Raw genomic sequence first — 56,912 nt, forward strand, 5'->3', positions numbered from 1 at the left:
CGAAGAACAGGTACTGGGCACGGATATGGAGGGCATGGTCAAGAAAACCCTGCCAGCCTACTTCCGCAGCCAGCGCCAGATCATCATCGACGCCGAAGCACTGATCAAACTGCGCCGCCAGCTGCCGGCCGACGAATTCGTGAAGCGCTCCGATGCGATCGGTGTGGACCAGCGCATTCTGCGCCTGCGCTATGGGCAGTTCCTGGGTGAGGAAAGCGAAGGGGGCGCCAAGCCGCCGCCGACCAGTGACAGCCTGCCCACCAGCGACGTGCCTGCCGACGGTCATGCTGACGAGCACGATCACGAGACTGCCACTGCCCAGACGGGTCATGACGACCACGACCATGCCCCGGCCAAGGCCGACGGCGCGCCGACATTCGGCGCCGCCACCGACGTGCTCTCCGAGTACGGCCACACCCACGACCATGCCGAAGCCGCCACCCTGCTCGATCCGCAGACCCGCGCGATCCTGAAGGCCGCACTGGACCAGATGTGGTCGTCGGAAGGTGAACTGCGCCAGGGCCACCCCGAGCGCGCACTGCCGTTCGCCAACAAGGCACTGGCCTTCATCAAGCAGGTGCAGCAGGCCGAGCGCATCTATCTGGCCCGGGTCGGGCCCGAGCTGCCGCCCATCGACGAAAGTCGCCGCATGACCGGCGACCGCACCGATCTCGGCAGCCGCTCCTCCACCATTACCCCCGTGGACGCACCCGATCCCGCCATCGTGGCGGTCTGGCAGCAGTTGGCCGACACCCGCAGCCCACCGGACCTCGACGCGCTGAGCCAGTGGCTGGGCCGCCATCAATCGCGACTGACCGACCCCCTCAGTCTTGCGGCGGCAGTCGAAGAACTGCGCCTCGCACCAGACTGTGCATCCTGCCGCACCACATTGCGCGCACAACTGTGGCGCGCGTTGCAGCGACCATTGCCGCAGTTGGAACGCCGCAGCGCACCGGACCCGATGGCGCAGCGCTACCTGGACGCACTGGAGGGCACGCGATGAGCATGGCCCCATGGATCGCCATCGCCCTGGCCCTGATCACCATCGCAGGCAGCGTACGCATCCTCCGCGTGGAGCCACGCCGCGCATGGCTGCCTTCACCCGGACCCGCCGCATTGCTCGCGTTGCAGGCACTGTCCGCCCTCCTGCTCTACTTCACCCTCGTACCACCACAGCGCAGCGTGGAAGCCGGCCAGCTCACCGTACTGACCGGCAATGCCGCATCGGCAGGCACCGTGCCCGCCGGTGCAAACATGATCGCGCTGCCCGAGGCAACGCCCAATGCAGGCGCCGTACGTGCCCCCGATCTGGCCACCGCGTTGCGCCAGCATCCGGGCAGCACCTCGCTGCTGCTGGTCGGCGATGGACTGTCCGCGCGCGATCGCGATACCGCGTTGCCGCTGCGGGTAACGGTGCAATCCCCTGCCGCGCCCCGCGGTTGGCTGGATCTCCAGCCGCCGTCGGTCACCGCACCCGGCGCGCTGTTCGAGGTTGCCGCACGTGCCGGCGGTGTCGACGGGGCGCGGGCCGAACTGCTCGACCCGGCTGGCATGGTGGTCGACCGCGCACCGCTGGACGCGCAGGGCAATGTGCGCCTGCACGGCAGCGCGCGCGCCGCAGGGCGCAGTGAATTCACCCTGCGCCTGCTCGACGCCAAGCAGCACGCGGTGGACAGCCTTCCGGTGCCGCAGCAGACCGTGGCCGCAGCCCCACCGCGCGTGCTGATCCTCGCCGGCGCACCCGGCCCGGAACTGAAGTACCTGCGTCGCTGGGCCAGCGATACCCGCCTGGCCGTGCAGGCCCAGGCCAACGCCGGTGGCGGGGTGATGCTGGGCGATGCGCCGGTTGCCCTGAGCACGGCACGTCTGGCCGCAACCGACGTGCTGGTGCTCGACGAACGCAGTCTGGCGGCACTGAGTGCGGCGCAACGCACGCTGGTGCAGCAGGCACTGCGCGATGGGCTGGGCGTGGTGGTGCGCAGCAGCGGCCCGCTCAACGACGCTACCCGCCAGGCGCTGCGCAATTGGGGCCTGCCGGTGAGCGCCGGCACCCGCGCAGCACCGCTGCAGCTGCCGGCCGATCCGGAAGCGGCGCTGCTACGGGCACGGCGCGGCCCGCAGCGCCCGTCCACCGACAGCACCGCGTGGATGGACGAAGCCGACGCCGCATCAGATAGCGCCACGCCGCCCGCGCTGGAGCGGTTCGACGCGGGGGTGACCGATTCAGAGGCGTTGCTGCTCGACGCCAAGGGCAACGCCGTGGGCGGCTGGCGCAGCGTCGGTCGCGGCCGCATCGCCCTGCTCCCGGTTACCGACAGCTACCGGCTGGTCCTGTCCGGCCGCGACGACCGCTACGCCGAGCTGTGGTCGGGCGTGTTGTCCAAGGTCGCGCGCGCGCTGCCGGGTGCGCCTGCCATCCGCCTGCAGACAGCAACGCCCTGGTCGGGCGAGCGCGTGACCCTGTGCGAGGTACCCAACGGCACCCGCGTCCGCGACGCCGAAGGCCATACGGTCGCCCTGCAGGTCGATCCGGCCAGCGGCAGCCAGCAGTGCGCCGGCTACTGGCCGCAGCAGCCCGGGTGGCACCAGCTCCAGCACGGCGACACCGTGCAGGCGTTCTACGTATTCGACCCGGCCACCGCGCAACCGCTGTACCGCCAGCAGCTGCGCGCCGCCACTGCGAATCGCCTGGCTGAAACGAATGCCACCTCGAGCGGAACGCCCGACAGCGTCCCCGGCCCGCGCTGGCCGTGGCTCCTCGCCTTCATCGCCGTCGCCGGCATGATGTGGTGGCTCGAGCGGCGTCGACGGCCCGCCTCAGGTTGAACGCTTCCAGTCAGAAGCAGCGGGCGCCAACGAGATGATCCGCACATCGTTACCTTCGCGCGTGTATACAAGAAGATGGCGCGTGCTTCTGCATACGTAGAGGCGTGTGCCCTTTAGAGGTCCCTGTCGCCAAGTGGCCACGCCGTCCAGGGCATCAGCCTCCTGCTCCATGTTCGCGTCCGCTTCCAACGAGGCGCGGTAGATCGCAGGATCTTCGTAGTCCATCGCGCGGGCGAATGCCGCATCAAGAAGTCGCTGGCGATCCTCCAGTGCCGAAGGTGTCCACAGGACGCTCACCTCTTCCGGTCCTTCCGCCTCATCATTTCATCCAGCTGGGCCAGGTGCCTGGCTTTGATGTCGTCCATGTGCGCCTTTGCGTCCGCGCTCGAAAGCGGCGGCCGGGTGTCAGCCAGCGCCTTTGCTGCACCTTCGCGCAGAAACTCGGCATACGCCGCGTCCTCATGGCTTTGCTTCAGCGCTGCAGTCCGATCCGGTCGCCGACGCCGTTCCTCGGGTTCGGAATAGCCACTTGCATCAACGTGGTACCGGTTGATGCCGAGCTCTCTGCGAAGCACGCGTACGGCGGCATCGAGTCCAGCGAACAGCCGGGTGGCCCCAGCCTTGGTGGCCAGTGCACGTTCTCCGATCCCAAGTTTGAACGTGACGGCATATCCGCCAGCCTGACCCACCAAGAGGGTGTCGTGAACACTGCCGGCAGCGGCAAGTTCCCTCGCGGTGGCGAGTTGTACTGTCTGCATCATGCCAGCCTCCCAATTAATCATTACTTGGGAATAATACAACCATTGCTCATGAACTGGCTGAAGCCGCTCATTTTGCCGACGCGGGGTCACACTCCGCCTCCACCTCACAGAATTTCATCGCGCGGCGCTGCTGGGCCGCGTCCAGCTGCGGCGGCGGGCGCGCGATGGCGGACTGGATCGGGTCCGGGGCGCGAGTCAGGGTATGCAGCCCCTGGGCGGTTTTTGCGATGCCGTAGTTGATGCCCATCATCAAATAGCCGCCGCGCATGCCCACCTCCTGCAGCGAAGGGGGTTCGTGCCAGGCGCGGTTGAACGCGTTGGGTGCGGGCTGCACCGGGGATTTGAAGCGGTACAGGTCGACTGGCACGTCGTCTTCGGGCTTGAGCGCACGCACCTCGCCCAGCGTGGTGACGCGGGCGTCCGCGCTGTCGGCGGGTTCGCCGCGATCCTCCTGGGCCTGGGCCGCGTTCGCCAGCAGCAGTCCGGCGATCATTGTCGTTGTTGCCATCCCTGTGCGTAGTGCCACGTGTCGTCCTGTCAGCAGCGTCCAGCGCGCAGCATACGAAGACCGCCTTCAGATTTCGTTGCCCGTGCCCGACCGCAGCGCAGGCGCTGAATCATTCACCCGGCCTGCCGGCGATGTCTCAACCGCTGAGACGCGATTGTGCTTCCATGGCGTCCTTTGCAGACCGTTGTACCCATGGCCTACGAACTCGCCAAGCGCACCGAAGATGCCGAGCGCCGCCTCGCGACCACCGACGGGCTGCCCTCGCGCAACGGCGCGCTGCTCACCGCGCGCCTGCAGCAGCGCTACGCCGACCGCATCACCGGCAGTTTCACGATCCCGGGCCGCGAAGGCCGCTATGCGCCGATCCCGGCGGATGTGCCGGCCGCGCTGACCGCCGCGCTGAAGGCGCGGGGCATCGAGCAGCTGTACAGCCACCAGGCCGAAGCATGGGAGGCCACCCAGCGGGGTGAGCACGTGGCCATCGTCACCCCCACCGCCAGCGGCAAGTCGCTGTGCTACACCCTGCCGGTGGTCAGCGCCGCCATGCAGGGCAAGGCCAAGGCGCTGTACCTGTTCCCAACCAAGGCGTTGGCCCAGGACCAGGTGGCCGAGCTGCTGGAGCTCAACCGCGCCGGCGACCTGGGGGTCAAGGCGTTCACGTTCGACGGGGACACCCCCGGTGACGCGCGCCAGGCGATCCGCCTGCACGGCGACATCGTGGTCTCCAACCCGGACATGCTGCACCAGGCCATCCTGCCGCATCACACCAAGTGGGCGCAGTTTTTCGAGAACCTGCGCTATGTGGTGATCGATGAGGTGCACACCTACCGCGGCGTATTCGGCAGCCATGTCACCAACGTGCTGCGCCGGCTCAAGCGGATCTGCGCCTTCTACGGCGTGTCGCCGCAGTTCATCCTGTGCTCGGCCACCATCGGCAACCCGCAGGCGCATGCCGAAGCGCTGATCGAGGCACCGGTCACCGCCATCACCGAATCCGGCGCGCCGACCGGGCCCAAGCACGTGCTGCTGTGGAACCCGCCGGTGGTCAATGCCGACCTGGGCCTGCGTGCCTCGGCGCGGTCGCAGAGCAACCGCATCGCCCGCATCGCGATCAAATCCGGGCTGAAGACCCTGATCTTCGCGCAGAGCCGGTTGATGGTCGAAGTGCTCACCAAGTACCTCAAGGACATCTTCGACCACGACCCGCGCAAGCCCCCACGCATCCGCGCCTATCGCGGCGGCTACCTGCCCACCGAGCGCCGCGAGACCGAACGCGCCATGCGCGCCGGCAGCATCGACGGCATCGTCAGCACCTCGGCGCTGGAGCTGGGCGTGGATATCGGCAGCCTGGACGTGGTGGTGCTCAACGGCTATCCCGGCAGCGTGGCCGCCACCTGGCAGCGCTTTGGCCGCGCCGGCCGACGCCAGCAGCCCGCCCTTGGCGTGCTGGTGGCCAGCTCCCAGCCGCTGGACCAGTACGTGGTGCGGCACCCGGACTTCTTCGCCGAGGCCTCGCCCGAACACGCGCGCACCGCCCCGGACCAGCCGCTGATCCTGTTCGACCACATCCGCTGCGCCGCCTTCGAGCTGCCGTTCCTGGCCGGCGACCCGTTCGGGCCGATCGATCCGCTGGTGTTCCTCGAAGCGCTGGCCGAAACCGAGGTGGTGCACCGCGAAGGCGACCGCTGGGAGTGGATCGCCGACAGCTACCCGGCCAACGCGGTGAGCCTGCGTTCGGTGGCCGACGGCAACTTCGTGGTGGTGGACCGCAGCGACGGCAAGCAGCAGATCATTGCCGAGGTGGATTACTCCGCCGCCGCGCTGACCCTGTACGAAGGCGCCATCCACATGGTGCAGTCCACCCCGTACCAGGTGGAACGTCTCGACTGGGAAGGCCGCAAGGCCTACGTCACCCGCACCCACGTGGACTACTACACCGACAGCATCGACTTCACCAAGCTCAAGGTGCTGGACCGCTTCGACGGCTGCATGGCCGGCCAGGGCGATTCGCACCACGGCGAAGTGCACGTGGTGCGGCGCGTGGCCGGCTACAAGAAGATCCGCTACTACACCCACGAAAACATCGGCTATGGGCCGGTCAACCTGCCCGACCAGGAACTGCACACCACCGCGGTGTGGTGGCAGCTGCCGCAGGGGCTGCTGCTGACCGCGTTCGATTCGAAACAGGAAGCACTGGATGGCTTCCTGGGTGCGGCCTACGCGCTGCACATCGTCGCCACGGTGGCGGTGATGGCCGATGCGCGCGACCTGCAGAAGGCGGTGGGCAATGGCGACGGCGCGTGGTTTGCAGTTGCCGACCAGAGCGGTCGCGGCCAGCTGCGTGGCGCCGAGTTCGATGCCAGCGCCATCGAACTGCAGCAGCAGTTCGTGCCCACCGTGTACCTGTACGACAACTTCCCCGGCGGCGTGGGCTTGAGCGAGCCGCTGTGGCTGCGCCAGGCCGAGCTGCTGCAACGCGCGCAGGAACTGGTGCAGCGCTGCGACTGCAAGGCCGGTTGCCCGGCCTGCGTGGGCCCGGTGCTGGCCGGCCAGGAAGACGATGCCACCACGCCCAAGGCGCTGGCCTTGAAGGTACTGGCGCTGTTTGACGAACAGGCGCTGCCGGCTGCCAGCGCACGTGCGCAGCACGAGGCCGAGGTGGTGCCGTTTTGAGCCTGAGCCTGGACAAGCTGCGCCTGCTGCGGCGCCAGGCCGGTGACGCCACGCCGCGCCCGGCGGCAGCCGAGCCCGCTGCCGCGCCTGTACCCGCAGCGCCGGTGGCGGCCAACGATGCCCAGGCGCGCCGGCCCGCGCCGGATTCGGTGTTCGCCTGGGTGGAGCAGGAAATCCGCCACAAGCCGACCGGTGCGAGCGCGCCCGTGCCGGCACCACCACCGCTGCGCAGGCCCGATGTAGGTGGCCTGCACCGGCTGCTGGGGCTGCGTGATCGCGGTGCGGCGGCGGCAAGACCGCGCGCGAATGCGCAGGACCGCCAGGTGCCCGGCCATGAAATCGCACCCGGGCTGTTCCTGATCGAATCGTTCCTGGCCCAGCCCATTCCCACCCAGCCGCTGTCGCTGGCCTTCGCCAAACGCGACGGCGAACAGGTGCAGCCGCAGGACCTGATGTTCTTCGATACCGAAACCACCGGCCTGGCCGGCGGCACCGGCACCCGTGCCTTCATGATCGGCGCGGCCGACTGGCACCGCGATGCCGCGCGCGGCGACGGCCTGCGCATCCGCCAGCTGCTGATGACCACCATGGCCGCCGAGACCGCGATGCTGGCCGAGTTCGCGCGCTGGCTGCAGCCCACCACGGTGTTTTCCAGCTACAACGGCCGCTGCTACGACGCACCGCTGCTGAAGACCCGCTACCGGCTGGCCCGCCAGCGCTGTCCGATCACCCCGCTGGACCACGTGGACCTGCTGTTCCCCACCCGCCGCCGTTACCGCGGCACCTGGGAGAACTGCCGGCTGGCCACCATCGAGCGCCAGCTGCTGCAGATCGTGCGCGAAGACGACCTGCCCGGTTCTGAAGCCCCGGCCGCATGGCTGAACTACCTGCGCGGCGGCAGCGCAGTGAACCTGCGCCGGGTGGCCGAGCACAACCACCAGGACGTGGTCACCCTGTCGCTGCTGATGCTGCGGTTGGTGGCTGAAGAACAGCGCGAGCGGGAGACGCTCGCGCTGCAGGGCTGAATCCGCTTTTACAGGTGGGTTTCACCAACCCCCGCCGCCCCTGGGATGACCTGATGGCTGTCGAGATAGACGTGATAGTCGCCCGACGGCTCCACCGACGTCACAAGCTGGTCCATGCCGCTGTCGAACAGGACCTCCGTCTCTTCGGGAATGATGGACAACTCTGCGATATAGCGCCCCAGGATGCCGCGCAGGGAGAATATCCAACCGCCATCGTATGGCGGGTTGCGTGTCGTAGAGCTCGTGAATGCAAGCTCCCGGGTGACGATGCCGTCGGCGTACAGCTCTTCGATACCCTCGAATGGGGTCACCTTTCTCCTTACCGGTTCAACGAAATCATGCGGTGCCAGCTGCGCCAGTCCGCTGGCGATCGCTTCGATGATGGGTTGCATGACGATGAAGTCCGGATGCCGCATGTCGCCCTGGCGCAGCGCGCGATTGATGGGCATGTACACCGCAGCCGTGTACGCGTGGATTGCGGCCGCCTGGCGTTCGGTGACATGCGGAACATCGTGGTGACGTGACGGGACTGCGCTCAGGTGCAACGGCAGTTCGGCGCGTGCGCGCGCCGAAAGATGCCCGGGAATCTGTACCGGTGGATCGTCGTACGCTGCCTTCAGCGATGAAAACCACGTCGCCGCCTCCGCAGCGAGGCTGTCCGGCACCATCAGGTACAACGTGCTCCATTGGGCCCTGGCTGCCAGCGCGGCAGCCGCGAAGAACTGCATGCGGAATACATCTTCGGCCGTTGCATTCCCGTCCGCTGGCCAGGCAAGGAACATGGCCGTGCCTGCGCCCAGGTGACCGGCGACCCGGTGCAGGGCAACGAACGCCTCGGGGATGGCCCGCAACGTATTGTCCAGATCGCCCACGTCCGGCTCCCAGACCAGCAGGTGGCCAAAGCGGGCGTTGGACTGCGTAAGCCGTTGGGATGCCCAGCACGGCAACGAGGGACGGAAATCCCGCAGGCGGTAGTTCTCCTCCAGCGCGGCCACGGAGATGCCAAGCGTCTCCAGCTCGGCAATGAAGGGGTTCTGTGCGGGTGTGTAGTCATGCGGTGCGCTGGAAATGGCAAGGAACTGCAGGTCGAGGTCCTGCGGCAGGGTAGCGATGCTGCCACTGCACAGCGTCAGCACTCGCGGATCGGTACCCGGGTGGTCTACGTAATGGGTGTCAATGTAGTTCATGGCGTTCCCCTGAGCGTGGTGCGCAGCTGGCGGGCGCGTTCCACCATCGCGGCGAAATACCCGGTCTGGAGCAGATGCTTCAAGTGACCTTCGCTGAAGCGATCCATCCGCAGATGCGTGATCGCGGCGCGGCGGAATGCGTCCAGGTCCATGGACTGCAGTAACGCGGCGTCCTCCAGGTCACGCGCGTGAAGCGCGTAGGCGCTCATCCAGTCGTAGGGAACGACGAACCCCTTGGCATAGACTGCTGCAAGGAATTCTTCCAGTGCCGGGCTGACGTCCTGCCCGGCTTCACGTCTTCGCAGCACGCTCGTCGCGTACTCGATGAAGCAGTCCAACTGCTCACGGGTGAGGTGCGGTTCCAATGTCATGGCGTACTCCTGCAACCCAGCGGCGCGGTGCGCCGTGGTGTATGTCAGTGGTACCCCCGCAGCCGCGATCCTAGCGCCGTCGGCCGGACGGCATTCTCACGCCGCCTTCATCCCACCTTCCCGTTGACATGCGGTGCAGCCCGACGCGTGCATGCTATGCGTCCACCCGCCTTCCTGGAGTCCGCCATGCGCCTGCCCCTGCTGTTGTTGATCGGCTGCGTACTGCCTCTCACCGCGTGCAGTACACCGCCGAAAAGCACTGAAGAATCCAAGGAAGTAGTCGATCCGGTTCCGCAGGTTGCGGATGGCGGCACCGTGAAATGCAATCCAGAAGTGCTTGAGCAGTTCAATGGAAAACGCGCTGACGAAGCGCTGGTCAAGCAGGCCGTTGCCAAGAGCGGGGCCAAGCATGTCCGCGTGGTGAAACCGGGCATGGCGGTCACGATGGATTTCCGCGAAGACCGGTTGACCATCAACGTCAACGACAAGAACGAGATCGAGCGCATCGGCTGCAATTAAGCCCGCCTCCACCGTTCAACGTGTGTTGGACGGTGTGGAGCCGCGTCTAGCCACCCAGGGGGTGGCTCTGCGTTGCGTTGATCGGCTGGTTCAGCGCAGGCGCTGAGCCGTGCCGTCGGCCAGCGCTTTGTCGAACGCCTTGCGCACGTCGCGGGCGATCTGGGCCGAGGCGATGCTCTGCTGCTGCGCCAGGCCTGACTGCTGGCGGGCCAGTTCGGCCTGCTGGCGGGCGATCTCGGCGATGCGGCGGTGGTCCACCGCTGCCGCCGCGTCCGCCTTGGCGCGCTGCGCGGCGCGTTCGGCCAGCGCTGCATCGCCCTTCGTGGTACGCGCGGCATTGTTGGCCATTTCCGCTGCATCCATCGACTCCATCGCATCGCGGCTGGCGCGCATCGCCACCTCGGCAATGCGCTCGCCCAGCTCACCCTGCTGCTCGCCCAGTGCGCCCATGCGGTCGCCCAGCGCGCCCTGCTGCTCGCCCAGCCTGGCCACCTGCTGCTGGGCCTGGGACAGCGACTGCAGCAGCGCCGGATCACGCACGAGGTAACGCTCGTTGCCGACGCGCACCCACAACGCCGGGTCGCGACCCTGCACATCACGCTGCGCCTGCTTGAGGTCGGCCATCGAGGCATCGACGAAGTTGTCGCCGCCGCCCATCAGCACGAAGGCCTGGCGCGGCTGGTGCGAGAGGTCCAGACGACCGTGGGTGATGGTGGTGGTACTGGTGCTGGTGCTGCTGCTCACACTGTCCGGGTGCGGCGGCGGTGCGGGTGCGGCCGGGGGCGCCGGTGCACGCGGTGCAGTGACCGGACGTGGCACCGCCGGGGCCGCTGGCGCGGCGACGGCCGCCGGCACAGCCGGTGCGGCCGGAACCGCAGGGGCAGCAGGTGCAGCGGGCGCGGTCAGCACCGGGGGTGCTGGCGGCGGGGGCGGAACGGCAGCCACCAGCCGCATCGGCGCCACGCCGATGACCACGAACAGCGCGGTGATTGCCAGCGACGCCACGCGCGGGAAACTGCCGGTCTGTTGAAGGGTGAGCAGGCGGCGCTTGAGGCTGCGGAAGTTGGGCGAGGCACTGGCCACGCCCACCGCCGGTCGCGGCGCCACGCCCAGCTGCACCAGCAGGCGGCCGTAGTCGTGGCGGCAATGCCCGTGCCCGGCCACCACCGCGCTGTCGCACGCCTCTTCCCGAGCCAACGCGTATTCGCGCACGGCCACGTGCAGCAGCGGGTGGAAGAACAGCAGGTGTTGCGCCAGCGCAGGCAGCAGCCCGAACCACAGGTCGCGGCGCTGCAGGTGGACCAGCTCATGGGTCAGCGCCATGTCCAGGTCATCGGCGGCCATCGCCGGCAGTTCACGCGCGGGCAGCAGCAGCACCGGGTTCCACGGGCCGATCAGCTGCGGCGAACGGATCTGCGCGGACAATTTCAGCTGCGGCGCGCGGGCAAGCCCATGCGCTTCGGCGGCCAGCTGCAGCGCCTGCTGCAGGCCGGCGTCGGTGCAGGGCACCGCATTGCGTACCAGCGCGCGGCTCTGCCGGTAGGCACGCAGGCTGTGCACCACCATCAGCAACACGCCTGCCGCCCACAGCGCGAACACCACGCTCTGCCAGGACAGCGACGCAGCGGTCGGCGTGGCGGTCACGGTATCGATTGCCATCGGCGCCAGCGTCGTCGGCGCCTGCACCATCGGCTGGGCCACCAGGGTGGCGTTGTCGATGCCCGGGGCCGGCAGTACCGCCAGTTCGAGCGGGCTGCTCCAGACCAGACCCAGCACGGCCTGCAGGGCCACCAGCCACCACAGGCGGCAGCGCGTGGCGGCGGGCAGCCGCGGCAGCAGCCGGCACACGCCCCAGACCAGCGCCACCAGCAGCGCGCTCTGCACGCTGGTCCAGGCCAGGCGGGTCAGCAGTTCCATCATCAGGGTGTCCATGGCTCAGCCCTCCCGCTTGCGTGATTGCAGCTGTGCGACCAGCGCTTCAAGTTCGGCCAGTTCGCTGTCGCTGACCTCGGCCTTGTGCGACATGAAGGCGACGAAGGGCGACACCGAGCCCTGCAGCGTCTTCTCCACGAAGCTCGCCACCGCGCCCTGCACCACGCTGTCCTGTTCGCCGGTGGCGGAGTAGCGGTACACGCCCTCGACCTGCTGGCGCTGGAGATACGCCTTGCCACGCAGGCGCTCCATCATGGTCAGCACGGTAGAGCGGGCCAGGCCACGCTCCTCGCCGAAGCCGGCCGCCACTTCGCCGACGCTGGCGTCGTCCTGTTCCGCTATGTACTGCAGCAGGGCCAGTTCCTGGTCCCCGATGGTCTTGCCGCGCATGGCACACTCCGTTGACTACACGTGTAGCGACGGTGCCAGTGACTACACGTGTCGTCAAGTGCCGGACGGTCGCAGCCGACGAACGGTAATGCGGAAGCCGCCGCGTCGCATGTCGTCCCCTTCGGCCTGGCCTTTATCCCTTCGGGCCGCCCATCACCGGCAGGATCACCCCGCTGATGTAGCTGGCGGTGATCGGCGAGGCCAGGAACACATACGCCGGCGACAGTTCCTCCGGCTGTGCCGGCCGGCCCATGTCGCTGCCCTTGCCAAATTCGGCGACGTCCGGCGCCTGCTTGTCGGCCGGGTTGAGCGGGGTCCACACCGGGCCGGGGGCGACCGCGTTGACGCGGATGCCGCGCGGCAGCAGCTGGCTGGCCAGCGCCTTGGTGAATGCATGGATGGCGCCCTTGGTGGACGAATAGTCGATCAGCGCCTTGCTGCCGAACAACCCGGTTTCCGAACCGGTGTTGATGATGCAGTCGCCCTCTTCCAGGTGCGGCAGTACCGCACGCGCCATCTGGATGTAGCCGCCGATGTTGGTCTGCAGGGTTTCCTGCAGGTGTTCGTCTTCCAGGTCTTCCAGGCGTTCGCAGTGGAGCTGGAACGCGGCATTATTGACCAGGATGTCGATGCCGCCGAACGCCTTGGCTACCTGCTTGACGGCCTTGTTGCAGAACTTGGGATCGCGCACGTCACCGGCGATCACCACGCAGCGGGTGCCTTCGGCTTCCACATGCTGGCGGGTGACCTCGGCATCCTCGGCTTCGTCCAAGTGCAGCACCGCCACGTCGGCGCCTTCGCGGGCGAACAGCACGGCCACCGCGCGGCCGATGCCGGAATCGGCGCCGGTGATGATGGCGCGCTTGCCCTTGAGCTTGCCGCTGCCGACGTAATCCGGCGCCAGGAAGCGCGGGGCCAGATCCAGTTCGTGTTCGTTGCCGGGCTTGGCGATGTGCTGCGCCGGCATGGTTTCAGGCTGCTTGCGGCTGCCGGCCTGGGTGGCCTTCTTCGGGGCTTTCTTGCTGGCCTTCTTCGCCGCGGCGCGCGCGTCCTTGGCCTTTTCCTGGTCCTGCAGGCGGCGCTGGCGGGCGGCCACGCGCGCGGCGCGCGGATCGGTGGCGGCGGCTTTGCGGGTGGCGGTCTTCACCACCGGGGTGCGCGTGCGCGTTGCCTTGGGCTCGGCGGAGGTCGCGGCGGGGGTCGTACGTTTACGGGTTTTCTTGGCCGTGGCCATGGTCAACTCCTTCGTAGCATTTGCCTCGATGCGGGTGGAGGGCGAGGCAAGGGCAGTGTGGCCGCCGGGCCGGTCGCATACGGTGAATGGCATGTCGCCATGACGTGTACGGCTTCATCCGCCGCATACGCACCCAGCGGCATCGTGGGCACCAGAATCCCCGTTGGAGCCGCCCCATGTTTCGTCCCCTGCTTGCCGTTGCCGCCGTGACCCTTCTCTCCGCCTGCAGCAGCACGCCGGTGGCGCAGGTGCAGCCGATCGACGGCGTCATCTCCGGCCAGTGCCATGTCGACAAGGTGCGTGGCGCCGTGGGCCTGGCCGCGTCGGCCGCCACCATCGAGCGCGCCCGCGTGGACAGCGACAGCCTGCAGGTGAACGTGCTGCGTGGCCAGCGCACCGAAAGTGGCCCCACCGCCAGCGGCGCGGCCAACCCCAGCCCGGGCGCGGAGAGCGGTGGCGAACGCCTGACCATCGAGACCGGCCGCACCAACAACATCACCGCCATCTACTGCGGCTGATGTCCTGGCCGGGATCGCGCCCTCAGCGCGCTGTCCCGGCCTTGGCCTTCTTCACCGTGCGCCGCGCGCTGCGCAGGAACTTCAGCGTCGCCTGCTCCCATTGCCGCTCGCCGCGCAGGCCGGCCAACCGCGCCAGCGACCCGCTGCGCCAGCCGTCGAACACGCTGGGATCGATGTAGGCCTTGCGGCACACCGAGGGGGTGTTGCCCAGCAGCGTGGCCACCTCGCACACCACTTCCTTCTGCAGCGCGGCCAGCGCGCGCTCGCTGGACGTCTCCGGCAGCGCCGTTGCAGCGAAATGGCGCAGGGCGGCCACCGTGCCACCCCAGGTGCGGAAGTCCTTGGCGCTGAAATCGGTGCCCATCGCATCGCGCAGGTAGGCGTTGACCTGGCCCGAATCGACCGGCTGCAGCGCGCCGTCATCATCCCGGTACTGGAACAGGGCCTGCCCCGGCAGCTGCTGGCAGCCCTTGATCAGGCCCACCAGCCGCGTGTCGTCGATGTCCACCTCATGCTGCTGGCCCGACTTGCCACGGAAGCGCATGCGCGCACGCCCGCCCTTGACCAGTTCGAGGTGGCGGTTGCGCAGGGTGGTCAGGCCGTAGGAGCGGTTGTCGCGGGCATACTCGGGGTTACCCACGCGGACCAGGGTTTCGGCCAGCAGCGCGACCACGATCGCCAGCACCTTGTCCTGCGGGAAGCCGGGCAGCTTGAGATCGCGGCGCAGGCGGCGGCGCAGCGCCGGAAGCGCCTCGCCGAAGGCGATGACCCGGTCGAACTTGCCGTCGCCGCGCACCCGCGCCCAGTCCGGGTGGTAGCGGTACTGCTTGCGCCGGCGGGCATCGCGCCCGGTCGCCTGCAGGTGGCCGTTGGCCAGCGCGCAGATCCACACATCGGTGTATGCGGGGGGGATCGCCAGCGAGCGGATCCGGGCCAGGGTGGCAGCGTCGCGGACCGCGTGCCCGTCGGCGTCGCGGTAGCTGAAGCCCTTGCCGGCGCGGCGGCGGGCGATGCCGGGCAGCTCGTCGGTGACATAGCGCAGGCCGGCGTCGCGGGCTGCGGTGGCTTCGGGGGTGGCAAGGCGTGCGGGCATGGAAGCAGGGCGACGGAACGGGCCTGCAGTGTGGTGGGTGGCGCGACGGCGCCGCGTCAATAACGCAACACAAACACCTCACACCCGCCTTGACGATATGCTCCACGGTTTACCGCCTGGAACTCCGGAGTCTCGATGTCGTCCTTCTCCTTCCGCCGCCCGTTTGGCCCCACGATCCTGGCTGCCACCCTGGTCCCCACCCTGCTGTTGCTGGGCGCCTGCAAGGCCCCGCCGATGGACGAACAGGAAGCAGCGGGTACCCACGCGCAGAAGGCCGCCGAAGAAGTCGCTGCGGCGCCCGCCGACACCACGGCCAAGGCCACCGAGGCACCGCCGGTCGGCAACTGCGATGCCAACCAGGTGCAGAGCCTGGTCGGCCAGCCCTACAGCGATGCCATCGGTGCGCAGGCGCAGCAGGATGCCAGCGCGCGCCAGCTGCGCGTGCTCAAGCCGGACGACATGACCACCATGGAATTCGTCGGCGAGCGGCTGAACATTGAAGTCGACGAAAAGGGCGTGGTCACCGGCCTGCGCTGCGGCTGAATTGGGGGTACCGGAAGCGGGTTTTCGAGGGGTTTGGTTGCGCGTGCAACCGTGTATTGCGGCGTTGCAGCAACTGTGATCTAGTCGAAGCATCCGGTGCCTCCAGATGCGCTCAACGGATTGAGCGGGGACGAGTGTCGCCGCTCACCCGACATTGAGGCAGAGATGGCCCCCCGCAACCGCCAAGGGCTTTACGACCCACAAGACGAACGCGATGCCTGTGGTTTCGGCATGGTGGCGCAACTGGATGACCAGCCGTCACGGCTGCTGGTCGACACCGCGATTGCGGCGCTGTCGCGCATGACCCACCGCGGCGGTGTTGCCGCAGACGGTGTCACCGGTGACGGCTGCGGCCTGTTGCTGCGCCGCCCCGAAGCGTTCCTGCAGGCACTGGCCGCCGAAGCCGGCATCGTCCTCGGGAAACTGCATGCGGCCGGCGTGGTGTTCCTGCCGCACGACGATGCCGCCGCCCAGGCCTGCCGCGACACCCTCGAACAGCAACTGCGCGACGCCGGCTGCCAGCCGCTTGGCTGGCGCGTGGTGCCGACCGATCCGAGCGTGTGCGGCCAGCTGGCCCGCGATACCCTGCCCCACATCGAACAGGTATTCGTCGATGCCGGCCATGGCCAGGACGAAGCCGCCTTCACCCTGGCGCTGTTCCTGGCCCGCCGCCGCAGCGAACAGCAGCTGCGCGAACATGCCGATTATTACGTCACCACGCTCAGCCCCAACGCGATCAGCTACAAGGGCATGGTGCTGCCGGACAAGCTGAGCCGGTTCTACCCGGACCTGCAGCGCAACGACCTGGCCTCCAGCGCCATCGTCTTCCACCAGCGTTTTTCCACCAACACGCTGCCGCGCTGGCCGCTGGCGCACCCGTTCCGCATGCTCGCCCATAACGGCGAGATCAACACCATCGAAGGCAACCGGCGCTGGGCGCAGGCGCGCAGCAAGGTGTGGAAGACCCCGCGCTTCGACATCGGCGAATTCAACCCGGTGATCTCCATGCACGGCTCGGATTCGCAGAGCCTGGACAACATGCTGGAGCTGATGGTCAGCGCCGGCATGGAACTGATCCAGGCGCTGCGCATCCTGGTGCCGCCAGCGACCCAGTCACTGGAGTTCAAGGACGCCGACCTGGCTGCGTTCTACGAGTTCTACGGCCTCAACAGCGAACCGTGGGACGGCCCGGCCGGCATTGTCGCCTGCGATGGCCGCTATGCCGCCTGCACGTTGGACCGCAACGGGCTGCGCCCCGCGCGCTGGATGCTCACCTCCGACCGCCACTTCCTGGTGGCGTCCGAAGCGGGCGTGTGGGAAGTGCCGGCCGAACGCGTGGTGCGCAAGGGCAAGCTGGGTCCGGGCGAGATGATGGCCATCGACCTCAAGCGCGGCGACCTGCTGGATTCGGATGCCATCGACCGCATCAACCGTGGCCGCGCGCCGTACAAGCAATGGCTGCAGCAGGGCGTGACCTACCTGCAGACCGAACTGATCGACCCGTCGCTGGTGGAAGAACCGTTCGACGAACGCACCCTGCGCAGTTACCACAAGCTGTTCCAGCTCAGCACCGAGGAAGTGGAGCAGATCCTGCGCCCACTGGCCGAGACCGAGCAGGAAGCCACCGGCTCGATGGGCGATGACACCCCGATGGCCGTGCTCAGCCAGCAGAGCCGGCCGCTCTACGATTACTTCCGCCAGGCCTTCGCACAGGTCACCAACCCGCCGATCGATCCGTTGCGGGAAGACTGCGTGATGTCGCTCACCACCCAGCTCGGCAAGGAGACCAACATCTTCCATGCCGGCGCGGAGACGGTGAACCACGTCATCCTCAATTCGCCGGTGCTCAGCCAGCGCAAGCTGCGCCAGCTGATCAAGATGCCGCAGTACGTGGACCGCAACCGGCTCATCGACCTCTCCTACAGCCTGGACGAAGGGCTGAAGGCCGGCATCGAGCGCATCTGCGCCGAAGCCGAAGCGGCCGCGCGCGAAGGCATCGTCATGCTGCTGCTCAGCGACCGCTACCCGGTGGCCGACCGGCCGATGGTGCATGCGCTGCTGGCCACCAGTGCGGTGCACCACCACCTGTCCAACGCCGGGCTGCGCTGCGACGTCAACCTGATCCTGGAAACCGGCACCGCGCGCGACCCGCACCACATGGCCTGCCTGCTCGGCTTCGGCGCCACGGCGGTGTACCCGTACCTGGCCTACCAGACCCTGTTCGACCTGGGCCGGCGCGGCATCCTGCAGCTGAAGAAGGGCGGCGAGCAGTCGCAGATCGGTCGCAGCTATCGCAAGGGCATCTACAAGGGCCTGTCCAAGATCATCTCCAAGATGGGCATCTGTACTGTGGCCAGTTACCGCGGCGCGCAGCTGTTCGAGATCGTCGGCCTGGACGACGAAGTGGTCGACCTGTGCTTCCCGGAAACGCCCTCGCGCGTGGCCGGCGTGGGCTTCGCGCGGCTGGACGACGAGGCGCGCGAGCTTACCGTGCGCGCCTGGAACGACCTGCTGCGCCCGGAGGTGGGCGGCGTGCTCAAGTACGTGCACGGTGGCGAATACCACATGTACAACCCCGACGTGGTCATGACCCTGCAGCGCGCCGCGCGCAGCGGGGATGCCGCCGACTGGCAGCGCTACTGCGAGGCGGTGCATGGCCGGCCGGTGTCGGCGCTGCGCGACCTGCTGCAGCTCAAGGCCGCCCCCACGCCGACCCCGCTGGACGAGGTGGCGCCGGCCGAAGACCTGTTCCGCCGCTTCGACACCGCCGCGATCAGCCTGGGTGCGTTGTCGCCCGAAGCGCATGAAGCGCTGGCCATCGCCATGAACCGGCTGGGTGGGCGCAGCAACTCCGGCGAAGGCGGCGAAGACCCGGTGCGCTATGGCACCAACAAGCGCAGCAAGATCAAGCAGGTGGCCTCGGGCCGCTTCGGCGTCACCGCCGAATACCTGGTGAATGCCGAAGTACTGCAGATCAAGGTGGCCCAGGGCGCCAAGCCCGGCGAAGGCGGGCAGCTGCCCGGGCACAAGGTCAACGAACTGATCGCGCGGCTGCGTTATGCCAAGCCGGGCATTGGCCTGATCTCGCCGCCGCCGCACCACGACATCTATTCGATCGAAGACCTGGCCCAGCTCATCTACGACCTCAAGCAGGTCAATCCCGATGCACTGGTGTCGGTGAAGCTGGTCTCGCATGCCGGCGTGGGCACCATCGCCGCCGGCGTGGTGAAGGCCGGTGCGGACCTGATCACCGTGTCCGGCCATGATGGCGGCACCGGTGCCAGCCCGGTCAGCTCGATCCGCTACGCCGGCGTGCCGTGGGAACTGGGCGTGGCCGAATCGCACCAGGCGCTGGTGGCCAATGACCTGCGCGGGCGCACCCTGCTGCAGACCGATGGCGGCCTGAAGACCGGGCTGGACGTGATCAAGGCCGCGCTGCTGGGCGCGGACAGCTTCGGCTTCGGCACCGCGCCGATGATCGTGCTGGGCTGCAAGTACCTGCGCATCTGCCACCTCAACAACTGCGCCACCGGCGTGGCCACCCAGGATGAGCGCCTGCGCGCGCAGTACTTCACCGGCCTGCCCGAGCGCGTGGAGAACTTCTTCCGGCTGCTGGCCGAGGAAGTGCGCGGCTGGCTGTCCTACCTGGGCGTGCGCTCGCTGGACGAGATCGTGGGCCGCACCGACCTGCTGCAGCAGCTGGACGTCGCCCCGCGCCCGGGCGTCAAGGTGGACCTGTCGCGCCTGCTCAACCCGGCCCAGTACGGCGGCAGCCACTGCGCCGCGCAGCGCCTGTACGAATCGCCGGACAGCCTGGCCACGCAGATGGATGGCCTGCTGGCCCCGGCCATTGCCGGCAAGCTGGGCGGCGAACACCGCTTCCTGATCCACAACACCGACCGCTCCATCGGCACCCGGCTGTCGGGCGCCATCGCGCGCGCGCATGGCAACCAGGGCATGAGCGATGCGCCGCTGACCCTGCGCTTCCGTGGCACCGCCGGGCAGAGCTTCGGCGCGTTCAACGTGGGCGGCCTGCAGCTGGAAGTGGAAGGCGAAGCCAACGATTACGTGGGCAAGGGCATGGCCGGTGGCCGCCTGGTGGTACGCCCGCCGCGCGGCGCACGCTTCGAAGCGCGCAACACCGCCATCATCGGCAACACCTGCCTGTACGGCGCCACTGGCGGTGAGCTGTTCGCCGCCGGCCGCGCGGGCGAACGCTTCGGCGTGCGCAACTCCGGCGCGCTGGCGGTCATCGAAGGCGCCGGCGACCACTGCTGCGAGTACATGACCGACGGCATCGTACTGGTGCTGGGCAAGGTGGGCCTGAACTTCGGTGCCGGCTTCACCGGCGGCCTGGCCTACGTGCTGGATATCGACCGCGACTTCGTGGACCGCTACAACCACGAACTGATCGACATCCACCGCATTTCGGCCGAAGGCTTCGAGAACCACCGCCAGCACCTGCACACGCTGATCAGCCGCCACCGCGAGCTCACCGGCAGCATCTGGGCCCAGCAGATCCTGGACGAGTTCCGCGATTACGTGGGCAAGTTCTGGCTGGTCAAACCCAAGGCCGCCAGCATTGAATCGCTGACCGAATCGCTGCGCCGCGCCGCCTGATTTCCTGGATTCCCCTATGAGCCGCAAGCACGCCTTCCAGTTTCTCGACCTGCCCCGGACCATGCCACAGCGCATTCCGGTGGAGCTGCGCACCTCCGGCGACTGGGGTGAGCTGTACGGAAAATTCGGCAAGGAAGATGCCCAGTACCAGGCCGGTCGCTGCCTGGACTGCGGCAACCCCTACTGCAGCTGGAAGTGCCCGGTGCACAACGCCATTCCGCAGTGGCTGCAGCTGGTGCAGGAAAACCGCATCCACGAAGCCGCCACGCTGTGCCATTCCACCAACCCGCTGCCGGAAGTGTGCGGCCGGGTGTGCCCGCAGGACCGCCTGTGCGAAGGCAGCTGCACGCTGGAGGAATTCGGCGCGGTCACCATCGGCGCGGTGGAGAAGTACATCGTGGATACCGCACTGGCCACCGGCTGGCGGCCGGACATGGCGGCGGTGGAAAGCACCGGCAAGCGCGTGGCGGTGATCGGCGCCGGCCCGGCCGGCCTGGCCTGTGCCGACCGCCTGGCGCATGCCGGCGTGCAGGCGGTGGTGTACGACCGCTACGAGCAGATCGGGGGACTGCTGCAGTTCGGCATTCCCAGCTTCAAGCTGGACAAGTCGGTGATCAGCCGCCGCCGCAACGTGCTGGAAGGCATGGGCGTGCAGTTCCGGCTGGGCGTGGAGATCGGCCGCGACGTGACCCTGGAAACGCTGCTGGCCGACTACGACGCGGTGTTCGTCGGCACCGGTGCCTACCGCTACACCGATGGCGGGCTGCCCGGACAGGACCTGAAGAACGTGCTGCCGGCGCTGCCGTTCCTGGTGCAGAACAGCCGCATCGTCAGCGGCAGCGATGCCCACGGCCGGCCGATTGCCGGCTGGGAAGACACGCTTGCCCTGCCCGACCTGGAGGGCAAGCGCGTGGTGGTGCTGGGTGGCGGCGATACCGGCATGGACTGCGTGCGCAGCGCGGTGCGCCTGGGCGCGGCCCGGGTCACCTGCGCGTACCGCCGCGACGAGGCCAGCATGCCGGGCTCGGCCCGCGAAGTGGCCAACGCCCGCGAAGAAGGCGTGCGCTTCCTGTTCAACCGCCAGCCGCTGTCGATCGAGGCCGGTGCCGATGACGAGGCGATCGGCGTGACCGTGGTGGAAACCCACCTGGGCGAGCCCGATGCACAGGGCCGGCGCAATGCGGTGCCGATCGAGGGCAGCGAATCGCTGCTGGAAGCGGACGTGGTGATCATCGCGTTCGGCTTCTCGCCGACCGCGCCGGCATGGCTGACCGCGCAGGGCGTGGAGGCGGGCAACAACGGCCGCATCCTGGCCGGCGGCCAGGGCCGGCTGCCGTTCCAGACCGCCCACCCGCGCCTGTTCGCCGGTGGCGACGCGGTGCGCGGTGCGGACCTGGTGGTGACCGCCGTGGCCGAAGGCCGCGATGCGGCGGCGGCAATCGTGGCGCTGATCACCGCCTGACAGCGGTCACCGGGCACGCTGGCGCCGGCCGTTGGCCGGCCCACGCGGTGCTGGATTCAAGCGGCGGCCCGTACCCCGGCGCGCTCGATTTCCAAGGCCAACAACAGCTGGATCTCATCCAGCTGGTCGCGGATGCGGGCATTGCCCGCGTCGTCGGCGTGGTCGCATTCGATATGCGCATCCAGCATGCGCGCCAGCCCGACCAGCAGGACGTCGGCATCGCCGTGGGCCGCATGGCGCAGCAGGCGACCCAGCGCGCGGATACGGGCGCCACGGTCGTGGGCCAGCGTCTGCACCGACGGCGCGTTGCGGGGAGCGGAGAGAGGCATGGGGGCTTGTCCTGATTGACCGGCTGATGGCGGCCAATGTCGGTTATGGCCCCGGTATGCGGCTATGCAACTTTTACGAATTGTCGTGAAGGGCTGGTAATGTCGCGGATGCCCCACTCTCCCGGATGATTCCCATGCGCATCGGCCTGGCCGCCAATCGGCTGCACCACCACGACAAGCACGCTGCACTGTTCCGCTGGCTGCGCGCCAGCGACACCGGGCTGCGCGAGCTGGGCGTGGAGCTGCATGCGGTCGGCCGCACCTATGACGCCATCCAGCGGCTGGGCTTCCTGCCCGATTTCGCCACCCTGCGCCGCTACCCGAACGGCCGCGAGGGCGGCCTGATGAAGCTGGTCGCCGAGGTGGTGGGCATGGGCACGCCCGAGCGCACCCTCGACGGCGCGATCTACCTGATGGACCCGGTCGACCCGTCCTCGGTGTTCCCCGAAGCCACCGCACTCAAGCGCCAGTGCGTGATCCACGGCAAGCCCTTCATCTCCACCGTGGCCACCGCGCGCGACTGGATCGAGGTGGAACGCGTGCACGCCGGCCTGGCCGCCGATCCCGGCGCCGAGGACCTGCATGCATTTGAGCAGCACACGCTGGCGCTGATCGCGCACGATGCGATGAAGCCGGCCATGCTGGCCTTCGCCGACGAGCACTTCGCGCTGCTCTCGCGCTTCCGCAGCCGCGTGGGCACCGGTACCACCGGCCAGCGCCTGAATGAACTGGCCTGGAGCCGGGGCTGGGCCAGGGACCAGGAGTGGGTGACCCGCTACCAGAGCGGCCCGATGGGCGGCGACGCGCAGATCGCCGACCAGGTGCTGGAAGGCCGCTGCCAGCGCGCGATCTTCTTCGAAGACCCGCACGTGGCGCGCCAGCACGAAGCCGATATCCAGCTGCTGGAGCGCGCGGTCACCACCGTGACCGATCAGGCGGTGTGCATCACCGCCCCGCGCGTGGCCGCACGCTGGGCGCAGGCGGCCACGCTGCGCGCACGCGCATCGCCCTGATCACGGAGTGGGTATGCATCGCTGGCCACGGCGAAATCATGCGCGCCCTGCCCCCGTCGCCACTCACTGTCGCCACTGCGGCCGCCGGCACTGAGGATGTAGCTGCCGTGCCAGTGGTCATCGCTTTCACGGCGGTCCATCCCGTGGGTGGCGATGCTGCCCTGGCGCCGTGCGCTTTCGCGGAACAGCAGGCGGAAGCGCTTGCGATGGAACACGCTGCCGTACAGCCCACCACTGACTTCCACCCGTGGCCGTTCGCGGCCGGGCAGCAACCGTAACGGTCCGTTTCCAACGCGGCACTGCACGCACTCGGCCACGCCTTCCACGCGCACCCCGTTCTGCGACAGCATCACCAGGTACACGGCCTCGGCGTGGCGTTCAGGTCCCTGGCCGTAACGGGTCAGCGTCCACACCCCGGACACATCCGGTACGCGCGCACGCAGCATCGCCGCCGTGCCCAGCACGGCGGCAGCCAGCACATTGGTGAGCACATCGAAGGCAACCGCGGCCATCGTCGACATGGGCATTCCGGGTGGCGGCAGAAGCCGCCAGATTCGCGCGCCTCACGCAGCGATCCCATGCAACAAGGTCGAAAGCAGCCACGCAGAAAGCGTATTCAAAGCAGCTGCCGCAGCATCGCCTTGAGCCGCCGCCCTTCCAGTTGGAAGTAGTCCCGTTCCTCACGCCACGCCGGGAAGCGCTGTTCCACTTCGTCCCAGAACGCAGGCGAATGATTGGCCTGGATCAGATGGCAGAGCTCATGCACCAGCACGTACTCGAACGCCGACGGCCGCCCCAGCACCAGCGCCAGGTCCAACGCCATGCTGCCGTCGGGGGCCAGCGAGCCCCATTGCGAGGACATCACCTTCAGCCGCAGGCGCGCTGGTGCGCGCGGCAGGCTGGGCAGGTAGCGCGGCAGCCACTGGCCGACATCGGCGCGGGTCTGCGCTTCGTAGAACTCGCGCAGCGCGCGCTTCACCGTGGCATCGGTACCGCGGGCCGGCAGGTGCATGCACACGCCGGTGCCGTCCAGCTCCAGGTGCGCGTAGCGCCCGGTATCCCACCGCAATGGCAGCAGTTCGCCACGCAGCGGCAGCACGCCGGGTTCGCCGATCACCAGCGGCGGGGGCAGGTTCTGCGCCTGGTAACTGCGCAGCTGCGTGGACAACCAACCGCGGTGCTGTTCGAGGAAACGTTCGCCCATCACCAGGCTGGCGCGCGGCGGCAGGGTCAGCCGCACGCCACGCTCATCCACGCTGAGCTTGATCCGGCGCGCACGCGGATCGCGCACGCGCAGCACGTCGATCTCGGCATCCTCCAGGCGCAGGCGCACGGTGTCGCGCTGCAGGGTGGGGGCAACGGCCGGGGAGATCAGGCGGCGGAGGAATCCGGGCATGGGTACAGCATAACGCCCGTGGTGCGCGGGATATGACTGCGGGGTGTAAAGGGGCGGGGCAGGACCCCGCCCGGTGCCTCAGTCGGCTTTGCTCAGCTTGAAGGCCTCTTCCAGCAGCAGGAACAGGCGGCGCACTTCGCCGCTCTGCAGGGCGAAACGGGCATCCAGCTCGGCGCGGCGGCCGTCTTCGTCGGCGTGCTCGAGCTGGTCCAGGGCGCCGTCCAGGAACTTCAGCTTGCGCACGATCAGGTCGTCGCCCAGCACGAAGGACAGGTTGTCCTCGAACACCAGGGCCAGCTTGGTCACCTGCTTGCCGGCGTCCAGGTGCTTGTCGATCTCATCGCAGCGCAGTTCCTGGTGCTGGCACTTGACCACCGCGCCGCCCTCGGCCGGGTCCTTCATCTCGCACTCTTCGCCCAGGCTCAGCCCGGTGGGGAGCGGCTCACCGGCGATCCAGCCGGTCAGGATCGAGCGCGGCGCCACTTCAGCGTTCAGCGGCATGGCCGGGAAGCTGCCGAGCAGGCCACGGATGTCGGACATCATGTTCTCGCCCTTCTTGCTGCTCGAGCAGTCCACCGCCACGTAGCCGTGGGTCAGGTCGATCAGCGCGTCAGTACGCGAGCTCTTCACGAAGGCACGCGGCATCAGCTCATGCAGCAGGTCGTCCTTCAGGCGCTTGCGCTCGCGCCCGCCGGGCTTGCGCCCCTCCTTCTCTTCGATCTCTTCCAGCTTGCGGGCCAGCAGGTCGTTGACCACCGCGCCCGGCAGGATCTTGTCCTCACCGCCCACGGTCAGCCACAGCGCGTCACCGACGCGGTGCGAGAACACGGCCTTTTCCTCACGACCGAACGGGGAAATGAAACCGCGTGAACTCATTTCAAGCGGGCCGACCGGCTTGAGCAGCACCTGCGGCAGCAGGGTATCGACTTCAGAGAAATCAGTGGCGGTCGGGAAGCGGAACAGGGTCAGGTTGCGAAAGAACATGGAAATCCGGATAGGAAGGCGTGAAAGGGAACGTCAGGGGGTGCCGTCGGTCCAGGCCGACGGCGGGCTGGGCGCGACCGCGGTGCGGCCCAGCGCCATGAAATCGAACAGGGCCGGGTCGGCCAGCTGCGACGGGTGGATGTTGCCCAGCGCACGCGCGATCTGGTCGATCCGCCCGGGGTGTTGATCCTCCCACTGCTGCAGCATCTGCGCCACCTGGCGGCGCTGCAGGTTGTCCTGGCTGCCGCACAGCGTGCACGGAATGATCGGGAAGCCGCGCGCCTGCGCATGCTGTGCGATGTCGCGCTCGCTGACATAGGCCAGCGGGCGGATCACCACGTGCTGGCCATCGTCGCTGCGCAGCTTGGGCGGCATCGCGGAGAGCTTGGCGTGGTAGAACAGGTTGAGGAAGAACGTGGCCACGCTGTCGTCGCGGTGGTGGCCGAGTGCGATCTTGCTGAAGCCATTTTCCGCCGCATGCCGGTACAGGGCGCCGCGACGCAGCCGCGAGCACAGCGAGCACATCGTGCGGCCTTCGGGAATGACCCGGCTCACCACCGAATAGGTGTCCTGTTCGATGATCTGGTAAGCCACGCCGATCGAGGCCAGGTACTCCGGCAGCACGTGTCCGGGGAAGCCCGGCTGTTTCTGGTCCAGGTTCACCGCCACCAGTTCGAAGGCCACCGGGGCCTTTTTCTGCAGCTGCAGCAGCACGTCCAGCAGGGTGTAGCTGTCCTTGCCGCCGGACAGGCAGACCATGATGCGGTCGCCGTCCTCGATCATGCCGAAGTCGGCGATCGCCTGGCCCACCTGGCGGCGAAGCCTGCGCGCCAGTTTGTCCTGCGCGGCCGCGTCCGTGCGCGGGGCGCGGGGGAGCGGATCGGGCAGGGGCAGCACGGCAGGCATCCGGTCATTCTACCGGCTCGCACTGGTTGCCATCGGTGTGGGGAAGTGACTGCGTTCACTCCCGGGCGTCATGCCGGATGTGTATGCTCGACGACTGTGGATACCCTGACGCCCGAACAGATCACCGACCTGCTTGCCAACCTCCGGCAGGAGCATCGTGACCTGGATGACAAGATCCAGCGCATGGCCGCCAATGGCGAGGATGAGCTGGAGTTCAAGCGCCTGAAGCGCCGCAAGCTCCAGCTCAAGGACCGCATTGCGAAGCTGGAAGACATGTTGATTCCGGACGAGCCGGCGTAAGGCATGCCGGCCAACGGCCGGCGCTACGAATTGCTGGCGAACGCGGTGAAATCCGGATACCTCGGGATACGCAGGATTGTCGACGCGGTCGTCAATCCTGCGTTACCGGTTCCTCTGGCTTCGCGGCTTCGGGGCTCACCCGCTCGATGGTGTGGCGCAGCTCGCGGCCCAGGATGAACTTGGCGTCCTTGGCCCACATGTCCAGGCGTTCGTCGAACAGCAGCTTGCTGTTCTCGTCCGGCCACACCAGGCGCAGCTCGCGCAGCTTCTGGATGAAGCCGCGGAACAGGGTGCGGTCGAAGAACTCCGGCGCGGCCGGGGCGTAGAGCAGGCTCAGGCGCTGCGCGGCCTGCTGGCACAGGCTTTCCAGCTCGGCTGCGCCCAGCGTGCCCGGGCCGTTCTTCACCAGCACCGAAATGGCGATGTAATACCGCTCGAACGCCTGCTGCAGCGAATGGCCGATCGCACGCAGGCGGAACACCTCGTCGGTCTGCCCGGTGTTGCGCGCCAGGATGCCGCCATCGTCGTCATTGACGTTCTGCAGCAGGCCCTCGCGCACGAACACCGCGATGGTCTGCTCGATGCGCTGGGCGAATTCGTCTTCGGTCCACGGCAGGAACAGCTCGGCCTGCAGGAACGGGTACACGGTGCGGCCCAGCTGCACCAGGCCGGTGCGGCTCATGCGGCGGTTGTTCTGGAAGCAGCACGCCACCCACGACGACGCGGTGAACAGGTGGATGACGTTGTTGCGGAAGTAGCTGAGCAGCACCGCGGTATCGCCACTGACGCTGAGCACATCGCCCAGCGGGTGCTTGATCCGGGTCAGCACGTTGATTTCCTCGGCGTGCGCGATGATCCGCTCCGGCGAATGCGGCGTGACCGTGACCCGGTCCGAATACGGCATTTCCACCAGCAGGGTCTTGCACAGCTCGATCTGCGCGATCAGGTCGGCTTCGCCCATCGCATGCTTGGGCGTGGACAGCAGCGCCAGCGCCAGCAGGTTGATCGGATTGACGTCGGCCGCGCCGTTGATGTGCACCTGGATGCGTTCGGCCAGGTGGTCCACCGTGCCCGACAGCCACGACGGCTTCTCGTCCTCGCCAACCGGCGCGCCATCCCACTCCGGTGCCTGGCGGGCCAGTACGTCGTTGAGCGCGATCGGCTCGCCGAAGTTCACCACCACCTGGCCGTAGTTCTGCTTGAGCACCTTGGGGATCGACCACAGCAGCTGCCAGATCGATTCCTTTTCCTTCGGTCGCCCGGACAGCTCGTCCAGGTAACTGCCGCCTTCCATCAGCTTTTCATAGCCGATGTACACCGGCTGGAACAGCACCGGCTTGCGCGGCTGGCGCAGGAACGCACGCAGCGTCATCGAGATCATGCCGCCCTTGGGCTGCAACAGGCGCCCGGTACGCGAACGGCCGCCTTCGACGAAGTATTCGATCGAATAGCCACCGGCCACCAGCTGCGCCACGTATTCGCTCAGCACCGCCGAATACAGCGCGTTGCCGCGGATCGAGCGGCGGATGAAGAACGCACCGCCCTTGCGCAGCAGCGTGCCCACCACCGGCAGGTTCAGGTTGATGCCCGCCACGATGTGCGGCGGCACGATGCCGCGGTCGTACAACAGGTAGGACAGCAGCAGGTAATCCATGTGGCTGCGGTGGCTGGGCACGTACACCACTTCATGGCCCGGCGCGGCGGCCTTGAACTTGTCCAGGTGGTGCACCAGCACGCCGGCGTAGATGCGGTTCCACACATGGCTGAGCATGAAGCTGGCCGAGCGCACCACCGGGCTGGAGTAGTCCGCGGCGATTTCCCAGGCGTAGGCGTGCGCCTTCTTCCAGGCGTCGGCCGGCTTGGTGTTGTCGCGCTTGGCCTGCGACGCGATCGCCTCGCGCACCGTGTCGGCCTCCAGCACCTTGTCCACCAGCAGGCGACGGGTGGACAGGTCCGGCCCGATCACCGATTCGCGGATGCGGCGGAAGTGGGTGCGCAGCACGCGCTGCAGCTTGCGCACCGTGCGCTCGGGGTCCAGCCCTTCGTCCACGGTGGCGCGCAGCGAGATCGGCGGGGCGAACCGCACGATGGTGCTGCGGCCGTTGAGCAGCACCGCCAGCAGGCGGCGGAAGCGGCCCACCAGCGCCCAGTTTTCCGAGAACAGCACCGCGAACCAACCGCTCTGCTTGTCCGGCGCGCGGCCGACGAAGATCGACACCGGCACCAGGTTCACGTCCAGCTCGCCGCGGGCACGATGGGCCTGCAGCACCTTGGCCAGCGAATCGGAATGGGTCTTGGCGCCGCGCTGTTCGGGAATCAGCGAGTTGCTGCTGCTCCGCCGCGACAGCGCCAGATAGGCCCGCCTGCGCCCGGTCGGGTCGCCGGCAATGGGCACCAGCGGCGAGGGCAGCCCGGCTTCACGGCAGGCCTTGTCCAGGATCAGCGCGTTGGACAGACCGTAGTCTTCCAGCACGTAGACCACCGGGCGGCCGTCGTCGTACTGGCCGGGGTGTTCGGGTTCGATCTTCAGCGACAGCCACGGTTCGACCAGGCGGCCCAGCAGGCGGGCCCACCACGGGCGGCGCCCGAACGAGGTGCGCGCTGCCGCGCTGACCGGGCTGGGCACGATCGCCGCCGGGTCGGTCGCGCCCGCGGTCGGGGCGTCCGCGCCGGGCACAATGTCGGGCGACGCGGACGGGGCGTCCGGCGTCTTGGGCGGCTCTTCGCCGGGGAAAGGCAGGGGATTCTGGTTCGGCATCGGCTTCATTATGGCTTAGCCGGTGCAGAAGCACCGTCCTTGACCTGCGCGGCGGCCTCTGCTTCGGCGGCCAGCTGAGCGTCATGTTCAGCTTGCGCGGCCATGGCGGCCTTCGCTTCGTCAGCCGCCTTGAGCAGTGCGTCGGTCTCTTCCAGGGTGCGCGCCAGGTACCAGTGGCCCTCGCGGCGGGTCATGCGCACCTGGGCTTCGATCTGTTCGCCGGCCAGCGGGTACTGGATCCGCAGCACGGCGGTGTCGCCCTCCTGCGACACCAGTTCGCCGCGCAGGTCGTTCATTGCCGCGTCCAGCGACAGCCCGTAACTGGCCAGCGCGGTCTTCAGCGCCTTGGCGAACGGTCCCAGCCGGCGCAGGCTGCCTTCCATGCCGGCCGCCTGCAGCTCGGCGTCGGTGGACAACCCGGCACTGCGTGCGGTGGCGGTCAACAGGGTGATGGTGGTCTTTGCGCGCTGCTTGTCGGTCAGCGGCGCGGCGGCCGCCCAGCGGCTCAGCACATCCACTACCTGGCTGTAGTGGGCGCGCTCGGCCTCGCTGTAGTCGGTCTGGTTGCGCAGGTACTGCACGCCGAACAGCCCCATCGAATGGGCCGCCTGGCGCACCCCGGTGGCCTGGCCGGCAATCTGGGTGTCGAACGAGCGCTGCAGGCGCTTGGGCGCGTCCGGCGCGGACAGCGCCGCCAGCATCGGCAGCAGCTGTCCATCCAGCGGCAGGTCGGTCAGCGGCCAGCGGCTGTGACCCTCGTCCCAGGCCGCCTGCAGGCGGGTGTACTGGGCCGGCGGCACCGAGGCGCGGGCGTAGCCCACCAGGTCGTTGTCGGCCAGCTGGCGGGCGATCTGCTGCAACGCGGCCACCGGCTCGGCGGCCGGTGCATCCGGGTCGATCGTGTCGCGCTTGCACGCCCCCACCAGCAGCAGCCCGCACAACGACAGCAACATCACCCAGGGTCGGTAGCGCCCTGTCATCAACGGCATGGACATGAATTCGGACTTCCCCGGACCGGTCCGCATCTTGCGGCCTGCGCCCCCACAGCGGCAACCCATCCTGCCCGCCGTGCCGGCAGGATGGGCGCAACCCGTTGTTTCTACTGTATATCAGTCACGCATCCAGGTGGCCTGGATGAAATCGCGCACATAGCCCTGCGATAACCGCGCGTACACCCCAGGGCGATCCGGCAGCGCGCAGCCCTCGCCCCAGCTGACCGTGCCCAGCACCGTCCAGGCGCCCTTGCGGCGCACCAGCAGCGGCCCGCCGGAGTCGCCGCTGCAGCTGTCGATGCCCTCGGCGCCGGCGCAGATCACCGCGCCGGCCTGCAGATCCGGGTAGGCCTGCTGGCACGCGTCGAAGGTCACGAACGGGGTCTGCACTGTCTGCAGGGTGGTCGGCAGATCCTGCTCCCCGGGGAAGTCGGTCACCCCCCAGCCGATCACCGTGAAGGCGCGCCCGGGCCGCAGGTAGGCACTGTCCCGGCCCAGCAACAGCTCGGCCGGCTCGGCCTTGGGCACCGGCCGCTTGAGCTGGATCAGCGCCACGTCGTTGAGCAGGTTGCCTTCGTCGTAGGCCGGGTGGACGTGGATGGCCTTGACGTTGGAGGCACGGCGGCGCGGCGTGGTCTTCAGCGTGGTCTCCCCGACCAGCACCGCCAGCTGCGCCGGCGGCAGCCCGTCAACACAGTGCGCGGCGGTGAGCACCCAGGAGGGCGAGATCAAGGTGGCACCGCAGTTGTGGCGGGCGTGGTCCGAATCGCCGCGTCCCAGCCGCTGCAGGCTGGCCATGAACGGGTACTGGCCGGGTTCGGCGTCGCCCCCGCCGATGATGTGGGGCACGGTGTCCGGCCCGGGCTGGGCCAGCGCGGGAACCGAAACAGCAGAAAGGATCAGGCCGAACATCCAGGCCGGCCGGGAACAGATACGCATGCAGCAACTCCTTTGCGGAAAAGTGGAAACGAGAGGCACAGCGCCGGGGCGTGTGCCGGGTCGATTCGACGGCAAAGAAGTCGGAACAACTGCGTGGTCGGTCGCGTTTCAGCGGCGCCAACGATTGATGGATCCATTTCTGCGAACAGGCGCTACCTGGCACCGGGATGCAGTTCCATCCCGGTGCGTGCAACCCCTACACCAGTCAGCGACGAGCGGCGCTGATCTCGTCCTGGATCGCCCGCGCAGCCGCGCGCGGATCGGCCGCCAAGCGGATCGGGCGACCGACCACGATGGCATCGGCGCCGTCGGCGAACGCCTGGGCCACGCCCACGGTGCGCTTCTGGTCATCGCCCACCGGGCCACCGGGGCGGATGCCCGGGCACACGATCGAGAACCCGGCGCCGGTAGCGGCGCGGATCGGGCCGGCTTCCTGGCCCGAGGCGATCACGCCGTCGATGCCGGCGGCCTGCGCGGCCAGCGCACGTTCCACCACCACGTCGACCGGCTCGCGGTCGATGCCCATGCCACGCAGGTCCTCACGCCCCATCGAGGTCAGCACGGTCACCGCCAGCAGGCGCATGTCGCTGCTGTTGGCCGCCGCGCAGGCCTCCATCATCGCCGGGTGCCAACCATGGATGGTGGCGTAGCTCACCGGCCACTGCGACAGCCGACGGATCACCGCCGCAGCGGTGGCCGGGATGTCGAAGAACTTCAGGTCGACGAACACGCGCTTGTCGCGCGCGGCCAGCGCATCGAGCACTTCGAAGTACTCGCCCGAGGCCAGCAGCTCCATGCCGATCTTGTAGAAGGAGACCGCATCGCCCAGCCGGTCCACCCAGGCCAGCGCATCCTCGCGGCCCGGCACATCGAGCGCGAAGATCAGGCGTTCGTCATCGCGCAGCGGCAGCGGGGCGCGGTTCACGGCGCGTAGTCCAGCGCAGCCCGCTTGGCGTCATGGCGGGCCTGGCGCGACTGGCTGTAGTCGTTGTTGAACTGGGCCGGTTCGAAGCCGCCGTAGGTCGGGTTGGGCAGCATCCACCAGCGCTCGCCGAACCAGTCGTGGTACTGCTGCAGCAGCGCGTCGCGGCCGTCGTTGGTGTTGGCGGTCACTTCCACGAAGTCGCCCAGCTGGTCGCCGAACTGCATCAGCACGCGGTAGTTCTGCCCGGCCAGGCGGCGGCGGCAGTTCTTTTCGCTGCCGGCCTGCTCGCAGTCCTTCACCACCGTGCCCAGGCCCAGGAACACGCTGTCATCGGCCACTGGCAGCCCTTCGGCACGCAGGTTGGCCAGGGTGGCCTCCTTGAGGTGCACGGCGCGGTTGGAGATGTACAGCAGGGTCACGCCCTTGGCGTTGGCCGCCTTGGCGAAATCGACCACGCCCGGAATGGCCTTGGCCTTCTTCTCGGCCACCCACTGGTCCCAGCTCAGTTCGTCGTACTCGCCGCCGTCGCGCACCAGGCGCGCCTGGTAGGGCGAGTTGTCCAGCACGGTTTCGTCCACGTCCAGCACCACGGCCGGCTTCAGGCCCTTGGCGGCGTTGCCGCGCTCTTCAGGCACCAGCGCATCCCAGTTGGCTTCCTTGAGCGCCTTGTCCAGGTGGTCGGCAGCGGCGCGGTAGGTCTGCTCGGTGATCGCCCGGTATTCCTGCGAACGCTGCATCCACAGCACGGCGTTGAGGTTGTCGTTGGCGGCCACGGCGGCATCGCCCTTCGCGGCAGGCGCGGCAGCGGCGGCAGCAGGGGCCGGGGCAGCAGCTTCGGCGGGGGTTTCGGTGCGCTTGCACGCCCCCAGCGCCATCACGGCGCAGGCAAGCACGGACAGGGAAACAGCGGTACGACGCATGGCAATCACCAGTACTGAGTGGCGCCAGTTTACCGGCTTGGCCGCCGCGGTTCATGCCGGCCGCAGGGCTCGGCTATGCTGCACGGCCCAGAAACACCCGGAGCGCGAGATGACCGACGACACCCAGACCCCTGCCCTGCCCGTGCTCAACGCGGCCCAGGCCCGTGCCCTGGGCTGCCTGATCGAGAAGGAAGCGACCACCCCGGACGCCTACCCGCTCACGGTCAACGCCACCCAGGTGGCCGCCAACCAGAAGACCGCCCGCGAGCCGGTGCTGCAGCTGTCGGCCGGCGATGTGCACCACGCCCTGCGCCAGCTGGAAACCCTGGGCCTGGCCCGCCAGCAGTTCTCCTCGCGTGCCGAGCGCTACGAGCACCGCGCCGGCAGCGCGCTGGACCTGACCCGGCAGCAGCTGGCCATCCTGGGCCTGCTGCTGCTGCGCGGCCCGCAGACGGTGAACGAGCTGCTGACCCGCAGCGAGCGCCTGTTCCAGTTCCAGGACGCCGACGAACTGCGCCACCACGTGGAGCGCATGATCCAGCGCGGCTTGGCCGTGCTGCTGCCGCGCGCGGGCGGCCAGCGCGAAGACCGTTACATGCACCTGCTGGCCGGCCCGGTGGATGTGCAGGCGTTGGCCGAGCAGTACAAATCCGCACCCTCCAGCGGCGGCGGCAATGCCGCGCTGGAAGCCCGCGTGCAGGAGCTGGAAACCACGGTGGCCGCACTGCAGGAACAGTTGGCCGAGTTGCGCGCCCAGCTGGGCGGCTAGACCGCCGGCGCGCCGGGCGTGGCGAACAGCAGCAGCACTTCTTCATCGCGCGGCGCCGGCAGGCGCACATCGCCACGGTCTTCCATGCCCAGCTTGCGCAGCAGCGCGGCCGAGCGCAGGTTCTCCGGGGCGACGATGCCGTAGAGGTCCGGGTAGCCGAGCACGTCGCGCGCGTAATGCATCACCCCGCGTGCGGCCTCGAACGCGTAGCCATGGCCTTCGTACTGCGACAGCAGCGCATAGCCCACGTCCGGCGCGGGCAGCCCATCGCGGCGCACCAGCCCGGCGTTGCCCAGCCACGCGCCATCGCTGCGGCGGATGATGGCGTACATGCCGAACCCGTTGAGCGTGTAGCTGCCGAGCACGCGTTCGGCGGTGTAATCGCGCGCCTGCGCCAGGGTGCGCACGCCACGGTCGGCGATATGCCGGATGAAGCCCGGCTCGTTGAGCAGCGCCAGCATGTCCGCCGCATCATGGTCGGGATCGATCAGGCGCAGGTGCAGGCGTTCGGTCTGGATCACGGCGGACATCGCGTCGCTCGCTGGCAGGAATTGGCCGATTGTGCAGGCTGCCGCAACACGTGGGTAGAGCCGACTGTTAGTCGGCTGCCTTCTGTCGGCTGCCTTCTGCAGGCGCCGCGCGAACGGCAGCCGACTGACAGTCGGCTCTACAACGTCAGTCGAACAAGGCCTCGATCGCCGCCAGGCCGGCGCTGGCGCGCTCCTTCTTGCGCGCCGCATCGGCCACCGGGTCGGCACCGTCGCGCTGCATTTCCTCGGCCGGGATCTCGTCGAAGAAACGGCTCGGCTTGAGCCGCACATGCTCGCCGAACTTGCGGGTCAGCTTGCTGTGGCTCATCCACAGCTGCACCTTGGCGCGGGTGATGCCCACGTACAGCAGCCGGCGCTCTTCCTGCAGGTTGCCTTCGTCCAGGCTCACCTGGTGCGGCAGCACGCCATCCTCGCAGCCGACGATGAACACATACGGGAATTCCAGGCCCTTGGACGCGTGCAGGGTCATCATGCGCACCTGGTTGCCACCATCGTCCTTGTCGTTGCGCGACAGCAACGCCAGCTGCGCGGCCAGGTCGGCGGTGGTGGCGCCACGCGGGCCGCCTTCGAACCACTGCGCCAGTTCCTCGAGGTTGGCCAGCCGGCGCTGGTACACCGATTCTTCCTTGCAGGTACTGCGCAGTTCGGAGACCAGCCCCGAATCCTTCACCAGCTTCCGCACGAGGTCGCCCGAGCTCAGCTTCGGCATCTCCGCACGCAGGTCGCGCAGGATGTCGGTGAAGCGGCTCAGGCTGTTGGCGGCGCGCGGCGGCAGCTGCGCCAGCGCGCCGATCGCCTCGGCCGCATGCGCCATTGGCAGCTCCTTGTCCGAGGCCAGCTCGGCCAGCTTGGCCAGCGTACCGGCGCCCACCTCACGCTTGGGCGACTGCACCGCGCGCATGAACGCCGTATCGTCATCGGGGTTCACCAGCAGGCGCAGCCACGACAGCGTGTCCTTCACTTCCTGGCGTTCCAGGAACGCGGTGCCGCCGGTGATGTGGTACGGCGCGCGCACCAGCTGCAGCGCCTTTTCCAGCGGCCGCGACTGGAAGTTGCCGCGGAACAGGATGCAGAAGTCGCTCCACGGAATCTGCTTGGAGGTGGCCAGGTAGGAGATCTCGGCGGCGACCTTCTCCGCCTCGTGTTCGCTGTTGCGGCACTCCCACACGCGGATGCGTTCGCCGTCGGCCTGGTCGCTCCACAGCTTCTTCAGGTGTTCGTGCGGGTTGTTGGCGATCAGCGCGTTGGCCGCGCGCAGCACGCGATTGGAGCAACGGTAATTCTGCTCCAGCTTGATGATTTCCAGCGCCGGGTAATCGCGCGCCATCTGCTGCAGGTTTTCCGGGTTGGCCCCGCGCCAGGCATAGATGGACTGGTCATCGTCGCCCACGCAGGTGAAGTTGCCGGCAGTGCCGGCCAGCTGCTTGAGCAGCCGGTACTGCGCATCGTTGGTGTCCTGGCATTCGTCGACCAGCAGGTAGCCGATGCGTTCACGCCAGGCCAGCGCGATCTCCGGGTTCTCCTCCAGCACCTGCACCGGCAGCCGGATCAGGTCGTCGAAATCGACCGCGTTGAACGCGGTCAGGCGCAGCTGGTAGCGCTCGTAGACGCTGGCCGCTTCCTTCTCGCGGTTGCTGCGCGCTTCGGCCATCGCCTGCTCGGGCGACAGTCCGGCGTTCTTTGCACGCGAGATGAGGTTCTTCACGTCCTCGATGTCGTCCGGCTTGGCGCCGTACATCAGGTCTTTCACCTGCGAGGTGGAATCGTCGGCGTCGAAGATCGAGAAGCCGCGCTTGAGGCCTACCGCGGCATGTTCGATCTGCAGGAACTTGAGGCCCAGCGCATGGAAGGTGCAGATGGTGACGTCTTCGGCGTCGCCGCCCTGCAGGCGCTTGGCCACGCGCTCGCGCATTTCCTTGGCGGACTTGTTGGTGAAGGTGATCGCCGCGATGCGCTTGGCCGGGTAACGGCGGGTGCTGATCAGCTGGGCGATCTTTTCCACGATCACGCGCGTCTTGCCGCTGCCCGCGCCGGCCAGTACCAGCAGGGGACCTTCGCAGTGCAGCACTGCCGCGCGTTGGGGGGGATTGAGACCGTGCATGCCTTCTCCGTGGGTGCCGCATTGTAACGGGCGGCGGGCCACCGGACCTGGCTTGACCTGCGCCGGGCGGTGGGATATCCAGAGAGCGATCGGATCGGAGCAATCACATGAATGGATTCATGCATTGGATGGCCGGCAGCGCGGTCGGCGCGGCCCTCTGGCTGGCCACCGGGGTCGCTGGCGCAAGCACCCCTGGTTGTGCGCGGCAGGTCCCCCGGACCATTCCCGCCTCGCTGATGACCGATGGCTTCCTGGATGGCCATCCGGATCTGCGCTGGCGCCGTTATGGGCTGAAGGAGTTCGACAAGGGCAACCTGCCACGCGCGTTGTCGCGGTTCCGCAAGGCCGCCGAGTACGCCGACAAGTACTCGCAGCTGCGGGTGGCGATCATGTACCGCGAGGGCAGTGGGGTGCCGGCCGATCCGGAGCTGGCCTACGCGTGGATGGACCTGGCCGCCGAGCGCGGCTATCACGACTTCGTGCGCCTGCGCGACGCCTGGTGGGCCGAGCTGGACGCGGGGCAGCGCGAGCGGGCGCTGCAGCGCAGGCAGGACGTGTTCGCCCAGTACGGCGACCAGGTCGCCAAGCCGCGGCTGGAAAGCGCCATGCGCGGAAGGCTGTCGAAGATCACCGGCAGCCGGGTCGGGCACGTGCACAGCGGCCTGCAGGTTGTACAGCACACCGGCGCCACGGCGGGCGAGGTTCAGTCCGGTGCGGACTACTACGACCCGGAGTACTGGAAGCCCGAGCTGTACTGGTGTCTGCACGACACCTACTGGATGGCCCCGCTGCGCCAGCAGCAGATCGACGTGGGGCGGCCGGAAACCGTCCACGGCGGAGAGGGCGACGGGAGGTAGCGCGCCGTCTAGAATTGGCCGATGGCCAAGCTCTACTTCTACTATTCGGCGATGAACGCCGGCAAGACCACCACGCTGCTGCAGTCGGCGCACAACTACCGCGAGCGCGGCATGCGCGTGGCCATCCTCACCCCGCGCCTGGACGACCGTGCGGGGCGCGGCGTGGTGGCCTCGCGGATCGGCCTGAAGGCCGATGGCATTGCCTTCGACCGCGATACCGACCTGGAGCAGCTGATCCGGGCCGACATCGCCAGCGACGGGCCGTTGGGCTGCGTGCTGGTGGACGAGGCACAGTTCCTCAGCCGCAGCCAGGTCTGGCAGCTCAGCGAAGTGGTCGACCAGCTGCGCATTCCGGTGCTGTGCTACGGGCTGCGCACCGATTTCCGCGGGGAGCTGTTCGAAGGCAGCCAGTACCTGCTGGCCTGGGCCGACGAGATGCAGGAGATCAAGACCATCTGCCACAGCGGCAAGAAGGCCACCATGACCGTGCGCGTGGACGAACACGGCCACGCGGTGCAGGACGGTCCGCAGGTGGAGATCGGTGGCAACGAACGCTACGTCTCGGTCAGCCGCGCGGAGTTCAAGAAGATCACGCGCGGCGAGGGCAGGATCGACCCCGCCCAGGCACGGCTACCCTTGTAGACGTGCCGGTAGGTACCGACCGTTGGTCGGTACACCTTCTCAATACAACGTACGCTCCGGCGCCCCCGCCGGCGGCGGGCTGTACTGGTACAGCCAGGTTTCCGTCAGGGTCTTGCCACCGCTGCGCAGGTACAGGCGGATGTCGATCTGGTCGGTGCTGTCATCGGGCGGCACCAGGTCGAACATGGCGCGGTAACCCTTGATCTCGCGCAGCGGGCGCGCCGAGACGATCTCGGTGCGGCCGCGGCTGGCCTGCACCACCGCTTCCACTTCGCCCTTGTCGATCAGCGCGGCCAGTTCGCCGCCCTGGAAGTCCACGGCAAAGCGCCACGAGAAATACTCGCGCTTCTTGCCGATCACCCCGCCCAGGCCGGTGCGGGTGGCCACGGCCTGCGCCAGCGGCGGCCGCGCGGGCGGCTCGGCGCCCCAGTACAGGCGGTAGCCCAGCAGCATTTCCTGGCCCGGCTGCGGCTTGGCTTCAGGGTTCCAGAACGCCACGATGTTGTCGAAGGTCTCGTCCACGGTGGGAATTTCCACCAGCTGGACCGAGCCCCTGCCCCACTGACCCTTCGGTTCCACCCACAGGCAAGGGCGCTTCTCGTAGAACACGCCATCGTCCTGGTAATGGTCGAAGCTGCGATCGCGCTGCAGCAGGCCAAAGCCCTTCGGGTTGTTGTCCACGAACATGTTGAAGCGCAGCTGGCGCGGGTTGGACAGCGGGCGCCAGATCCACTCGCCGGCGCCGTTCCACATCGACAGGCCGTCGGTGTCGTGGATCTCCGGGCGCCAGTCCCAGGCCATCCGGCGGTCGTTCTCGCCCACCTGGTACATGCTGGTGCACGGCGCGATGCCAAGCCGTTCGATGGCCTTGCGCGGGTAGAGCGCCACGTCCACGTCCATCAGCAGCACATCGCCGTTGGTGATGGCGAAGCGGTAGGCACCGGCCACGCTGGGCGAATCCAGCAGCGCGTACACCACCAGCGTGTTGGAGTCGGCGGCCGGCTGTTCCAGGAAGTAGGCAATGAAATCGGGGAATTCCTCCGGGCGGTCCATGCCGGTGTCGATCGCCAGGCCACGGGCGGACTGGCCGTACTGGCCTTCCTTGCCTACCGCCCGGAAGTAGCTGGCGCCCAGGAAGGCGGCGAAATCGCGGTCGGTGTCGGCGCGGGTATTGAGCCGGAACCCGGCAAAGCCCAGGTCGGCCGGCAGGTGGCCGTTCTTCAGGCCGCTCTTGCCGTAATCGAACGCGGCCGGGTCATAGGCCAGTTCCTGCGCCTTGCCGTCGACGATGTCGAACATGCGCACCGGCGAATGGAAATACAGGCCCAGGTGGAAGAACTTGGCCTGGAAGCGGCCGGGCTGGTCAGCCCACAACGCGTGGTCCTGGCGGTAGCGGATCGACTGGTACTGGTCCCAGTCCAGCGCCTCCAGCGGCCCCGGCAGGGTCCGGCGATGACTCTTGTAAGCCGCCTCGGACAGCGCGCGTGCCTGGCCCTTGAGGGTGGCGAAATCGAACGGCTGCGGCTGGCCCAGCCGGCGCAGGCCTACCTGGCTGCCCTGCGCGGCGCAGGCCGGCAGCGCGGGAAAACCAATGGCGGCCAGGGCCAGGGAGGCGTTGCGGATGAAGTCGCGTCGTTGCATGCAGGCAGCGATGGGCAGGAAAGGGTCGGCCATCATAGGCACGTGAACGTTAATTCGCCGCCGTGGCGCCGGGCCTGCGTTCAGGCTGGATGGTGCGCGCCTGCAGGCGCTTGCTGCCACAGGCCTGCAGCGCCTGCTCGATCTGCCGGGGAATGCGGCCGCCCTGCGGCCGCTGCGCGCGTACTTCTGCCTGCAGCCGCACCAGTGCCTCGCGCCCCCGTGCCGGCGCCCGCGTGCAGTCCAGCTGGCCCAGCGCGGTCCGTGCCAGCCAGCGCAGGTTGACGCTGCGCGGATCCATCGCCCCGCCCTCGGTCAGCGGCTGCAGCGCGCGCTGTGCTTCCACCGGTTGGTCCATGCGGAGCAGGTTGCGTCCCCACGCCAGCTGTACCGCCTGCAGCTGCAGGCGGGCCTCCGGGCCACCCCGCGCGGATTGCCGCATCAGTTTTGCCAGGCGCTCGCCGGCCTGCCAGGGGTCGACATGCTCGCCGATGATCTCGGCCATGCGGCGGTCGCCCCGCTGCACCTCCGGATCGTCGTCGCCGCGCTGCGCTGCCTGCCACTGGCGGCCCTCGTGGAAGGCGGCCAGCGCATCCTGCCAGCGGCCGACCTCGGCCAGCGCGTTGCCATAGTCGTACAAGCCCTGCGGCAGCAGCCCGATGCAGTCGGGCTGGCGCCAGATCGCCACCGCGCGGCCGAATGCCTCCACCGCCGCCGCGTTGTCGCCGCGCTCCAGCGCCGAGCGGCCGAGCGCATGCCAGGTCTGGCCAGTGTCGCGGTGCTGCTCGCCCAGCGCCTGGCGGGTCAGCCGGTGCACCTGCTGCAGGGCGGCCTCGGCCTCGGCCAGATCGCCGCGCTGCAGGGCCAGGGTCGCGCGCAGGCGGCGGATCGTCAGCGTTTCGGGATGGTCATTGCCGTACAGGCTGACCGCGTCGGTCCACGCCGCGCGCAGGCTGCGGTCGGCACCGTCCAGGTCGCCCTGCGCGGCCATCATTTCGCCCAGGTGGCGGCGCAGGGTGACCAGCTGCGGGTGGCGGTCGGTGGTGCGCGCCTGCAGCAGCTGCAGGGCCTGGCGGTAGCCGGTCAGCGCAGCCTGTGCGTTGCCGTCGTCACTCTCCAGTGCGGCCAGGTCGGACAGGCTCTCGGCCATTCCGGTGGCGTCGTGGGTGATGTCGCGGCGCAGTGCCAGCGCACGCTCGAACCCTTCGCGGGCTTCATCGCGGTAGCCCAGCAGCTGCTGGCAGCGGCCCAGCTGGGCGTGGAACTCGGCCACCACCGACGGCAGCGCCTGACGCTGCTCGGCCGCCAGCGCCTGCATCGGCGTCATGTGCGCCACGCACTCGCGCGAGCGGCCCAGCATGCGCAGCGCGCGGCCGCGCTGGGTGACCGCTTCCAGCTGCAGCCCGGGCGGCACCTGCTTGACCTGGTCCAGCAGCGCGCGCTGCCGATCCAGCGTTTCCAGCGCCAGCGCGTAATCGCCCATGCCGATCCGCAGCCGGCCGATCACCCCTTCCAGGTCGGCCAGCGGCAATGGCTGGTCGGCCAGCTCCGCCTCGCCGCGCTGCTGCCCGGTGGCCAGCAGTTGGCGCACATCGAAGCTGCCGTGGCGCACGCTGGCGGCGCGGTCGAACAGGCCGATGGTGAAATCCTGCATGGCCTGCGCACGCGCGATCTCACGCCGCGCCTGCTGCATCTGCCACACCGCCAGTGCCGCGAGCACCGCCAGTGCCAGGATCGCCACCGCAGCCAGCGCCACGCCCCAGCGGTGCCGCCCCAGGTACTTGCGCAGCCGGTACAGCGAACGCTGCGGGCGCGCGTGGATCGGGCGGCCCTCCAGGAAGCGCTGCAGGTCCTGCGCCAACGCTTCCACCGAGGCATAGCGCTGCGCAGGGTCCTTCTGCAGCGCCTTGAGCAGGATCGTATCCAGGTCACCGCGCAGGCGTCGGGCCAGGCGCCGCGCCGCCGGCGTAGCCGCCGCATCGGTGATGTCGCCGCGCAACAGCATGCTGGAGGCGCGCGGCGCATCCACTTCCAGGATCGAGCGCTCCCATTCGGCATCGCTGTGCCGGCGCAGGCGGTAAGGTTTGCGCCCGGTGATCACCTCGAACAGCACCACGCCCAGCGAATACACATCGGTCAGCGTGGTCACCGGTTCGCCGCGTACCTGTTCCGGTGCGGCGTAATGCAGGGTGAAGGCGCGCGCTTCGGTGGGCGGGTGCGCGGCGTTGGTGCGCGCCTGCTCGTCGTCCAGCAGCTTGGCGATGCCGAAATCCAGCAGCTTCACTTCGCCTGCGGCGGTGACCAGGATGTTGGACGGCTTCAGGTCCCGGTGCACGATCAGGTTGGCGTGTGCGTGGCTGACCACCGCGCACACCTGCAGCATCAGCTGCAGGCGGCGTTCCAGCGGCAGCTGCAGGCGCTGGCAGTAATCGGTGATCGGCTCGCCCTCCACGTAGGCCAGCGCCAGGTAGGGCTGGCCCTGAAGGTCCACGCCGGCGTCGAGCAGCTGCGCCAGGTGCGGGTGCTGCAGGCGCGCCAGGATTTCGCGTTCGCGACTGAAGCGCTGGCGCAGGCCGGGGTCGGCGTAGCCGCTGCGCAGCAGTTTCAGCGCTACCTGGCGCTGGCACAGCCCGTCGGCCCGCTCGGCCAGCCACACTTCGCCCATGCCGCCTTCGCCCAGCTGTCGCAGCAACCGATACGGACCGATGTGGGTGCCGGCGCGGCTGTCTTCCGGTGCGGCGGTCCACAGCGGTTGGGCCAGGAATTCCTGGCTTTCCTGCTCGTGGTCCAGCAGCCGCTCCAGGTCGTCGGCCAGCGTCGCATCGGCCGCGCGCAGCTGCGCCAGGCGTGCGGCGCGCTGGTCGTGGGGTAGTTCCAGCAACTGATCCAGCAGCGTCGACAGCTGCCGCCAGCGCACTGCGTCCATCGTCCCTTCCCCGGGCGCTGTGTTGCCACCGTGCACATCCGCCCGCGCCCTCGCGCGGGAACCCGACTGCCGCCGTGCTCAGTCCTCGCGGACCGACGCCAGCAGGAACATCCGTGCCTTCTGCCAATCGCGCCGGATGCTGCGCTCCGAGCGCTGGCACAGATCGGCGATTTCCTGTTCCGACAACCCCGCGAAGTAGCGCAGTTCCACCACCTTGGCCAGGTGCCCGTCCACCGCCTGCAACCGCGCCAGCGCCACATCCAGCGCCAGCAGGTCTTCATCCAGGCGCACGCCGCTGCTGCTGTTTTCCGGAATTTCCGCCACGCGCTTGAGATCGCCACCGCGCTTGCGTGCCAGCCGGTTGCGCGCGTAATCCACGACCACGCTGCGCATGGCCGAGGCGGCATAGGCGAAGAAGTGCGCGCGGTCTTCAAAGCGCGCCGCGCCGCGCGCGCCCAGCAGCTTCAGGTAGGACTCGTGGACCAGCGAGGTGGCATCCAGGGTGCGCCCCTGCTGCCCGGCCAGCTGGCGCCGGGCCATGCTGTGCAGTTCCTGGTAGAGCAGGGTGAGCACCCGGTCCAGCGAGGCACGGTCGCCCGACCGGGCCGAATCCAGCCATACGGTGATATCCGGGCTTTCGTCCATCGCACACCCCCGCCGGTGACGTTTGGCCGACTATAGCGCCGCTTCCTGCAGATGCGTAGGACAGTTCAGCGCTGGCAGTGGCCGCACCAGACGCTGGCGCGCTGGCCAATGGTGGCGTGGCGCAGGGCGCGCCCGCACTGTCGGCAGGGTTCGCCTTCACGGCCGTAGACCAGCAGTTCCTGCTCGAAATAGCCCGGGGCACCGTCGGGGTTGATGAAATCGCGCAGGGTGGTGCCGCCACGGGTGATGGCATAGGCCAGGATCTGCTTCACCGCCGTGGCCAGGCGCTGGTAGCGCTCACGCGAGATCTTCCCGGCTTCACGCAGCGGATTGATCCCGGCCATGAACAGGCTTTCAGCGGCGTAGATGTTGCCCACCCCGACCACGATGGCCTGGTCCATCAGGAACGTCTTCACCGAGGCGCTGCGGCCGCGGCTGCGCTGGAACAGGTAGTCGCCGTCGAAGGCGTCGTCCAGCGGCTCCGGGCCCAGCCCGGCCAGCAGCGGATGGGTGTCCCCGGCCGGCTGCCACAGCAGGCTGCCGAACCGGCGCGGGTCGTTGAAACGCAGCAGGCGGCCGTTGTCCAGGCTGATGTCCACGTGGTCGTGCGCGCGGACCGGGGTATCCCCCGGGAGTACACGCAGGCTGCCGGACATGCCCAGGTGCAGCACTGCGCTGCCGATGGCGGTGTCGAGCAGCAGGTACTTGGCGCGGCGGCGCACGCCTTCAATCGCCTGGCCTGGCAGCAGCGCGCTGATTTCGTCGGGAATCGGCCAACGCAGGTCCGGCCGGCGCAGGATCACGCCGTGCACGCGGCGGCCTTCCAAATGCGGGGCCAGGCCGCGGCGGGTGGTTTCTACTTCGGGAAGTTCAGGCATGGGGGAATGGCAGGCGGGTGCGCGGTGTCATCGGGGTGGGGCGGCGAGTTCTTTCGCGCTCAGGAAGCCGTCACCGTTGGCGTCCTGCTTGTGGAAGCGTTCGATGATCGTCTGCCGTTGCTGCTCGCGGGTGATCGGCCTGCCTTTGCCGCCGGGCAGTTCATCGGCGCCGAGCACGCCGTCGGCGTTGCGGTCCATGCGGTCGAAGGCGTACATCATCCATTGCACATACTCCTCGACGCTGACCTTGCCGTCGCCATCAGCATCCATGCGTTGCAGGTAACTGCCGGTGTCGGTGACCTGGGCCTGCGCGGCGGCGGCGAGCAGCAACAGGGACGCGCAGGAAAAACGCCGCACAAGGCGGCGCTTTCCGGTGGTGCGAGGGCCAGGCCGCACCGGTCAGTGCGCCGTCAGCGCGTAGCCTTTCAGGCGCGCGGCGTAGTTCTGCAGCGCGGCGATGCCACTGGCCTCGGCTTCATGGCACCAGGCCTGGAGCAGCTTCAGGCGTTCGGCGGCATCGTTGCCACGGGCTTCCAGCAGGGCGGCCAGGCGCGCGCGGTGTTCCACCAGCACGCGGATGCGCGGGCGCTGTTCGACCCAGCTGCTGAGTTCGGCGCGGCAATCGGGCTTGAGCCAGCGGCCGTCGTTGACCAGGCCCCGGCGCATGCGGCGCGGCAGCAGCTTGCGCAGCTTGGCACCGGCAAACGCGGCTTCTTCGCGCAGGGCCGGCACGAACACATTGCGCTGGTAATCGGTCATGGCCTGGAAGCGGTGCGAGAGCAGGGCCTTCAGGGTTTCGGCATCGGGCACGGCGATGTTCGGGCGCACGTCCATGCTGGGCGCCACGCGCAGCACCTTGGCCAGGCCCACGGCCTGCAGGCCACGGATCGCCGCCCAGCCGATATCGAACTCCCAGCGGCGCATCGAGAAGCGGGCCGAGCTGGGGAAGGCATGGTGGTTGTTGTGCAGCTCTTCGCCGCCGATCCAGAACGCCCACGGGGTGAGGTTGGTGGAGGTATCGGCCGACTCGAAGTTGCGGTAGCCCCACCAGTGGCCCAGGCCGTTGACCACGCCGGCGGCCCAGAACGGAATCCACGCCATCTGGATCGCCCACAGGGCCACGCCGGGCAGGCCGAACAGCAGCAGGTTCACCGCCAACAGGGCCACCGGGCCCAGGTTGGCGTGCGGGGTGTACAGGTGGCGCTCGATCCAGTCTTCCGGGGCGCCGCGGCCGTACTGTTCGATGTCCGCGCGCATGCCACGGGCTTCGCGGTACAGCTCCACGCCGCGCCAGAACACCGTGCCGATGCCCTTGGTCACCGGGCTGTGCGGGTCTTCGTCGGTTTCCACCTTGGCGTGGTGCTTGCGGTGGATGGCCACCCACTCCTTGGTGATCATGGAGGTGGTGAGCCAGGTCCAGAAGCGGAAGAAGTGCGCGATGACCGGGTGGAAATCGACGCCGCGGTGCGCCTGGCTGCGATGCAGGTAGAGCGTGACGGCAAAGATGGTGAGCTGGGTGAACACCAGCAGCACCAGGCCCATGCCCCACCAGCCGAGGCCGACGACACCGCCGGTCAGGAAGTTGATGAGGGTATCGAGCATCGCAGGACTCCGGGCCGTGATGGCCAGCAGGGAAACGGTGACAGGTGGATCCATCATGGGGCCAGACGTTGCAAACTTCATCCGTCTGATGCGATTTTTGCGCAGTCATTCAGTTGTTTTCCCCCTTCGTGAGCATTGCCCCCGCATTCATGACCGTTGCCACCCCACCGCCGGCCATCGCCGCCGCCGCCCCCCTGATCGAACTCGACCGCGCCTGTGTGATCCGGGGGCAGGTCCGCGTGCTGCATGACCTGAGCCTGCGCATCGCCCAGGGCCAGCACACCGCGCTGCTCGGCCCCAATGGCTGCGGCAAATCCTCCTTCATCAAGCTCATCACCCGTGAGCTGTACCCGCTGGCGCACGCGGACGGCACCGTCGCCGTGCGCGTGCTCGGGCAGAACCGCTGGCAGGTGGACCGGCTGCGCTCGCAGCTGGGCATCGTCACCGGTGACCTGAGCAGCAACCTGGCCGACATGCCCGGGCTGACCGTGGAAGAAGCGGTGCTGTCGGGGTTCTTCGCCAGCTTCGTGGTGCCCGCGTTCCGCGAGGTCACCGACGACATGCGCGCGCGGGTGCGCGAGACGCTGGCACTGACCGGGGCGTTGCCATTGCTGCACCGGGGCTATGCCGAATTGTCCGCCGGTGAAACCCGGCGCGTGCTGATCGCCCGTGCGCTGGTGAACCGGCCGCAGGCGCTGCTGCTGGACGAGCCGTCCACCGGGCTGGACCTGGTGGCGCGCCAGCACCTGATCGCCACCATGCGCACGCTGGCCGCGCAGGGCATCACCCTGGTGCTGGTGACCCACCACATCGAAGAAGTGATTCCGGAAATCGAACGCGTGGTGCTGCTGCGCGGCGGCCGGATCGCGGCCGATGGCACACGGGCGGAATTGCTGCAGGATGGGCCGCTGTCGGAGGTATTCGGCGGGCCGATCCAGGTCGTCGAGCACGAGGGCCGCTTGACCGCCTTCGCGGGGTGACAGCCGGGGGCGGCGTTGCCGCCCCCGGCCTCCATCAGAACCGCACCGCTACGGCGCGGCTTTCGATCGGGGCCATCCGGCCCTGGTCCTGCAACTGCAGGTCACGCAGTTCGAAGGGGGCGCCGTAGCCACCCGGTAATGCCACCGTGTCGAACGCCAGCAGCAGTTCGCCGGCACCGGCCGCATCGAACCACGCCGCGCTATGCGCCTGCGCCACCGGGTGCAGCCTGCCGTCGGGTCCGGTGGCGTGCAGCGTGCCGCGCGCCTCGTAACGGCCCGGCGCGCCGATCTGCAGCGGCAGCCGCACCTGGCGCCGGGCGGCATCCACCTCGACCTGGCCGCTGAAGCGCGCCGTCGGCCAGGCGACGGCGAACGCCACCTTGGCGTCGCGCTGCACGCCCTGCGCGGTCACGAAGGCCTGCAGTTCCCACAGCCCCTGTGCCTGCCCCACATCCTCGGGAATGGTCACCTGCGCGCGCAGGCCGTCCTTGCCGGCCACCAGCGGCACCGGCCAGCTGCGCCCGTCCGGTGCCACCAGCAGTGCTTCGCCGCCCGCCGGCAGCGTGCGCGCTGCCGAGCGTCCCGCCGCCCGCGCCGCGTTGCCACCGTCGTGCTGCAGGCGTGCGTTCAACAGCACGCTGCCACCGGCCAGCACCTGCTGGCGGTCGGCCTGCAGGGTCAGCGCGATCGGGCTGTTGGGCTCCAGCACCTGCACCACGTAGCGGCCCTGGGCCTGCGCGGCCTGCAGGCGATAGGTGCCCACCGCCGTGCTGGCGCCGGTGCGCGCCATCGCGCTGCCCTCGCCCACGCCCATGCCTGCGGCGCGCAGCTGCTGGGCATCGACCACCTTGTCCAGCGCCAACGCACCGGAGGGGTCGCGCACCTGCAGCTGCTCCACCTCCAGCGCGCGGGCGCCCTGCACCGGGCTGACCTGGATCACCGCATCCGGCGCGGTGAGCGGCAGCTCCAGGCCGCGCTGCAGCGTGGCCGCATCCACGGTGTCCCAGTAGCTGCGGCTCAGTGCAACGAACGGGGCCGGCGCGCTCAGCGCCCGGGTCGGGTCCAGCGCCCAGGCAAAGCGCACGGGGGCGCGTTCCACCGTGGCATCGGGCATCGGCGCGCGTTCCACGCGTGGGGCCACCTGGTCGGTGCCGCGCGCGGCCTGCAGCGGTTGGGCGGCGTGCAGCGGCAGCGCGAACAGCGCCGAGGCGACGGCCATGGCAAGCATCAATCGTGACGTCATGGCGTGCTCCTCAGAGAGTCAGGTCGTTGCGCAGGATCGCGCCCAGGCCGAAGCATTCGCGCCGGCTCTGGTTGTGGCTGAGCGGCTCGGCGCCGTTGGTGCGCGCCTTGTCGGTGAACAGCACGCTGCCGGCCGCCTTCTGGCTGCTGCATTCCAGGAAGCCATCGGAACAGCTGTCGAGCCAGTTCTGGGTGAGCTCCAGCCCCACGTTCTGCGCATAGCCACCGCAGTAGCTGTTGCTGTCCCACACCGCCGATTCCACATCCGAACCCACTACCGCGCGGAACGGCTTGGGCAGCGCCGGACGACCGGAAGTGCCGTACAGGTTCTGCGCGTTGTAGGTGGCCATCCAGCCCACCTGCTGCATGCGCACCGCATCGTTCTGGTAACCCAGCAGCCAGCCGACCGACGCTTCGAAGGCGTTGCCGTTGAGCACCGCGTCGGCCAGCGGCGTGCCGGCCGACGAGGGCGCCAGCGCGGTGACCTTGCTGATGGTCTGGATAAGCTTCGGGTAACGGCTGTCGTAGGTGGGGTTGGACAGAATCCAGCGCACCACGTTGCCGCCGTTGGAATGGGTGATCACCACCAGCCTGGTGATGCCACGGGTGTTGATGAAGGTGGTGAGCTGCCCGGCCAGGCAACCGGCCGCTTCAGGCTTCCACATGTACTGCTCGAAATCGCAGTTGACTACGGTGTAATTGGCGCTGTTGGGCAGGCCCTGGCGTACCGTGTCGATGATGCCCGGCTGCCAGTAATCAGCGCGCGCGTCGGTCTGCTTGCCGGTGCCGTGCACGAACGCCACGCCCACCACGTCGGCGGCGTGCGCGCTGGCGCAGGCCAGCATCATTCCCAAGGCCAGGCCCGCGCCCTTCCCCACTGCAGTGCTTTGCATCCTGTGACTCCCTTTCCCGGTGATCCCCCTGATTGCCGACAGAAGCTATTCCGCCTGCGAATCGGTTTCCGTGAACCAGTAGAGGATTCCTATCATTTGAAACGACTCCCAACGCGGCCCTTCACGGCGCCATGCCGGGTCTGGCGGCATGACCAGTGGCCGCTGGCAGGGGCCTGGGAAGCTGCGATCATGCGCGCTTCACGCTTTTGAGACCTGCCGATGCACGCTGCCGCTTCCGCCCCGTTCCTGCGCCCCCTTCTGGCCACCGCCCTGATTGCGGCCTTGGCCGGCTGTACCACGGTGGCCGCGCCGGCCACGCCGGTGGAGGCCTCGGTGGTGACCAAGGCGGTGGGTTACCTGGCGGCCGACGCGGTACCGGACAGCCTGGCGCTGGTGCCGGCCCCGCCGGCGGCGGGCTCGGCCGGGTTCGCGCTGGACGAGCAGGTCAGCCGGGAGGCGCGCGCCCTGCGCGAGACCCCGCGTTTCGCGCAGGCCCACCGCGATGCCGAACTGAGCTTCCCCGAGGGCGCGAACCAGTTCGCCTGCGCGATCGGGCTGGACGTGGATGCGCAGAAGACCCCCGCGCTGTACCGCCTGCTAGAGCGCAGCCGCATCGATGCCAGCGCCGCCACCCGCGCCGCCAAGCACCACTACCAGCGCGCGCGCCCGTTCATGGTCAATGGCGAACCGACCTGCACGCCGGAGGATGAAGAAGGCCTGCGCAAAAATGGCTCCTACCCGTCCGGCCACACCTCCATCGGCTGGGCGTGGGCGCTGATCCTGTCGGAAGTCGTCCCCGAGCGCGCCGACGCCATCCAGGCCCGCGGCCGCAACTACGGTGAAAGCCGCCTGGTGTGCAACGTGCACTGGCAGAGCGACATTCTCGAAGGGCGCTTCATGGGCGCGGCGGCGGTGGCGAGGCTGCACGACAACGCCGAGTTCAACCGCGACCTGCTGGCCGCCCGAAAGGAAATCGCCGCAGCCCGAAAGGCAGGCGCAACCGTCAGCCGCGATTGCGCGGCCGAGGAAACGGTACTGAAGGTGCGACCCGCCAGCGCGCTGTGACGTTGGGTCGCCCGATGGTGACGCATCCGGATCTGATCGCGTTCGCCAGCAATTCGCGACGTATCCTGATCCACGGACGTTCGCCAGCAATTCGCGACGTATCCAGATCCACGGGCGTTCGCCAGCAATTCGTAGCGCCGACTGTTAGTCGGCGACCGCGCGCAGCGCGGCGCAAGCATCCGAAGTCGAATGACTGCCATTGTGGAAGCGGCACCGACGTTTACGCCCGGCCGAAGCCACCCGTCCGGCGTTCATGACCTCGGAAGGGAGAGCTGCCGACTAACAGTCGGCACTACCGTCGGAGTTAACGTCGGAGTTAACGTCGGAGTTAACGTCGGCGTTACCGTCCGCGTTGCCGTCGTCGTTACCGTCGGCGCCACCGTCGGCGTTACCGGTTTGTGCTCGACGGTCAAAAAAAACGGCGCGGATTGCTCCGCGCCGTTTTCGTCTACCTGCTGCGCACCCCGATCAGAACTTCGCCGTGAACTCCACGCCAAACGTACGCGGTTCGTTGAGGAAGCCGGTCAGGTTGTTGAAGTCGATCGCACCCACCACGCGGGTCTGGTTGGTCAGGTTGCGACCAAACACGGCCACGTCGTACTGGCCGTAATCCCAGTTGTAGCCCAGGCGCAGGCCGCCTTCCAGCGACGAGCGGCTGCGGAATTCCGGCGACTCGTACAGGAAGAAGTTCACCGGGCTGCGGTAGGCCCAGTCGGTGTAGACGTAGAGCTCGCTGGCATCGTTGATCGGGAAGCCGGCGCGCAGCGTCAGGTTGTGGATCCACTTCGGCGCCTGCGGCAACGGGTTGCCGTTGACCAGCGCGTAGGTGCCACCATTGATCACGGTGGTCGGATCGGTGATGGTGCAGCCACCACCGCAGATCGCCACCGCCAGGTCGCGGTCCTTGATCTCGGTGTCGTTGTAGCTGCTGCCCAGGGTCAGCAGCACGTGGTCGGTCAGGTAGGCTTCGAAGTCCAGCTCCGCGCCCTGGCCGATGGTCTTGTCGGCATTGAGCAGGGTGGCGGTGTTGTTGCTGCCGCCCACCGCGATCAGCTGCTGGCCATCGACGTTGTAGCGGAAGATGTTGAAGCCCAGGCGCGCGCGGCGGTCGAACAGGTCGGCCTTGACGCCCACTTCATACGAAATCACCTTCTCCGAGTCGGCCTGCGAGACGCCACCGAAGGCCAGGCGGCCCTGGATGGACGGCGCGCGGAAACCCTTGGCCACGCGGGCGTAGGTGTTGACGTTGTCGGTGATCTGATAGACACCGCTCAGATCCCAGCTGACATCGTCGACATCGGTGTTGGCGATGTACGGACCGCTCACCGGCGTGCCACCCGGCACCGCCTGCAGCACGCTGGCGGTGAAGTCCTTCTTGTCCTGCGTGTAGCGCACGCCGCCGCGCAGCTTGAACTTGTCGGTCACGTCGAAATCGCCGGACGCGAACGCTGCCCACGCCTGGTTGCGCTGGCTCTGCACGGCATGGCCGGTCTGCGGGTTGCCCGGGGTCAGCGAATCGTAGTTGAAGCTGTCGATGGTGACGTCTTCATCGAAGTAGAACACGCCCGCCTGCCAGTCGAAGCGGCCCCACTCGTTGGATTCCACGCGGAATTCCTGGGTCCACTGGCGGTGGTGCGGCAGGCCGTCGGCCGATTCGGACGGGAACGGAATGAAGCCCGGGCCGTAGTTGCCGGCGCCCAGGAAGCTGGCGCCGTAGCCGCCGTCGATGTCGCCATGGTTGAGCGATTCGGCGGTTTCATAACCGGTGATCGAGTGCAGCGTCACGCTGCCCAGGTTCCACTGCAGGCGCGCGCTGCCGCCCCAGGTCTCCAGCTCGGAGAAGTTCTCGCCGTCGTTGGAGACCTTGTCGCGGTCGAAGTTTTCCACCAGCGCGTTGCTGCCCGGCTGGATGATGTTGGCGCGGAACAGGCGCGCGGTGCCGTTGAGCTTGCGCTTGTGCAGGTTGAACAGCGCTTCGAACTCGTCGCCTTCGTACAGGAACTGCACGCGGCCGGCGGCTTCGTCGTAGCCTTCAAAGCCTTCGGCCGGTGCGTTCGGGCGGGTGTTGTCCACGTAGTTGTCGCGGCGCTGGTACAGGGCCGACACGCGCGCGGACCAGCGGTCGGTCAGCGGGCCACCGTAGGCAGCCTGGGTGTTCCAGGTGTCATAGGTGCCGTAGGAAACTTTGACGTAACCATCGGCATCCTGCGACGGGCGGGCCGAATCGAACTTCACGACGCCGGCCGGCGTGTTGCGCCCGAACAGCGTGCCCTGCGGGCCGCGCAGTACTTCCACGCCGGCCAGGTCGAACAGCGGGAAGCCCTTCAGCAGCGGGCTTTCCTGCACCACGTCGTCATACACCAGCGACACCGGCTGCGAGGCATTGAGATCGAAATCGGTATTGCCCAGGCCGCGGATGTAGAAGCGCGGGAAGGCACGACCGTAGGACGATTCGATGTTCAGGCTCGGCACGCGGGCCGACAGGAAGCGGATGTCGTCGCCGGCGGACCCGAGCACCTCGAGCTTTTCACCCTGGATGGCCGAGATCGAGACCGGCACGTCCTTGGCGTTTTCGACGCGGCGCTGGGCCGTGACCTGCAGGGTGTCGAGTGCTACCGGATCCTTGGTGGCGGGGGCGTCCTGGGCTGCGGCCGTCAATGGCAGCAGGGCGGCAAGCGCGACAACGAGGGGATGCACGGACGGAGTACGGCCGTGGGCAGTGCGGTTCGGGAACATGGCGATTAGGCTGTGTTGGGAAGGGTGGTGGACCGGCGCTACCAGACAATTGTTGCAGTACAACAACAGCGTCGCAAATGCGGACCACTGATTATCAGGATCCGGTCCCGGAAATGTGAAACGGGAACGGCTGGATGAACGCCTTCAGGGAACGGCACCGGCTCCGAATCGCTGCTGCCCGAAGCCCAGAACGGTGGTTAGACGCTGCGTAGCCAGTCACGACAACGAGTTCCGCGCAGAATGACGCAGTGGATCTGGCCATAGCGCCTGGAAAGGCTTCTGCCTTCAGGCGGGTTCGTGTGGATGCCTTCCTGGCGCGACGATGGTCACACCCGAATGGTGGATCAGTACCCGTCTTCGATCGCGGCTGGTGCTACAAACCGGGCGATCCAGAAAGGGTTCTGCAATGAATTCCCGAATCAAGCGCGGCGAGATTTACGAATGTCTTTTCGGCAGATACCGCCCACTCCTGGACCCGGACGGAGCGCCAGTCATGGCTGGGACCAATGGCCGAACCGAGTACACCAGAACCGAGTTCCAAGGCCCTATTCCCTACGAGATCCAGAAGCCCCGTCCCGTTGTAATCCTTGGAGACCACAAGGGCCAGTATCTGGTCGTCCCCATCAGCACCACGCAGGACTGCCACAGCAATCCCCGGAAAGCGGGCGAGGCCAGAGGACTGCATGTCCGTCTGGAGCGTTCCCAACTGCCCGACCTTGTCAGGTACCGGAACGCACCGACCTGCTGGGCTAAGTCCAACATGGTCCAGACGGTCGACCGGAACCGCCTGAGGCCACTGAATCGACGCGGTTCGCCACCCCCAAGGGTGTCTGATGACTGCCTCGCGTCCATCCAGCGTGCAGTGATTAGGGCCATCGGCTGCCAAGGCCTCCTCGACGCCGTGCGCGATTTGTCGCAAATGGATCGAGAACCCCAGCACTCCCCCAGGCCTCCGGAAGCCCCTGAATCCGAGGCAACCCGTTGATTCCACGGCCTTCTTGACAGCTCGATGGCTTCGTTTCAGCTTGCACCCGTCGACCCTGGTCCATAAACTGGTGGCGTTGGCCGAAAGGCACACGCAGTACATTTGGCCGAAAGGCACCGAGAGGCCCGCGCAAGCGGGCCTCTTTTTTGCTGGCGCCGTTACCCAGTACGTACTACCGAGCAGCCACGCGCCACGCATCACCCGCGCGGCCAGCGCGCGCCATGGTCGGCCCGACGCCCCGCTAAACGCCCCCCGCCCCAACCATCTCGAAGGCCGGCCAACGGCCGGCGCTACCGCTATGCTATTGCCCATTCACTTTCCGCAGACGCCATGACCGCCTTCCGCCGCACCTGCCTGACGCTGTCTGTTGCCCTGCTCGGCCTGCTGGCTGGCTGCGGCGGCGAAAACGCCCGCCCCACGCCGGTCACCCCCGTGGTGGTGCCTGCCGCACCGGCCAAGCCGGTGAAGATCGGCATCGCACTCGGCGGCGGTGCGGCCAAGGGCTTCGCGCACATCGGCGTGATCAAGATGCTGGAAGCCAATGGCTTCGAACCGGTCGTGGTGTCCGGCACCAGCGCCGGCAGCGTGGTCGGCGCGCTGTATGCCAGCGGCATGGACGCGTTCCAGATGCAGTCCAAGGCCGTGGCCCTGGATGAGGCCAGCATCCGCGACGTGCGCCTGTTCTCCGGCGGCCTGGTGCAGGGCCAGAAGCTGCAGGATTACGTCAACGCGCAGGTGAACAACAAGCCGGCCGAAAAGCTGAAGAAGCCCTTCGCGGCCGTGGCTACCAACCTGGATACCGGCGATCGCGCGGTGTTCGTGCGTGGCAACGTCGGCCAAGCGGTGCGTGCCTCAAGCAGCATCCCGGGTGTGTTCGAACCGGTGAAGATCGGCAGCAACCTGTTCGTCGACGGCGGCGTGGTCAGCCCGGTGCCGGTGGATGCCGCGCGCCAACTGGGCGCGGACTTCGTCATCGCGGTGGATATCTCCAGCAAGGCCAGCGGCAAATCGCCGACCGGCATGCTGGGCATCGTCAACCAGTCCATCTCGATCATGGGCCAGCGCCTGGGCGAGCAGGAACTGGCGCGTGCCGACATCATCATCCGCCCCAAGGTGCTGGACATCGGCGCGGCCGATTTCAGCCAGCGCGGTTACGCGATCCTGGAGGGCGAGAAGGCCGCGATGGCGGCAATGCCGCAGATCCGCGCCAAGATCCAGCAGTTGCAGAAGGCCCGCGCCGCTGCAGCGGCGCCGCCCCCGCCCAAGCCGAAATGCGACGAACCCTCGCGCGTGGGCAAGCTGATGGGCCGCAAGGAAAAGTGCGAGGGGTAAACCACGTTGTCGCTGGACGTCGCCCGCGGTAGAGCCGACTGTTAGTCGGCTGCTCTCGGCGCAGGCGTTGGAGTCGCCGCAAAGGGCAGCCGACTAACAGTCGGCTCTACCGCTGGATGACGAATTGCGTCATTCCAGCTGCGACAACGGCAACGCCCTGAAGTCCTTCACCGTGCGCAGCACGAAACTGGAGTTCACATCGGCAACGCCCGCTGCATTGAGCAGCTTGTCCAGCAGGAAGCTGGAAAAGTGCTCCAGGTCGCGCACGTAGATGTGCAGCAGGTAATCCATGTCGCCGGTCAGCGCATGGCAGGCCACTACTTCGTCCCAGTCCACCACGCTGTCAGCGAACACGCCGATGGCGTGCTGGTCGTGCTTTTCCAGCTGCACGCGCACGAAGGCCTGCAGCCCCAGCCCGATCCGGCGCGGTTCCAGTCGCGCGCCGTAGCCGGCGATCACCCCTTCGCTTTCCAGCCGTTGCACCCGCCGCAGGCAGGCCGACGGGGACAGGTTCACCCGCGCCGCCAGTTCGGCGTTGGTGGCGCGGCCATGTTGCTGGATCTCCGCCAGAAGACGCAGATCCGTGCGGTCGAACTGGGCATCTCCGGACATTGCTGCTCCGCAACATTGATTGGACGCAACGATATTGCGCCAGGTCGGCAGATCTGCGCAACTTTGCAATCCTCTTGCGCGCGCCCTGCCCTAGCATCAAGGGGTCACTTCCCAGGAGCCCACCTCGATGGAAACCGCCACTGCCCCCCGCCGCGTCGAACACCAGCAGACCGACAAGGGCTACGTGCCGGTGTACACCACCGCCGTGGTGGAACAGCCGTGGGAAAGCTACACCGCCGACGACCACGCCACCTGGAGCACCCTGTACCAGCGCCAGCGTGAGCTGCTGGTGGGCCGGGCCAGCAAGGAGTTCCTGCAGGCGCAGGACGAGATGGGCATGAACGCGCACATGATTCCGCGCTTCGACCAGCTCAACGAAGTGCTGGGCGCCGCCACCGGCTGGACCCTGGTTGGCGTGGAAGGCCTGCTGCCGGAACTGGATTTCTTCGACCACCTGGCCAACCGCCGCTTCCCGGTCACCTGGTGGATCCGCCGCCCGGACCAGATCGACTACATCGCCGAACCGGACATGTTCCACGACCTGTTCGGGCACGTGCCGTTGCTGATGAACCCGGTGTTTGCCGATTACATGGCCGCCTACGGCCGCGGCGGCGTCAAGGCGCACGCGATCGGCCCCGAAGCACTGCAGCACCTCACCCGCCTGTACTGGTACACGGTGGAGTTCGGCCTGATCAACACGCCCGAAGGGCTGCGCATCTACGGCGCGGGCATCGTCTCGTCCAAGGGCGAATCGCTGTACTCGCTGGAATCGGCTGCGCCGAACCGGATCGGGTTCGACCTGGAGCGCATCATGCGCACCCGCTACCGCATCGATACCTTCCAGAAGACCTACTTCGTCATCGACAGCTACGAGCAGCTGATGGAAGCGACTGCGCCGGACTTCACCCCGACCTACGCCGCGCTGGAAACGCAGGAGCACCTGCCGGCCGGTGATGTGCAGGAAGGCGACCGCGTGTTCCAGAAGGGCACCGGCGAAGGCTGGGCGGAAGGCGGCGACGTGTGACGCCGTTCGCTGACGCAATTCACCGGGCCTTTTGAAGTTTAGCCACCTAACCTTCAAAAGCTTCAGAGGCTTTTGAAGGTTAGCGTCGGTAGAGCCGGGCCCTGCCCGGCTGCGCCTTCACCGCGGGTACGCCAGCAGCACCACCAGATCCTGCTCACCCCGCTGCTGCAGCGCGTGCAGGCTGCCCACCCGGGTAAGCAGCGCGTCGCCGGCCGCCACGTCGTACTGTTTGCCATCCAGTACGTAGCTGCCCTGCCCGCTCACGATGTAATAGATCTCGTCCTTGTGCTGCGGGTGCAGGCCGATGCCG

At 68.1% G+C, this 56,912-nt stretch carries 49 protein-coding genes and 1 pseudogene (2 of these 50 running past the window's edge); 18 read left to right on the top strand and 32 right to left on the bottom strand.

The window, feature by feature from the left end:
* Positions 1-1,003, top strand: partial view of a hypothetical protein gene (locus V9K91_RS15475; protein WP_095362636.1) — the end only. The gene continues 1,154 nt to the left of window position 1, outside the view; the window shows 1,003 of its 2,157 coding nt (coding positions 1,155-2,157); the start codon falls outside the window, past its left edge; it ends in the stop codon at positions 1,001-1,003.
* Complete coding sequence (locus V9K91_RS15480) at positions 1,000-2,826, top strand: hypothetical protein (protein WP_306990232.1); 1,827 nt, start codon at positions 1,000-1,002, stop codon at positions 2,824-2,826. The genes V9K91_RS15475 and V9K91_RS15480 overlap by 4 nt, the downstream gene beginning before the upstream one ends.
* On the opposite strand, the gene V9K91_RS15485 is transcribed toward V9K91_RS15480, so the two are convergent.
* From V9K91_RS15485 to V9K91_RS15495, 3 genes are all read right to left on the bottom strand, one after another.
* Entirely contained in the window at positions 2,818-3,123 is a 306-nt protein-coding gene (locus V9K91_RS15485; protein WP_068848189.1) for a type II toxin-antitoxin system RelE/ParE family toxin, read from the bottom strand. The genes V9K91_RS15480 and V9K91_RS15485 overlap by 9 nt on opposite strands.
* Entirely contained in the window at positions 3,120-3,587 is a 468-nt protein-coding gene (locus tag V9K91_RS15490; protein WP_068848187.1) for a hypothetical protein, read from the bottom strand. The genes V9K91_RS15485 and V9K91_RS15490 overlap by 4 nt, the downstream gene beginning before the upstream one ends.
* 67 nt (positions 3,588-3,654) lie before the next feature.
* Positions 3,655-4,080, bottom strand: a complete 426-nt coding sequence (locus V9K91_RS15495; RefSeq protein WP_249833424.1) for a hypothetical protein — start codon at positions 4,078-4,080, stop codon at positions 3,655-3,657.
* 207 nt (positions 4,081-4,287) lie between these two features.
* Here V9K91_RS15495 and V9K91_RS15500 point away from each other — a divergent pair, with 207 nt between their 5' ends.
* Together V9K91_RS15500 and V9K91_RS15505 are read left to right on the top strand one after the other, a co-directional pair.
* Entirely contained in the window at positions 4,288-6,768 is a 2,481-nt protein-coding gene (locus V9K91_RS15500) for a DEAD/DEAH box helicase (RefSeq protein ID WP_093535319.1), read from the top strand.
* On the top strand, positions 6,765-7,793 hold the full coding sequence (locus V9K91_RS15505) for a ribonuclease H-like domain-containing protein (protein WP_336443619.1): 1,029 nt from the start codon (positions 6,765-6,767) through the stop codon (positions 7,791-7,793). Before V9K91_RS15500 ends, V9K91_RS15505 begins: the two co-directional genes overlap by 4 nt.
* Positions 7,794-7,801: 8 nt before the next feature.
* Here the strand turns inward: V9K91_RS15505 and V9K91_RS15510 are convergent, their stop codons facing one another.
* Positions 7,802-8,980, bottom strand: a complete 1,179-nt coding sequence (locus V9K91_RS15510) for an ADP-ribosyltransferase domain-containing protein (RefSeq protein ID WP_093535323.1) — start codon at positions 8,978-8,980, stop codon at positions 7,802-7,804.
* Positions 8,977-9,351, bottom strand: coding sequence for a DUF6508 domain-containing protein (locus V9K91_RS15515; RefSeq protein ID WP_141236169.1), 375 nt, complete (start codon positions 9,349-9,351; stop codon positions 8,977-8,979). The genes V9K91_RS15510 and V9K91_RS15515 overlap by 4 nt, the downstream gene beginning before the upstream one ends.
* Positions 9,352-9,537: 186 nt before the next feature.
* Here V9K91_RS15515 and V9K91_RS15520 point away from each other — a divergent pair, with 186 nt between their 5' ends.
* On the top strand, positions 9,538-9,870 hold the full coding sequence (locus tag V9K91_RS15520) for an I78 family peptidase inhibitor (protein WP_093535563.1): 333 nt from the start codon (positions 9,538-9,540) through the stop codon (positions 9,868-9,870).
* A 90-nt stretch (positions 9,871-9,960) separates the two neighbouring features.
* Here the strand turns inward: V9K91_RS15520 and V9K91_RS15525 are convergent, their stop codons facing one another.
* The 3 genes from V9K91_RS15525 to V9K91_RS15535 form a co-directional block, all read right to left on the bottom strand.
* Positions 9,961-11,802, bottom strand: coding sequence for a M56 family metallopeptidase (locus V9K91_RS15525; protein WP_306990241.1), 1,842 nt, complete (start codon positions 11,800-11,802; stop codon positions 9,961-9,963).
* A gap of 3 nt (positions 11,803-11,805) precedes the next feature.
* The gene (locus V9K91_RS15530) at positions 11,806-12,192 is read right to left on the bottom strand and encodes a BlaI/MecI/CopY family transcriptional regulator (RefSeq protein WP_093535329.1); all 387 of its coding nucleotides are present in this window, start codon (positions 12,190-12,192) and stop codon (positions 11,806-11,808) included.
* Between the two features lie 133 nt (positions 12,193-12,325).
* Complete coding sequence (locus V9K91_RS15535) at positions 12,326-13,426, bottom strand: SDR family oxidoreductase (protein WP_306990243.1); 1,101 nt, start codon at positions 13,424-13,426, stop codon at positions 12,326-12,328.
* Positions 13,427-13,602: 176 nt separating this feature from the next.
* Here V9K91_RS15535 and V9K91_RS15540 point away from each other — a divergent pair, with 176 nt between their 5' ends.
* A complete protein-coding gene (locus V9K91_RS15540; RefSeq protein ID WP_093535333.1) occupies positions 13,603-13,944 on the top strand; it encodes a hypothetical protein in 342 nt (113 codons plus the stop codon).
* 22 nt (positions 13,945-13,966) lie between these two features.
* Here the strand turns inward: V9K91_RS15540 and V9K91_RS15545 are convergent.
* Positions 13,967-15,001: pseudogene (locus V9K91_RS15545) on the bottom strand (DNA topoisomerase IB); the annotation flags it as partial.
* Between the two features lie 171 nt (positions 15,002-15,172).
* Between V9K91_RS15545 and V9K91_RS15550 the strand changes: the two are divergent.
* The 3 genes from V9K91_RS15550 (at position 15,173) to V9K91_RS15560 (ending at position 21,662) form a co-directional block, all read left to right on the top strand.
* Complete coding sequence (locus V9K91_RS15550; RefSeq protein WP_306990247.1) at positions 15,173-15,580, top strand: I78 family peptidase inhibitor; 408 nt, start codon at positions 15,173-15,175, stop codon at positions 15,578-15,580.
* Positions 15,581-15,745: 165 nt separating this feature from the next.
* Entirely contained in the window at positions 15,746-20,200 is a 4,455-nt protein-coding gene (gene gltB, locus V9K91_RS15555) for a glutamate synthase large subunit (protein ID WP_217537848.1), read from the top strand.
* Positions 20,201-20,216: 16 nt separating this feature from the next.
* A complete protein-coding gene (locus V9K91_RS15560) occupies positions 20,217-21,662 on the top strand; it encodes an FAD-dependent oxidoreductase (RefSeq protein ID WP_095362440.1) in 1,446 nt (481 codons plus the stop codon).
* 56 nt (positions 21,663-21,718) lie between these two features.
* Here the strand turns inward: V9K91_RS15560 and V9K91_RS15565 are convergent, their stop codons facing one another.
* A complete protein-coding gene (locus V9K91_RS15565) occupies positions 21,719-21,991 on the bottom strand; it encodes a hypothetical protein (RefSeq protein WP_095362439.1) in 273 nt (90 codons plus the stop codon).
* Between the two features lie 134 nt (positions 21,992-22,125).
* Here V9K91_RS15565 and V9K91_RS15570 point away from each other — a divergent pair, with 134 nt between their 5' ends.
* Complete coding sequence (locus V9K91_RS15570) at positions 22,126-23,004, top strand: methylglyoxal synthase (RefSeq protein ID WP_095362634.1); 879 nt, start codon at positions 22,126-22,128, stop codon at positions 23,002-23,004.
* Here V9K91_RS15570 and V9K91_RS15575 read toward each other — a convergent pair.
* The 4 genes from V9K91_RS15575 to ttcA form a co-directional block, all read right to left on the bottom strand.
* On the bottom strand, positions 22,923-23,525 hold the full coding sequence (locus tag V9K91_RS15575) for a hypothetical protein (RefSeq protein ID WP_095362438.1): 603 nt from the start codon (positions 23,523-23,525) through the stop codon (positions 22,923-22,925). The two genes, V9K91_RS15570 and V9K91_RS15575, sit on opposite strands and share 82 nt — an antisense overlap.
* A 95-nt stretch (positions 23,526-23,620) precedes the next feature.
* Positions 23,621-24,400, bottom strand: a complete 780-nt coding sequence (locus V9K91_RS15580; RefSeq protein ID WP_068848160.1) for a SprT family zinc-dependent metalloprotease — start codon at positions 24,398-24,400, stop codon at positions 23,621-23,623.
* 78 nt (positions 24,401-24,478) lie between these two features.
* A complete protein-coding gene (locus tag V9K91_RS15585) occupies positions 24,479-25,384 on the bottom strand; it encodes a recombination-associated protein RdgC (RefSeq protein ID WP_068848158.1) in 906 nt (301 codons plus the stop codon).
* A 33-nt stretch (positions 25,385-25,417) separates the two neighbouring features.
* Positions 25,418-26,290 (bottom strand): tRNA 2-thiocytidine(32) synthetase TtcA, encoded by an 873-nt coding sequence (ttcA, locus tag V9K91_RS15590; RefSeq protein ID WP_095362437.1) that lies wholly within the window; start codon positions 26,288-26,290, stop codon positions 25,418-25,420.
* Positions 26,291-26,386: 96 nt separating this feature from the next.
* Between ttcA and V9K91_RS15595 the strand changes: the two genes are divergently transcribed.
* Positions 26,387-26,590 carry a DUF465 domain-containing protein gene (locus V9K91_RS15595; protein ID WP_068848155.1) on the top strand — a complete coding sequence of 68 codons (204 nt, stop codon included), beginning with the start codon at positions 26,387-26,389 and terminating at the stop codon, positions 26,588-26,590.
* A 91-nt stretch (positions 26,591-26,681) separates the two neighbouring features.
* Here the strand turns inward: V9K91_RS15595 and plsB are convergent, their stop codons facing one another.
* The 5 genes from plsB to V9K91_RS15620 form a co-directional block, all read right to left on the bottom strand.
* Positions 26,682-29,357: a glycerol-3-phosphate 1-O-acyltransferase PlsB gene (gene plsB, locus V9K91_RS15600; protein ID WP_306990253.1), complete on the bottom strand. Its 2,676-nt coding sequence runs from the start codon at positions 29,355-29,357 to the stop codon at positions 26,682-26,684.
* A complete protein-coding gene (locus V9K91_RS15605; protein WP_307107945.1) occupies positions 29,357-30,337 on the bottom strand; it encodes a hypothetical protein in 981 nt (326 codons plus the stop codon). The genes plsB and V9K91_RS15605 overlap by 1 nt, the downstream gene beginning before the upstream one ends.
* A 120-nt stretch (positions 30,338-30,457) precedes the next feature.
* Positions 30,458-31,279: a serine protease gene (locus V9K91_RS15610; protein WP_306990256.1), complete on the bottom strand. Its 822-nt coding sequence runs from the start codon at positions 31,277-31,279 to the stop codon at positions 30,458-30,460.
* Between the two features lie 205 nt (positions 31,280-31,484).
* Positions 31,485-32,204: an orotidine-5'-phosphate decarboxylase gene (pyrF, locus tag V9K91_RS15615; protein ID WP_306990258.1), complete on the bottom strand. Its 720-nt coding sequence runs from the start codon at positions 32,202-32,204 to the stop codon at positions 31,485-31,487.
* A complete protein-coding gene (locus tag V9K91_RS15620) occupies positions 32,201-33,133 on the bottom strand; it encodes a 5'-nucleotidase, lipoprotein e(P4) family (protein ID WP_249833416.1) in 933 nt (310 codons plus the stop codon). Before V9K91_RS15620 ends, pyrF begins: the two co-directional genes overlap by 4 nt.
* A 100-nt stretch (positions 33,134-33,233) precedes the next feature.
* On the opposite strand from V9K91_RS15620, the gene V9K91_RS15625 reads away from it, so the two are divergent.
* Positions 33,234-33,893 carry a DUF480 domain-containing protein gene (locus tag V9K91_RS15625; protein ID WP_095362432.1) on the top strand — a complete coding sequence of 220 codons (660 nt, stop codon included), beginning with the start codon at positions 33,234-33,236 and terminating at the stop codon, positions 33,891-33,893.
* On the opposite strand, the gene V9K91_RS15630 is transcribed toward V9K91_RS15625, so the two are convergent.
* On the bottom strand, positions 33,890-34,423 hold the full coding sequence (locus V9K91_RS15630) for a GNAT family N-acetyltransferase (RefSeq protein WP_249833415.1): 534 nt from the start codon (positions 34,421-34,423) through the stop codon (positions 33,890-33,892). The genes V9K91_RS15625 and V9K91_RS15630 overlap by 4 nt on opposite strands.
* A gap of 145 nt (positions 34,424-34,568) precedes the next feature.
* Positions 34,569-36,545, bottom strand: coding sequence for a UvrD-helicase domain-containing protein (locus tag V9K91_RS15635; protein ID WP_093535355.1), 1,977 nt, complete (start codon positions 36,543-36,545; stop codon positions 34,569-34,571).
* Between the two features lie 107 nt (positions 36,546-36,652).
* On the opposite strand from V9K91_RS15635, the gene V9K91_RS15640 reads away from it, so the two are divergent.
* Together V9K91_RS15640 and V9K91_RS15645 are read left to right on the top strand one after the other, a co-directional pair.
* Positions 36,653-37,402, top strand: coding sequence for a hypothetical protein (locus V9K91_RS15640; RefSeq protein ID WP_095362431.1), 750 nt, complete (start codon positions 36,653-36,655; stop codon positions 37,400-37,402).
* 21 nt (positions 37,403-37,423) lie between these two features.
* A complete protein-coding gene (locus V9K91_RS15645; RefSeq protein WP_068848139.1) occupies positions 37,424-38,044 on the top strand; it encodes a thymidine kinase in 621 nt (206 codons plus the stop codon).
* Positions 38,045-38,083: 39 nt separating this feature from the next.
* Here the strand turns inward: V9K91_RS15645 and V9K91_RS15650 are convergent, their stop codons facing one another.
* From V9K91_RS15650 to V9K91_RS15675, 6 genes are all read right to left on the bottom strand, one after another.
* Entirely contained in the window at positions 38,084-39,685 is a 1,602-nt protein-coding gene (locus tag V9K91_RS15650; protein WP_068854480.1) for a glucan biosynthesis protein D, read from the bottom strand.
* A 49-nt stretch (positions 39,686-39,734) separates the two neighbouring features.
* A complete protein-coding gene (locus V9K91_RS15655) occupies positions 39,735-42,608 on the bottom strand; it encodes a protein kinase (RefSeq protein WP_336443618.1) in 2,874 nt (957 codons plus the stop codon).
* A 78-nt stretch (positions 42,609-42,686) separates the two neighbouring features.
* On the bottom strand, positions 42,687-43,253 hold the full coding sequence (locus V9K91_RS15660) for an ECF-type sigma factor (RefSeq protein ID WP_068848134.1): 567 nt from the start codon (positions 43,251-43,253) through the stop codon (positions 42,687-42,689).
* Between the two features lie 65 nt (positions 43,254-43,318).
* Positions 43,319-44,131, bottom strand: coding sequence for a bifunctional DNA-formamidopyrimidine glycosylase/DNA-(apurinic or apyrimidinic site) lyase (gene mutM, locus V9K91_RS15665; RefSeq protein WP_210132933.1), 813 nt, complete (start codon positions 44,129-44,131; stop codon positions 43,319-43,321).
* A gap of 27 nt (positions 44,132-44,158) precedes the next feature.
* Positions 44,159-44,464, bottom strand: a complete 306-nt coding sequence (locus V9K91_RS15670; protein WP_255220451.1) for a hypothetical protein — start codon at positions 44,462-44,464, stop codon at positions 44,159-44,161.
* 66 nt (positions 44,465-44,530) lie between these two features.
* Positions 44,531-45,733, bottom strand: coding sequence for a fatty acid desaturase (locus V9K91_RS15675; protein ID WP_068848128.1), 1,203 nt, complete (start codon positions 45,731-45,733; stop codon positions 44,531-44,533).
* 149 nt (positions 45,734-45,882) lie between these two features.
* Here V9K91_RS15675 and V9K91_RS15680 point away from each other — a divergent pair, with 149 nt between their 5' ends.
* Complete coding sequence (locus V9K91_RS15680) at positions 45,883-46,713, top strand: ATP-binding cassette domain-containing protein (protein WP_095362428.1); 831 nt, start codon at positions 45,883-45,885, stop codon at positions 46,711-46,713.
* A 34-nt stretch (positions 46,714-46,747) separates the two neighbouring features.
* Here the strand turns inward: V9K91_RS15680 and V9K91_RS15685 are convergent, their stop codons facing one another.
* Together V9K91_RS15685 and V9K91_RS15690 are read right to left on the bottom strand one after the other, a co-directional pair.
* A complete protein-coding gene (locus tag V9K91_RS15685; protein WP_336443617.1) occupies positions 46,748-47,956 on the bottom strand; it encodes a DUF4785 domain-containing protein in 1,209 nt (402 codons plus the stop codon).
* Between the two features lie 10 nt (positions 47,957-47,966).
* Complete coding sequence (locus V9K91_RS15690) at positions 47,967-48,848, bottom strand: hypothetical protein (RefSeq protein ID WP_184126318.1); 882 nt, start codon at positions 48,846-48,848, stop codon at positions 47,967-47,969.
* 219 nt (positions 48,849-49,067) lie between these two features.
* Here V9K91_RS15690 and V9K91_RS15695 point away from each other — a divergent pair, with 219 nt between their 5' ends.
* Positions 49,068-49,913 carry a phosphatase PAP2 family protein gene (locus V9K91_RS15695; protein ID WP_068848120.1) on the top strand — a complete coding sequence of 282 codons (846 nt, stop codon included), beginning with the start codon at positions 49,068-49,070 and terminating at the stop codon, positions 49,911-49,913.
* A 468-nt stretch (positions 49,914-50,381) separates the two neighbouring features.
* Here V9K91_RS15695 and V9K91_RS15700 read toward each other — a convergent pair whose 3' ends face one another.
* On the bottom strand, positions 50,382-52,649 hold the full coding sequence (locus V9K91_RS15700; RefSeq protein ID WP_336443616.1) for a TonB-dependent receptor: 2,268 nt from the start codon (positions 52,647-52,649) through the stop codon (positions 50,382-50,384).
* Positions 52,650-53,964: 1,315 nt separating this feature from the next.
* Between V9K91_RS15700 and V9K91_RS15705 the strand changes: the two genes are divergently transcribed.
* Complete coding sequence (locus V9K91_RS15705) at positions 53,965-54,966, top strand: patatin-like phospholipase family protein (protein ID WP_336443615.1); 1,002 nt, start codon at positions 53,965-53,967, stop codon at positions 54,964-54,966.
* A gap of 129 nt (positions 54,967-55,095) precedes the next feature.
* Here the strand turns inward: V9K91_RS15705 and V9K91_RS15710 are convergent, their stop codons facing one another.
* On the bottom strand, positions 55,096-55,578 hold the full coding sequence (locus V9K91_RS15710) for an Lrp/AsnC family transcriptional regulator (RefSeq protein WP_068848115.1): 483 nt from the start codon (positions 55,576-55,578) through the stop codon (positions 55,096-55,098).
* A 127-nt stretch (positions 55,579-55,705) separates the two neighbouring features.
* Between V9K91_RS15710 and phhA the strand changes: the two genes are divergently transcribed.
* Positions 55,706-56,602, top strand: coding sequence for a phenylalanine 4-monooxygenase (gene phhA, locus V9K91_RS15715; protein ID WP_336443614.1), 897 nt, complete (start codon positions 55,706-55,708; stop codon positions 56,600-56,602).
* Between the two features lie 117 nt (positions 56,603-56,719).
* Here the strand turns inward: phhA and V9K91_RS15720 are convergent, their stop codons facing one another.
* Positions 56,720-56,912 carry the 3' end of a GDSL-type esterase/lipase family protein gene (locus tag V9K91_RS15720; protein ID WP_336443613.1) on the bottom strand. It continues 914 nt past the right edge of the window, so 193 of the gene's 1,107 nt are visible here — the last part of the coding sequence; the start codon falls outside the window, past its right edge — the gene reads right to left on this strand; the stop codon is at positions 56,720-56,722.

Source organism: Stenotrophomonas sp. CCNWLW57 (assembly GCF_037203925.1).
Lineage (GTDB): Bacteria > Pseudomonadota > Gammaproteobacteria > Xanthomonadales > Xanthomonadaceae > Stenotrophomonas > Stenotrophomonas rhizophila_A.

Coding starts and splice junctions, on each gene's coding strand:
- V9K91_RS15560 (WP_095362440.1), top strand. CDS start 20,217: ATGAGCCGCAAGCACGCCTTCCAGTTTCTCGACCTGCCCCGGACCATG.
- V9K91_RS15690 (WP_184126318.1), bottom strand. CDS start 48,848: ATGCAAAGCACTGCAGTGGGGAAGGGCGCGGGCCTGGCCTTGGGAATG.
- V9K91_RS15500 (WP_093535319.1), top strand. CDS start 4,288: ATGGCCTACGAACTCGCCAAGCGCACCGAAGATGCCGAGCGCCGCCTC.
- V9K91_RS15575 (WP_095362438.1), bottom strand. CDS start 23,525: ATGTCGACGATGGCCGCGGTTGCCTTCGATGTGCTCACCAATGTGCTG.
- V9K91_RS15530 (WP_093535329.1), bottom strand. CDS start 12,192: ATGCGCGGCAAGACCATCGGGGACCAGGAACTGGCCCTGCTGCAGTAC.
- V9K91_RS15645 (WP_068848139.1), top strand. CDS start 37,424: ATGGCCAAGCTCTACTTCTACTATTCGGCGATGAACGCCGGCAAGACC.
- gltB (WP_217537848.1), top strand. CDS start 15,746: ATGGCCCCCCGCAACCGCCAAGGGCTTTACGACCCACAAGACGAACGC.
- V9K91_RS15580 (WP_068848160.1), bottom strand. CDS start 24,400: ATGCCCGGATTCCTCCGCCGCCTGATCTCCCCGGCCGTTGCCCCCACC.
- V9K91_RS15570 (WP_095362634.1), top strand. CDS start 22,126: ATGCGCATCGGCCTGGCCGCCAATCGGCTGCACCACCACGACAAGCAC.
- V9K91_RS15585 (WP_068848158.1), bottom strand. CDS start 25,384: ATGTTCTTTCGCAACCTGACCCTGTTCCGCTTCCCGACCGCCACTGAT.
- V9K91_RS15635 (WP_093535355.1), bottom strand. CDS start 36,545: ATGCACGGTCTCAATCCCCCCCAACGCGCGGCAGTGCTGCACTGCGAA.
- V9K91_RS15710 (WP_068848115.1), bottom strand. CDS start 55,578: ATGTCCGGAGATGCCCAGTTCGACCGCACGGATCTGCGTCTTCTGGCG.
- V9K91_RS15535 (WP_306990243.1), bottom strand. CDS start 13,426: ATGGCCACGGCCAAGAAAACCCGTAAACGTACGACCCCCGCCGCGACC.
- V9K91_RS15655 (WP_336443618.1), bottom strand. CDS start 42,608: ATGGACGCAGTGCGCTGGCGGCAGCTGTCGACGCTGCTGGATCAGTTG.
- V9K91_RS15515 (WP_141236169.1), bottom strand. CDS start 9,351: ATGACATTGGAACCGCACCTCACCCGTGAGCAGTTGGACTGCTTCATC.
- V9K91_RS15675 (WP_068848128.1), bottom strand. CDS start 45,733: ATGCTCGATACCCTCATCAACTTCCTGACCGGCGGTGTCGTCGGCCTC.
- V9K91_RS15525 (WP_306990241.1), bottom strand. CDS start 11,802: ATGGACACCCTGATGATGGAACTGCTGACCCGCCTGGCCTGGACCAGC.
- V9K91_RS15495 (WP_249833424.1), bottom strand. CDS start 4,080: ATGATCGCCGGACTGCTGCTGGCGAACGCGGCCCAGGCCCAGGAGGAT.
- V9K91_RS15540 (WP_093535333.1), top strand. CDS start 13,603: ATGTTTCGTCCCCTGCTTGCCGTTGCCGCCGTGACCCTTCTCTCCGCC.
- V9K91_RS15695 (WP_068848120.1), top strand. CDS start 49,068: ATGCACGCTGCCGCTTCCGCCCCGTTCCTGCGCCCCCTTCTGGCCACC.
- V9K91_RS15640 (WP_095362431.1), top strand. CDS start 36,653: ATGAATGGATTCATGCATTGGATGGCCGGCAGCGCGGTCGGCGCGGCC.
- V9K91_RS15660 (WP_068848134.1), bottom strand. CDS start 43,253: ATGGACGAAAGCCCGGATATCACCGTATGGCTGGATTCGGCCCGGTCG.
- V9K91_RS15610 (WP_306990256.1), bottom strand. CDS start 31,279: ATGCGTATCTGTTCCCGGCCGGCCTGGATGTTCGGCCTGATCCTTTCT.
- V9K91_RS15685 (WP_336443617.1), bottom strand. CDS start 47,956: ATGACGTCACGATTGATGCTTGCCATGGCCGTCGCCTCGGCGCTGTTC.
- V9K91_RS15650 (WP_068854480.1), bottom strand. CDS start 39,685: ATGCAACGACGCGACTTCATCCGCAACGCCTCCCTGGCCCTGGCCGCC.
- V9K91_RS15700 (WP_336443616.1), bottom strand. CDS start 52,649: ATGTTCCCGAACCGCACTGCCCACGGCCGTACTCCGTCCGTGCATCCC.
- V9K91_RS15490 (WP_068848187.1), bottom strand. CDS start 3,587: ATGATGCAGACAGTACAACTCGCCACCGCGAGGGAACTTGCCGCTGCC.
- V9K91_RS15565 (WP_095362439.1), bottom strand. CDS start 21,991: ATGCCTCTCTCCGCTCCCCGCAACGCGCCGTCGGTGCAGACGCTGGCC.
- V9K91_RS15605 (WP_307107945.1), bottom strand. CDS start 30,337: ATGCCGTTGATGACAGGGCGCTACCGACCCTGGGTGATGTTGCTGTCG.
- V9K91_RS15630 (WP_249833415.1), bottom strand. CDS start 34,423: ATGTCCGCCGTGATCCAGACCGAACGCCTGCACCTGCGCCTGATCGAT.
- mutM (WP_210132933.1), bottom strand. CDS start 44,131: ATGCCTGAACTTCCCGAAGTAGAAACCACCCGCCGCGGCCTGGCCCCG.
- plsB (WP_306990253.1), bottom strand. CDS start 29,357: ATGAAGCCGATGCCGAACCAGAATCCCCTGCCTTTCCCCGGCGAAGAG.
- ttcA (WP_095362437.1), bottom strand. CDS start 26,290: ATGCCTGCCGTGCTGCCCCTGCCCGATCCGCTCCCCCGCGCCCCGCGC.
- V9K91_RS15510 (WP_093535323.1), bottom strand. CDS start 8,980: ATGAACTACATTGACACCCATTACGTAGACCACCCGGGTACCGATCCG.
- V9K91_RS15705 (WP_336443615.1), top strand. CDS start 53,965: ATGACCGCCTTCCGCCGCACCTGCCTGACGCTGTCTGTTGCCCTGCTC.
- V9K91_RS15680 (WP_095362428.1), top strand. CDS start 45,883: ATGACCGTTGCCACCCCACCGCCGGCCATCGCCGCCGCCGCCCCCCTG.
- V9K91_RS15480 (WP_306990232.1), top strand. CDS start 1,000: ATGAGCATGGCCCCATGGATCGCCATCGCCCTGGCCCTGATCACCATC.
- V9K91_RS15520 (WP_093535563.1), top strand. CDS start 9,538: ATGCGCCTGCCCCTGCTGTTGTTGATCGGCTGCGTACTGCCTCTCACC.
- V9K91_RS15625 (WP_095362432.1), top strand. CDS start 33,234: ATGACCGACGACACCCAGACCCCTGCCCTGCCCGTGCTCAACGCGGCC.
- V9K91_RS15550 (WP_306990247.1), top strand. CDS start 15,173: ATGTCGTCCTTCTCCTTCCGCCGCCCGTTTGGCCCCACGATCCTGGCT.
- phhA (WP_336443614.1), top strand. CDS start 55,706: ATGGAAACCGCCACTGCCCCCCGCCGCGTCGAACACCAGCAGACCGAC.